Source organism: Polaromonas sp. CF318, from assembly GCF_000282655.1.
In the GTDB taxonomy this organism is placed as follows: domain Bacteria; phylum Pseudomonadota; class Gammaproteobacteria; order Burkholderiales; family Burkholderiaceae_C; genus Polaromonas.
On sequence record NZ_AKIV01000018.1, the window covers coordinates 1 to 55629 of the forward strand.

The 55629-nt window shown below is 65.2% G+C and carries 55 protein-coding genes (1 of these 55 only partly in view); 27 read left to right on the forward strand and 28 right to left on the reverse strand.

The genetic code is table 11. From position 1 onward, the window contains the following. From PMI15_RS02430 to PMI15_RS02465, 7 genes are all read left to right on the forward strand, one after another. Positions 1–574, forward strand: a 574-nt coding sequence (locus tag PMI15_RS02430) for a hypothetical protein (protein ID WP_007863304.1), incomplete at its 5' end; no start/stop codon positions are given. Beyond that, on the forward strand, positions 571–1014 hold the full coding sequence (locus PMI15_RS02435) for a hypothetical protein (protein ID WP_007863305.1): 444 nt from the start codon (positions 571–573) through the stop codon (positions 1012–1014). The genes PMI15_RS02430 and PMI15_RS02435, both read left to right, overlap by 4 nt. Further along, the gene (locus PMI15_RS24620; protein ID WP_007863306.1) at positions 1011–2285 is read left to right on the forward strand and encodes a hypothetical protein; all 1275 of its coding nucleotides are present in this window, start codon (positions 1011–1013) and stop codon (positions 2283–2285) included. Before PMI15_RS02435 ends, PMI15_RS24620 begins: the two co-directional genes overlap by 4 nt. Further along, positions 2282–3088 (forward strand): type II secretion system protein, encoded by an 807-nt coding sequence (locus PMI15_RS24250; RefSeq protein WP_157214505.1) that lies wholly within the window; start codon positions 2282–2284, stop codon positions 3086–3088. Before PMI15_RS24620 ends, PMI15_RS24250 begins: the two co-directional genes overlap by 4 nt. Beyond that, positions 3085–3891 (forward strand): hypothetical protein, encoded by an 807-nt coding sequence (locus PMI15_RS02455; protein WP_051001903.1) that lies wholly within the window; start codon positions 3085–3087, stop codon positions 3889–3891. Before PMI15_RS24250 ends, PMI15_RS02455 begins: the two co-directional genes overlap by 4 nt. Further along, the gene (locus PMI15_RS02460) at positions 3881–4597 is read left to right on the forward strand and encodes a hypothetical protein (protein WP_007863309.1); all 717 of its coding nucleotides are present in this window, start codon (positions 3881–3883) and stop codon (positions 4595–4597) included. Before PMI15_RS02455 ends, PMI15_RS02460 begins: the two co-directional genes overlap by 11 nt. Next, positions 4594–5346: an ABC transporter ATP-binding protein gene (locus tag PMI15_RS02465; protein ID WP_007863310.1), complete on the forward strand. Its 753-nt coding sequence runs from the start codon at positions 4594–4596 to the stop codon at positions 5344–5346. The genes PMI15_RS02460 and PMI15_RS02465 overlap by 4 nt, the downstream gene beginning before the upstream one ends. A gap of 72 nt (positions 5347–5418) precedes the next feature. Here PMI15_RS02465 and PMI15_RS02470 read toward each other — a convergent pair whose 3' ends face one another. Then, positions 5419–5973 (reverse strand): fasciclin domain-containing protein, encoded by a 555-nt coding sequence (locus PMI15_RS02470; protein WP_007863311.1) that lies wholly within the window; start codon positions 5971–5973, stop codon positions 5419–5421. A gap of 153 nt (positions 5974–6126) precedes the next feature. Further along, positions 6127–6732, reverse strand: a complete 606-nt coding sequence (gene purN / locus PMI15_RS02475; protein ID WP_007863313.1) for a phosphoribosylglycinamide formyltransferase — start codon at positions 6730–6732, stop codon at positions 6127–6129. Between the two features lie 155 nt (positions 6733–6887). Here purN and PMI15_RS02480 point away from each other — a divergent pair, with 155 nt between their 5' ends. Together PMI15_RS02480 and PMI15_RS02485 are read left to right on the forward strand one after the other, a co-directional pair. Continuing rightward, positions 6888–8069, forward strand: coding sequence for an acyl-CoA dehydrogenase family protein (locus PMI15_RS02480; RefSeq protein WP_007863316.1), 1182 nt, complete (start codon positions 6888–6890; stop codon positions 8067–8069). Between the two features lie 32 nt (positions 8070–8101). Next, positions 8102–9217, forward strand: coding sequence for an acyl-CoA dehydrogenase family protein (locus PMI15_RS02485; RefSeq protein WP_007863317.1), 1116 nt, complete (start codon positions 8102–8104; stop codon positions 9215–9217). Positions 9218–9255: 38 nt separating this feature from the next. Here PMI15_RS02485 and PMI15_RS24625 read toward each other — a convergent pair whose 3' ends face one another. The 3 genes from PMI15_RS24625 to PMI15_RS02500 all read right to left on the reverse strand — a co-directional run bounded on the left by PMI15_RS24625 (position 9256) and on the right by PMI15_RS02500 (position 10708). Then, complete coding sequence (locus PMI15_RS24625) at positions 9256–9618, reverse strand: hypothetical protein (protein WP_007863319.1); 363 nt, start codon at positions 9616–9618, stop codon at positions 9256–9258. 87 nt (positions 9619–9705) lie between these two features. Continuing rightward, positions 9706–10098, reverse strand: coding sequence for a hypothetical protein (locus PMI15_RS02495; protein ID WP_007863321.1), 393 nt, complete (start codon positions 10096–10098; stop codon positions 9706–9708). A gap of 52 nt (positions 10099–10150) precedes the next feature. Next, on the reverse strand, positions 10151–10708 hold the full coding sequence (locus tag PMI15_RS02500; protein WP_007863332.1) for an HNH endonuclease: 558 nt from the start codon (positions 10706–10708) through the stop codon (positions 10151–10153). A 152-nt stretch (positions 10709–10860) separates the two neighbouring features. On the opposite strand from PMI15_RS02500, the gene PMI15_RS02505 reads away from it, so the two are divergent. From PMI15_RS02505 to PMI15_RS02525, 5 genes are all read left to right on the forward strand, one after another. After that, positions 10861–11892 (forward strand): bifunctional riboflavin kinase/FAD synthetase, encoded by a 1032-nt coding sequence (locus PMI15_RS02505; protein ID WP_007863334.1) that lies wholly within the window; start codon positions 10861–10863, stop codon positions 11890–11892. 107 nt (positions 11893–11999) lie between these two features. Then, entirely contained in the window at positions 12000–14843 is a 2844-nt protein-coding gene (gene ileS / locus PMI15_RS02510) for an isoleucine--tRNA ligase (RefSeq protein WP_007863336.1), read from the forward strand. Beyond that, positions 14843–15343 (forward strand): signal peptidase II, encoded by a 501-nt coding sequence (gene lspA / locus PMI15_RS02515; RefSeq protein ID WP_007863337.1) that lies wholly within the window; start codon positions 14843–14845, stop codon positions 15341–15343. Before ileS ends, lspA begins: the two co-directional genes overlap by 1 nt. A gap of 156 nt (positions 15344–15499) precedes the next feature. Beyond that, positions 15500–16696: an AGE family epimerase/isomerase gene (locus tag PMI15_RS02520; RefSeq protein WP_007863338.1), complete on the forward strand. Its 1197-nt coding sequence runs from the start codon at positions 15500–15502 to the stop codon at positions 16694–16696. Further along, positions 16693–18351 carry a Na/Pi cotransporter family protein gene (locus tag PMI15_RS02525; protein ID WP_007863340.1) on the forward strand — a complete coding sequence of 553 codons (1659 nt, stop codon included), beginning with the start codon at positions 16693–16695 and terminating at the stop codon, positions 18349–18351. Before PMI15_RS02520 ends, PMI15_RS02525 begins: the two co-directional genes overlap by 4 nt. Positions 18352–18367: 16 nt before the next feature. On the opposite strand, the gene PMI15_RS02530 is transcribed toward PMI15_RS02525, so the two are convergent. The 4 genes from PMI15_RS02530 to PMI15_RS02545 form a co-directional block, all read right to left on the reverse strand. Further along, the gene (locus PMI15_RS02530; RefSeq protein WP_007863348.1) at positions 18368–19189 is read right to left on the reverse strand and encodes an NUDIX domain-containing protein; all 822 of its coding nucleotides are present in this window, start codon (positions 19187–19189) and stop codon (positions 18368–18370) included. 335 nt (positions 19190–19524) lie between these two features. After that, entirely contained in the window at positions 19525–20886 is a 1362-nt protein-coding gene (locus PMI15_RS23910; RefSeq protein WP_007863350.1) for a DUF1501 domain-containing protein, read from the reverse strand. A gap of 29 nt (positions 20887–20915) precedes the next feature. Then, the gene (locus PMI15_RS23915; RefSeq protein ID WP_007863353.1) at positions 20916–22364 is read right to left on the reverse strand and encodes a DUF1800 domain-containing protein; all 1449 of its coding nucleotides are present in this window, start codon (positions 22362–22364) and stop codon (positions 20916–20918) included. Positions 22365–22470: 106 nt separating this feature from the next. After that, positions 22471–23466 (reverse strand): quinone oxidoreductase, encoded by a 996-nt coding sequence (locus tag PMI15_RS02545; RefSeq protein WP_007863355.1) that lies wholly within the window; start codon positions 23464–23466, stop codon positions 22471–22473. Positions 23467–23727: 261 nt separating this feature from the next. Here PMI15_RS02545 and PMI15_RS02550 point away from each other — a divergent pair, with 261 nt between their 5' ends. The 4 genes from PMI15_RS02550 to PMI15_RS02565 all read left to right on the forward strand — a co-directional run bounded on the left by PMI15_RS02550 (position 23728) and on the right by PMI15_RS02565 (position 27642). After that, positions 23728–24627 (forward strand): DMT family transporter, encoded by a 900-nt coding sequence (locus PMI15_RS02550; protein ID WP_007863358.1) that lies wholly within the window; start codon positions 23728–23730, stop codon positions 24625–24627. Positions 24628–24697: 70 nt separating this feature from the next. Next, on the forward strand, positions 24698–25018 hold the full coding sequence (locus PMI15_RS02555; protein ID WP_157214506.1) for a hypothetical protein: 321 nt from the start codon (positions 24698–24700) through the stop codon (positions 25016–25018). A 385-nt stretch (positions 25019–25403) separates the two neighbouring features. Further along, positions 25404–25640: a hypothetical protein gene (locus PMI15_RS02560; protein ID WP_007863362.1), complete on the forward strand. Its 237-nt coding sequence runs from the start codon at positions 25404–25406 to the stop codon at positions 25638–25640. A 13-nt stretch (positions 25641–25653) separates the two neighbouring features. Next, positions 25654–27642, forward strand: coding sequence for an AAA family ATPase (locus tag PMI15_RS02565; RefSeq protein ID WP_157214512.1), 1989 nt, complete (start codon positions 25654–25656; stop codon positions 27640–27642). Positions 27643–27729: 87 nt separating this feature from the next. Here PMI15_RS02565 and PMI15_RS02570 read toward each other — a convergent pair whose 3' ends face one another. The 9 genes from PMI15_RS02570 to PMI15_RS02610 form a co-directional block, all read right to left on the reverse strand. Next, a complete protein-coding gene (locus PMI15_RS02570; protein ID WP_007863367.1) occupies positions 27730–28590 on the reverse strand; it encodes an ABC transporter permease in 861 nt (286 codons plus the stop codon). After that, the gene (locus PMI15_RS02575) at positions 28587–29474 is read right to left on the reverse strand and encodes an ABC transporter permease (RefSeq protein WP_007863369.1); all 888 of its coding nucleotides are present in this window, start codon (positions 29472–29474) and stop codon (positions 28587–28589) included. The genes PMI15_RS02570 and PMI15_RS02575 overlap by 4 nt, the downstream gene beginning before the upstream one ends. Position 29475: 1 nt before the next feature. Continuing rightward, positions 29476–30579: an ABC transporter ATP-binding protein gene (locus PMI15_RS02580; protein WP_007863371.1), complete on the reverse strand. Its 1104-nt coding sequence runs from the start codon at positions 30577–30579 to the stop codon at positions 29476–29478. A gap of 71 nt (positions 30580–30650) precedes the next feature. Continuing rightward, positions 30651–31802 carry an ABC transporter substrate-binding protein gene (locus tag PMI15_RS02585; RefSeq protein WP_051001906.1) on the reverse strand — a complete coding sequence of 384 codons (1152 nt, stop codon included), beginning with the start codon at positions 31800–31802 and terminating at the stop codon, positions 30651–30653. A 78-nt stretch (positions 31803–31880) separates the two neighbouring features. Then, positions 31881–33161, reverse strand: coding sequence for a glucarate dehydratase family protein (locus PMI15_RS02590; RefSeq protein WP_007863374.1), 1281 nt, complete (start codon positions 33159–33161; stop codon positions 31881–31883). 3 nt (positions 33162–33164) lie between these two features. Beyond that, positions 33165–34178: a tripartite tricarboxylate transporter substrate binding protein gene (locus PMI15_RS02595; RefSeq protein WP_007863375.1), complete on the reverse strand. Its 1014-nt coding sequence runs from the start codon at positions 34176–34178 to the stop codon at positions 33165–33167. A gap of 101 nt (positions 34179–34279) precedes the next feature. Further along, complete coding sequence (locus tag PMI15_RS02600; protein ID WP_007863376.1) at positions 34280–35323, reverse strand: LacI family DNA-binding transcriptional regulator; 1044 nt, start codon at positions 35321–35323, stop codon at positions 34280–34282. 36 nt (positions 35324–35359) lie between these two features. Then, the gene (locus PMI15_RS02605) at positions 35360–35728 is read right to left on the reverse strand and encodes a hypothetical protein (RefSeq protein WP_007863377.1); all 369 of its coding nucleotides are present in this window, start codon (positions 35726–35728) and stop codon (positions 35360–35362) included. 24 nt (positions 35729–35752) lie between these two features. Continuing rightward, positions 35753–36547 carry an SDR family oxidoreductase gene (locus PMI15_RS02610; protein WP_007863378.1) on the reverse strand — a complete coding sequence of 265 codons (795 nt, stop codon included), beginning with the start codon at positions 36545–36547 and terminating at the stop codon, positions 35753–35755. Between the two features lie 70 nt (positions 36548–36617). Between PMI15_RS02610 and PMI15_RS02615 the strand changes: the two genes are divergently transcribed. Both PMI15_RS02615 and PMI15_RS02620 read left to right on the forward strand, forming a co-directional pair. Continuing rightward, positions 36618–37199 (forward strand): SH3 domain-containing protein, encoded by a 582-nt coding sequence (locus PMI15_RS02615; protein ID WP_036837267.1) that lies wholly within the window; start codon positions 36618–36620, stop codon positions 37197–37199. 34 nt (positions 37200–37233) lie between these two features. After that, complete coding sequence (locus PMI15_RS02620) at positions 37234–38280, forward strand: M48 family metalloprotease (RefSeq protein ID WP_007863380.1); 1047 nt, start codon at positions 37234–37236, stop codon at positions 38278–38280. 66 nt (positions 38281–38346) lie between these two features. Here PMI15_RS02620 and PMI15_RS02625 read toward each other — a convergent pair whose 3' ends face one another. Beyond that, positions 38347–38883, reverse strand: a complete 537-nt coding sequence (locus PMI15_RS02625; protein WP_036837234.1) for an alpha/beta hydrolase — start codon at positions 38881–38883, stop codon at positions 38347–38349. Positions 38884–39002: 119 nt separating this feature from the next. Between PMI15_RS02625 and PMI15_RS02630 the strand changes: the two genes are divergently transcribed. Continuing rightward, entirely contained in the window at positions 39003–39461 is a 459-nt protein-coding gene (locus PMI15_RS02630) for an Lrp/AsnC family transcriptional regulator (RefSeq protein ID WP_036837268.1), read from the forward strand. 60 nt (positions 39462–39521) lie between these two features. Here the strand turns inward: PMI15_RS02630 and PMI15_RS02635 are convergent, their stop codons facing one another. The 9 genes from PMI15_RS02635 to PMI15_RS02675 form a co-directional block, all read right to left on the reverse strand. Then, the gene (locus PMI15_RS02635; protein WP_007863383.1) at positions 39522–40424 is read right to left on the reverse strand and encodes a DMT family transporter; all 903 of its coding nucleotides are present in this window, start codon (positions 40422–40424) and stop codon (positions 39522–39524) included. A gap of 9 nt (positions 40425–40433) precedes the next feature. Continuing rightward, positions 40434–42044: a gamma-glutamyltransferase family protein gene (locus tag PMI15_RS02640; RefSeq protein ID WP_007863384.1), complete on the reverse strand. Its 1611-nt coding sequence runs from the start codon at positions 42042–42044 to the stop codon at positions 40434–40436. Positions 42045–42297: 253 nt separating this feature from the next. Next, a complete protein-coding gene (locus PMI15_RS02645; RefSeq protein ID WP_007863385.1) occupies positions 42298–43278 on the reverse strand; it encodes a tripartite tricarboxylate transporter substrate binding protein in 981 nt (326 codons plus the stop codon). 110 nt (positions 43279–43388) lie between these two features. Further along, a complete protein-coding gene (locus PMI15_RS02650) occupies positions 43389–44903 on the reverse strand; it encodes a tripartite tricarboxylate transporter permease (protein ID WP_007863386.1) in 1515 nt (504 codons plus the stop codon). Between the two features lie 13 nt (positions 44904–44916). Further along, positions 44917–45402, reverse strand: coding sequence for a tripartite tricarboxylate transporter TctB family protein (locus tag PMI15_RS02655; RefSeq protein ID WP_007863389.1), 486 nt, complete (start codon positions 45400–45402; stop codon positions 44917–44919). 230 nt (positions 45403–45632) lie between these two features. Beyond that, positions 45633–47441 (reverse strand): GspE/PulE family protein, encoded by a 1809-nt coding sequence (locus tag PMI15_RS02660; protein WP_036837236.1) that lies wholly within the window; start codon positions 47439–47441, stop codon positions 45633–45635. A gap of 318 nt (positions 47442–47759) precedes the next feature. Next, positions 47760–48533, reverse strand: coding sequence for a hypothetical protein (locus tag PMI15_RS02665; protein WP_007863393.1), 774 nt, complete (start codon positions 48531–48533; stop codon positions 47760–47762). Then, positions 48533–49054, reverse strand: a complete 522-nt coding sequence (locus tag PMI15_RS02670) for a DNA-deoxyinosine glycosylase (RefSeq protein ID WP_007863395.1) — start codon at positions 49052–49054, stop codon at positions 48533–48535. Before PMI15_RS02670 ends, PMI15_RS02665 begins: the two co-directional genes overlap by 1 nt. Next, a complete protein-coding gene (locus PMI15_RS02675) occupies positions 49051–49896 on the reverse strand; it encodes a TatD family hydrolase (RefSeq protein WP_007863397.1) in 846 nt (281 codons plus the stop codon). The genes PMI15_RS02670 and PMI15_RS02675 overlap by 4 nt, the downstream gene beginning before the upstream one ends. A gap of 219 nt (positions 49897–50115) precedes the next feature. On the opposite strand from PMI15_RS02675, the gene PMI15_RS02680 reads away from it, so the two are divergent. The 6 genes from PMI15_RS02680 to PMI15_RS02705 form a co-directional block, all read left to right on the forward strand. Then, positions 50116–51192 carry an extracellular solute-binding protein gene (locus tag PMI15_RS02680; protein ID WP_007863398.1) on the forward strand — a complete coding sequence of 359 codons (1077 nt, stop codon included), beginning with the start codon at positions 50116–50118 and terminating at the stop codon, positions 51190–51192. A 21-nt stretch (positions 51193–51213) separates the two neighbouring features. Continuing rightward, the gene (locus PMI15_RS02685; RefSeq protein ID WP_007863399.1) at positions 51214–52314 is read left to right on the forward strand and encodes an ABC transporter ATP-binding protein; all 1101 of its coding nucleotides are present in this window, start codon (positions 51214–51216) and stop codon (positions 52312–52314) included. 7 nt (positions 52315–52321) lie between these two features. Continuing rightward, positions 52322–53227: an ABC transporter permease gene (locus PMI15_RS02690; protein WP_007863400.1), complete on the forward strand. Its 906-nt coding sequence runs from the start codon at positions 52322–52324 to the stop codon at positions 53225–53227. A 118-nt stretch (positions 53228–53345) separates the two neighbouring features. Further along, positions 53346–54206, forward strand: a complete 861-nt coding sequence (locus PMI15_RS02695) for an ABC transporter permease (protein ID WP_007863401.1) — start codon at positions 53346–53348, stop codon at positions 54204–54206. A 316-nt stretch (positions 54207–54522) separates the two neighbouring features. Beyond that, positions 54523–55473 (forward strand): S1C family serine protease, encoded by a 951-nt coding sequence (locus PMI15_RS02700; protein WP_007863402.1) that lies wholly within the window; start codon positions 54523–54525, stop codon positions 55471–55473. 40 nt (positions 55474–55513) lie between these two features. After that, a protein-coding gene (locus PMI15_RS02705) for a MoxR family ATPase (RefSeq protein ID WP_007863403.1) crosses the window boundary here: on the forward strand, positions 55514–55629 show its 5' end (the start). The gene runs 898 nt beyond the window's last position; 116 of the gene's 1014 nt are visible here — the first part of the coding sequence; the start codon lies at positions 55514–55516; the stop codon falls past the right edge of the window.

Below are 55629 nucleotides of genomic sequence, written 5' to 3' on the forward strand. Positions count from 1 at the left end.
GGCCCCCTTCCACTGGTGGCGCGCCGACATGGCCCGGCGGCTGGAACACCAGCGCAAGGCGGAGCAGACCAGCCACCAGCGCTTCCTCAACAGCGGCCGCGAAAGGGCCGACATCGAGCGCCTGCTGCCGCTGCTGCAAAGCTTGCAGTCGCAAGGCCTTTACGGCGAAGAAAAACGGCTCGAATGGATAGAACGCCTGCGCGGCATGGAAAGGCGCTGGCCCGGCCTCAAACTGCAGTACGCGATTGAGGCCCAGGTGATGCAGCCGGCCGCCGGCGCGGCTGCGGCCCCCATGGCCGGTGCCGTGGCCCTGCCAGCGCCCGGCGCGGCGGGAGGCGCCCGGCGCATAGAACTGTTCGCCACCCGCATGCGCCTGACCATGACGCTGGTGCATGAGGAAGACATGCTGCGCGTGCTGGAAGAACTGGCACAGGCGCAACTGGGCCGCGTCAGCGTGGAACGCTGCGAGATGAACCGCGCCGGCGGCGCGGCCATCAAGGCCGAATGCACCCTGATCTGGAACACCCTGCGCGCCTACGAGCCGCCGGCGCGAGCGGCGGGAGCCAAGGTATGAAGACGGCCACCAAGGCACTCCTGCTGGCCGGCTGCGTGTTGCCGCTGTACGCCGTCGCCGCGCCGGACGGTTTGGGGCGGCTCTTCTACACCGCGGCCGAGCGGGCTGAAATGGAGGCCAGGCGCTTCGGCCAGCCCCCGCCGCAGGAAGCGGCCGCGCGCGCCCTGGCCTCCATGCTGCGCATAGACGGCATCGCGCTTCGCCCCCAGGGCAAGACCACCGTCTGGATCAACGGCACACCCTATCTGGAGCGCGACCTGCCCTACGGGGTGCGCGTGCGCCGCGACCCCAAGGGCCGTGTGCTGGGGGTGGAGATGCCGCTGCAAGACGGCGAGATTGAACGCGCGGCGATTGGCGAGACCTTGATGCGGCCGCTCAGCAGCGCGGCCGCTGCGGCATCAGCACCACCGGGGACGGTGAAACCGGAGGCCGCGAGATGAAAGCGCAAAGGGGTTTTGTCGCGCTGCTGATGATCGTGCTGATCGCAGTTGGCGTCTTTGGCGCCATGGCAGCGTGGGTGGCGAGTGAACCGCCGCCTTCGAAACAGGCTATCAATCGGGTGGTTTTGGCACAAGCCAAAGAGGCCTTGCTGGCGTATGTGGTGGGAACTGCTTTGAGCGGCCAGAACACGCGATTGCCGTGCCCCAGCATTACTGGCGATGGCAAGGCCGACGCAGATCCAATTCCTGGAGGCGCGGCCAAGCCCTGTGGTCTCGCGGGCAATATCCAGTTGGGCCTGCTGCCCTGGAACGCACTGAGCTTACCGCCCCTGCGAGACGCTTACGGCGAATGTCTTTGGTATGCCGTTGATGGCCAGTTCAAGAACGCCACGGGATTGGATGCCACCCTCGGTGTCAACGCCGATACCGATGGGAAGATCACCATCAAGGATGAAGCGGGGAAGTCGCTGGCCGACAATGTGGTGGCGGTGGTGTTCGCCCGGTCGGCCGAGGCTGGTTTGCAGGCGCGTAGCGCTAGCGCCGATGGCGCTCCGCCTTGTGCAACAACGCCATCAGGAAATGCAGCTCAGGATGCGTCGATCTACCTGGGTTCGGCCAACGCCGCACCCGCTACTGGCCCCGTTACCTCGGTAGATCTCTTCAACGCGACACAACTCGCTCCGGACAAAGTCTCGTTGACCCATCAGCTGATCTGGATCACCGCTGACGAGTTTGCGTCGGTTGCCATGCGCGCAAATGCAGAGCCTTTGGCCACCGCCTTCAGGACCGCCGTTGCGAACTCAGTGGGAACGAATGGCCAGTATCCTTTCGCGGCGGCTACACCGGGCGGTACCTGCCAGCATGGACTATATAGAGGCTTTCTTCCGGCCAGTTGCAAATACCCTGACCCTGTCGTAGGCCCACTCTCTTTCGGTCTCGATGCATCATCCAAACTGGCGAAAGATCGATGGCACGAATTGGCCTTCTATGCCGTCGCCCCAAGCTGCGCATTCGATCAACCGGAATGCCTGTCAGACGCAGCGCTGATTCCATCGAAAGGATTGGTGAAGGGGGCCTTGCTTGCACGCGGCAGGAAACTATCCGGTCAGGACTGTGGTGCCAGCACCGGCAGTGTGGCGACGCAGCCGCTGAAATGCATCGAAGCCAACAACGAGGTATTTGACACAAGCAAACCCGGATGGCAATCCAAGATGTTGGTCGAGCCCGATCCGGCCCTCCCTTCCAACGACATTCTGAAAGCACTGCCATGATTCCGCATACACGTCTGCGCCCACGGGAGCGCGGCTTTACCCTCGTGGAGCTGGCCCTCGTGATGGGCATTGTGGCCCTGTTGCTAGGCGGGCTGATGGTTCCGGTGGCGCGAATGCTTGAGCAGAAGGCAACAGCCACCACCCAGGCTGCGTTGGAAACCGCGCAACAGGCTCTTTTGGGCTTCGCATTGCTGAATCAACGCCTGCCTTGTCCTGCTGTCGGAAGTGATGGCGTGGCAGGCACGTACGACCCAGTGAACGGATGTGTTTCTCCCCCTGCCCCAACATTTTCTGATCTCACAGACGCCAGCTGGGGCTACCTGCCCTGGGCGACCTTGGGTGTCTCTGGTGCGGATGCGTGGGGCAACAGGTTGCGTTACGCGGTCTCAACACCACTGACCAATACCGGGGGCTTGACGGCTACCCAGCTCCGCAATAGCAACCTGATCACCATCACGTGCACTATGCAGGTGATCGGTAACATTCCCAGCTGTTTTTCCGGCACCACCTCGATACAACCGGCAACCAGTGCAACATTCGTGGTGTATTCGCACGGAAAAAACGGACGGGGAGCTGTCTCCATGGACGGCGAAACCAACGTTGCCTCGCCTCCTGCGCTCAGCGACGAAATCCAGAACCTTCCGAGTGCATCAGCTGGCACCGCGGCCACACGCCGCAACTTCGTGTTCCGATTCCGCACCGACGCGACACACCCTGCGGGCGAGTTCGACGACCTCATGGTCTGGATGCCCGCCAACCTGCTGGCCGCCAAACTCCTCGCCGCCGAAAAGTGGACGCCATGACCATGCAAACCTTTCTACCCAAACTCCCCACCCTAGCCGCCCTCACCCGCCTCACCCTCATCGAAGCCTGGCGCGGCCGCAGCGCGCGGCTGCTGCTGCTCTTCCTTGCCGCGGTCTACGCGCTCGGCGCCTTCGCCGCTTCGATGGCGGTGACCGAAGGCCAGGAAACCCGGCTCGCGCTGGCCGCGCATCTTTACCGCCTGGGCCTGGTGCTGGCGCTCGCGTTGATCGTGGTGTCCAGCACGGTGCGCGACATGGAGGGCGGCTTCTTTCAGGTTCTGCTCGCCTTTCCCTTGTCGCGCGCGCAGTTTGTGGTCGGTCGCCAAGCCGGCTACATGCTGCTGGCCGTGCTTGCGGCGGCCGGGGCTACGGGCGCGATGCTGAGCATGGCCGTACCCGGCGGGCGCGCCGCCGTGCTGGCCTGGGGCGTCTCGCTGGCGCTGGAGTTATGCATCGTGGTGGCGGCCGCGCTGTTTTTTGCCCTGGGCTTGCGCCGCGTGCTGCCGGCTTATGCGGGCTGCTGCGCGTTTTACCTGTGGGCGCGACTGCTGGACGTGGCGCGCTTCATGGCGGCGCACCCGGTGGGGCAGGACACCGCCTCGTGGGATGTGGTGGCGGGCCGCGCCACCTTTGACCTGCTGGGCTGGCTCTTGCCGCCGCTGGCGGGTTTTGCGCCTTCGCCCTGGGCGCTGGGCGGGCCTGTGCAAGGCAGCCTGCTCGCGCTGCAGTTTGGCTGGGCGTTCTGGTATGCGGCGCTGTGCGCGGGCGCCTCACTCATGGACCTGTACCGCCGTGAGGTTTAAATTACGCCGCCCCAACACCACACGCCGCGCGCCCACGCGTGTGGTGGCCGTGTTTGCGCTGCTACTGGCCGGCCAGGTCGCGCTGGCGCTGTGGCGCGGCGTGCCCGAAGCCGGCGCGCAGCCGCTGGGCCGGCCTCCCAGCATCACCGCCTCGCGCCTCGCCTCGCTCGACGATCCCGTGCCGCTGGCCAAGATGCTGGACCTCTACCTGCAGGCCCACGACGTGCAGCCCGGCCTCAGCCTGCCCTGGCGCGAACTCGACTACGGTCAGGTGGTCGGCTGGCTGGAACACATCCTGCAACTCGACCCACAGGGGCAGTACCCGCTGCTGGCCGCCGCGCGGCTCTATACCCAGGTGCCCGATCCGCAGCGCCAGCGCCTCATGACCGACTTCGTCGCCGCCCAGTACCCGCAAGATCCGCTGCAGCGCTGGCGCTGGATGGCACACGTGGCCTATGTGGCCAAGGTGCAGATGAAGGACCCGGAACTGGCCGTGCGCTACGCCGCCGAACTCCGGCAGTACGCGGAGGGCTTGCCGCAGGTGCCGGCCTGGGCGCGCCAGATGGAAATCTTCCTGCGCATGGGCCAGAACGACCTGGACACCGCCAGGGCGCTGCTGGGCGCGCTGCTGGCCAGTGGCCAAATCCACGACGACAACGAACTGCGCTTCCTGACGCAGACCCTGAAAGAGCTGGAGCAGAAATGAGCGACTCCCCACAGCCGGCGCTGCAGGCCGGCGAGGTGCACAAAAATTACGGTGCTTCGAAAGGGCGCGCGGCATTGGCCGGCGTGTCGCTCGAAGTCCATCCCGGCGAATGCCTGGCCTTGCTGGGCATGAACGGCGCGGGCAAGACCACCTTGATCAAATGCCTGCTGGACCTGGCCGCGCCGACCTCGGGCACCTTGTCCATCTTCGGGCAGGACCACAGCCGGCCGCTTTCACGCGAGCAGCTCGCCTATGTGCCCGAACGTTTCTCGCCGCCGGGCTGGTTGCACGCGCGCGACTACTTCCGGCTGGCGGCCCGGCTGCACGGCCTGCCGTTTCCGCAGCTGGGGCTCCCCGGCATGTTGACCGAACTGGACCTGGAACAAAGCATCCTCGACAGGCCGATCCGCGAATGTTCCAAAGGCATGGCGCAAAAAATCGGCCTGGCCGCGGCCTTCCTGGCGCGGCGCCGCCTGCTGGTGCTGGATGAGCCCATGAGCGGCCTGGACCCGCTCTCGCGCATACGCGTGCGCGAACAACTGCGCCTGCAGCGCGATACCGGCTGCGCGGTGCTCATGAGCACACATTCGCTCGCCGACGTGCAAGACCTGGCCGACCGCGTCGCCATCCTGCACGCGGGCAGCCTGCGGTTTATCGGCCCCGTAGACGAATGGCTGGCGCGGTATGACGCCAGCAGCATGGAAGAGGCCTACCTGGCAGTGGTCGACGCGGCCAAGCTGACGAACTGATACCGCCAGGCGGCGGATGCAACAAGGCCCGCGCACAGCCATGCCGCGCGCGGGCCCCAAAGCCTTGCTTTTTTACTTGGGCAGCAGCACCTTGTCGACCACGTGGATCACGCCGTTGGACTGGTAGACGTCGGCGATGCTCACGGTCGCCACGCCGCCTTTCTCATCAGTCACCGTGACCTTGCCGCCGGCCGACCTGGCCACCAGCGTTCCGCCGGCCACCGTCTTGATGGAAGCCATGCCCTTGCCGTCGGCAATCATCTTGCTGATGGCCGCGGCGTCCCATTTGCCGGACACCACGTGGTAGGTCAAAACGCCGGTCAGCATGCCCTTGTTCTCGGGTTTGAGCAGGGTGTCCACCGTGCCGGCGGGCAGCATCGCGAAAGCCGAGTTGGTGGGCGCGAACACCGTGAAGGGGCCCGGGCCCTTGAGCGTGTCGACCAGGCCCGCGGCCTTGACCGCCGCGACCAGCGTGGTGTGGTCTTTGGAGTTGACCGCGTTGTCGATGATGTCCTTGCTGGCCAGCATGGGCGCGCCGCCCACCATGACTTGCGCGAACGAAGGAAGGGCCGCGAACGACAGGGCCAGCGCGACGCCCAGGGAAGCGAGTTTGTGTTGAGTCTGCATGTGAAGTCCTTTGAAAGAAGTTGAACCAAGAGCCGAAATCACCATGATTCAAGCGGCTGTGATGAATACGGGGCGCGCGGCCCGCCGGATTCAAAACAGATTCGGTTTCAACACTTTCAAGGCCATCACGGCCGCAAAGAAAAACGCCAGGCTTCAGCCGCCGCGTTCAAAAAACCCGCGCACGGCGCGCGGAAAAATCAGGTGCTCCTGAGTCAGCACGCGCGCGGCCAGGCTCTGGGCCGTGTCGCCCGGTAGCACCGGCACCACGGCCTGGGCCAGGGTGGCGCCATGGTCGAGCTCGGCCGTCACCTGATGCACCGTGGCGCCCGCCACCGTGCAGCCGGCGTCTATGGCGCGCTGGTGGGTGTTCAGGCCGGTAAAAGCCGGCAACAGCGAGGGGTGGATATTGATAAGCCGCCCCGCGTAGTGCTGCACAAAGCCCGGCGTCAGGATGCGCATGAAACCGGCCAGCACCACCAGCGCCGGCGCATGGCCGTCTATGCGGGCCATCAGCTCCGCATCAAAGGCCTCGCGTGAGGCAAACTCCTTGTGCGGCACCACGGCGGTGGCGATGCCCAGGCTTTGGGCCAGTTCCAGCCCCGCGGCATCGGCCCGGTTGCTGATGACGGCCGCCACCTGGGCGCCGAAAAGCCCGCGCCAGCCTTCCTTGTCCGCGGCCCGGGCGATGGCGGCCATGTTGGAGCCGCTGCCGGAAATCAGGATGACGATGTTTTTGTTCGGTTTGTTCGCGCTGGACATAACCCGCTAGTTTAGAGGGCTCGCGCCACCGAACTGGGCATTCCAGGCCCCATGTCCCAACTGAGACATAAAATTGCGAACGACCGTGCTAAAAATAAGAAATTCACCGCAGGCAAGCCGCTGCGGCAGCCCGACAACCCCGGAGACATCCCGCCATGGATTTAGCTTTCACCCCTGAAGAACAGGCATTCCGCGAAGAGATTCGCGCCTGGGTCCGCGCCAACCTGCCGGCCGACATTTCGCACAAGGTGCACAACGCCCTGCGGCTGACGCGTGACGATATGCAGCGCTGGGCCAAGATACTCGGCAAAAAAGGCTGGCTGGGCCATGGCTGGCCCAAGGAGTTCGGCGGCCCGGGCTGGAATGCGGTGCAAAAGCACTTGTTTGAAGAAGAATGCGCCCTGGCCGGCGCACCGCGCGTCGTGCCCTTCGGCCCGGTGATGGTAGCGCCCGTGATCATGGCTTTCGGCAGCCCCGAGCAGCAAAAGCGCTTCCTGCCCGGCATCGCCAGCGGCGAGGTCTGGTGGAGCCAGGGTTATAGCGAGCCCGGCTCGGGCTCGGACCTCGCGTCGGTCAAATGCCGGGCCGAGCGCCGGGGCGACAAATACATCGTCAACGGCCAGAAGACCTGGACCACCCTGGGCCAGTACGGCGAATGGATTTTCTGCCTGGTGCGCACCAGCAACGAAGGCAAGCCGCAGACCGGCATTTCCTTTTTGCTGGTCGACATGAAGTCGCCCGGCGTGACGGTGCGCCCCATCGTGCTGCTGGACGGCGAGGCCGAGGTCAATGAGGTCTGGTTCGACAACGTCGAGGTGCCGGCCGAGAACCTGATCGGCGAAGAGAACAAGGGCTGGACCTACGCCAAGCACCTGCTGAGCCACGAGCGCACCAACATCGCCGACGTGAACCGCGCCAAGCGCGAACTCGAACGCTTGAAGCGCATCGCCAAGGCCGAAGGCGTCTACGACGACCCGCGTTTCCGCGACGAGATCGCCAAGCTCGAAGTCGACGTGGTCGCGCTCGAAATGCTGGTGCTGCGCGTGCTCTCGGCCGAAAAATCGGGCAAGAACTCGCTGGACATCGCCGGCCTGCTCAAGATACGCGGCAGCGAGATCCAGCAGCGCTACAGCGAGCTCATGATGCTGGCCGCCGGCCCCTTCAGCCTGCCCCTGATCGAGGAAGCCATGGAAGCCGGCTGGCAGGGCGACTTCCCCGGCGGCCTGGCCGGCGACGCACCGCTGGCGTCCACTTACTTCAATATGCGCAAGACCACGATTTACGGCGGCTCCAACGAAGTGCAACGAAATATCGTCTCGCAGGTCGTTCTCGGCTGACACCGGTCGCACAAGAAAACAGGAAACACATCATGGATTTCGATTTCACCGACGACCAGGAACAACTGCGCGACGCCGTGCGCAAATGGGTGGACAAGGGCTACGGCTTCGAGCGCCGCCGCGGCATCGCCAAAGCCGGCGGCTTCTCGCGCGAGGCCTACGGCCAGATCGCCGAACTGGGCCTGCCCGGCCTTTACATCCCCGAGGCCGACGGCGGGCTGGGCATGGGCCCCGTCGAGGGCATGGTGGTGATGGAAGAACTGGGCCGCGGCATCGTGCTGGAGCCTTTTGCCCAGGCGCTGATCGCCGGTGCGGTGCTCGCCGGCTACGCGCCGGCCGCCCTCAAGGCCGCCTGGCTGCCGAAAATCGCTTCGGGCGAGGCCCTGGTGGTGCTGGCCCACCAGGAACGCGCGGCGCGCTACGACTTCGAAAAATGTGAAGCCACCGCAACGGCGGCCGGCGACGCCTGGACGCTGGACGGCGGCAAGAGCATAGTCCCGGCCGGCGACCAGGCTGAGGCTTTTATCGTGCCCGCGATGGCCAAGGGCAAGCTTGCGCTGTTCCTGGTCGAACGCACGGTAGCCGGCGTGGCGACGCGCGGCTACGGCACGCAGGACGGCGGCCGTGCCGCCGAGGTCACGCTCAAGAATGCGCCCGCCGCGCTGCTCACGCTGGACGGCCTCACCGCCCTGGCCCATGCCGTCGACATCGGCATTGCCGCCACCTGCGCCGAAGCCGTGGGCGTGATGGACAAGACCCTGGCCATCACCGTCGAGTACATGAACACCCGCAAGCAGTTCGGCGTGGCCATCAGCAGCTTCCAGGCCCTGCGCCACCGCGTGGCCGACATGAAGATGCAGCTGGAGCTGGCCCGCTCCATGAGTTATTACGCCTCGCTCAAGCTCAACGCCCCGGCCGACGAGCGCCGCCGGGCCCTGGCCCGCGCCAAGTACCAGCTCGGCGTGTCCATGCGTTTTGTCGGCCAGCAGGCCGTGCAGCTACACGGCGGCATAGGCGTGACCGACGAATACATCGTGAGCCACTACTTCAAGAAGCTGACCCAGCTCGAAATGACCTTTGGCGACACGCTGCACCACCTGGGCGAGGTCTCCAGCCGCATGCAGGACACGGCCGGCGTGTTTGCCTGAAATCGCGGCCTACGGCCTGCGGCGTACGATAGCTCGACTCAAGCCGTCGGGGGTGTTTTGCCGGCGTGCACCCTGGCGATTTGGGCAAAGCAGCCGAATGCCAGACCGAAGGGCACGCCGACATACAGGAAACCCAGGAAAAAAAGCGCTACCGCTACGCCGTAAAACACAAGAAGCCGGTCGCGCGTGTGCCAGGAGCGAAAGACCAGCCAGACGGCGGCAAGGACAACGGCAGCCACTTGCAGCATGCGCGCGGGCGCGTCGGCTCCAGCCAGCTTTTGGAGCCCAGGCAGGGGAAATGGGTGGCTCGACATATGGGCCCACAAGCCGGCAAGGGCAAAGGTGACGGCCCATACAGCGACGAGTGCCACCTCCAGCGCGCGAGACATGGTGCGTGACATCGTGCTTCTCCCGCCGCCTAGCCTGCGCGATGAGCGGCAGCCCCAGGCTGGCGAAGGCCGCGTGCGGCTGCCCGCCCCACGGGCGGCTTAACCGCGTTCCTGCTCATGGGCACCCGGTATTGAGCCGCGGAAAAAGAGCGCCCCAAGGCCAACGCCAAGAAGAACCGCCCCGACATACTGGAGATTGACCGCCAGCTTCTCCGCTCCAGTGGCGCCCCCCTGGATGAGCGCCAGCAGCATGGCGTGGGCCACCAGGGCCGTCACACCGGCGGCCAGCCACCACCGCGTGGGAAGGCGCAAGGCCGCACCATGGCAAAGCTGCAACTCGATCAGCGGAATGGCCGCTGCCGCCAGAAAGACAGGCGAGACACCGATAAATACGGCGCAACCGCCCAGCAAACCCGCGCCGGCCAGGAGGCAAAACCCGGGCCGGGCAAGGAACGCCCTTGCTTGCTGCTGATGGCTGGCGATCAGGAACACTCAACGCTCTCCTTGCGATGGGTTCACTGGCCGCCTGGCCTTGCCCAAGCACTCAGGCATGCAGCCGTGAGGTTTTGGGAATATGCGCCATCAAAAACTCCATCTGGTCCGCCAGGATGCGGCGGTTGCGCAGGATGAAGTCTTCCCAAAGGCTGGGCACATAAGGTGTGTACAGCAGCGGCATGTGGGCCTGCTCGGGCGTGCGGCTGCTCTTGCGGTGGTTGCAGGCGCGGCAGGCGGTCACCACGTTCATCCAGGTGTCCACCCCGTTCTGGGCGAAGGGGATGATGTGCTCGCGCGTCAGGTCTTCCTCGTGGAAATGCCCGCCGCAGTAGGCGCACACATTGCGGTCGCGGGCGAAGAGCTTGCCGTTGGTCAGGCCCGGCTTGAGGTCGAAGGGGTTGATGTTGGGCACGCCCTTGGTGCCTATGATGCTGTTGACCGTGATGATGGACTGCTGGCCCGTGATCGCGTTGTGGCCGCCGTGGAAGACCACCACCCGCGCGCCCATCTCCCAGCGCACCTCGTCGGCCGCGTAATGCAGCACGGCTTGTTCAAGGCTGATCCACGACTGTGGCAATCCCTGGGCTGAGAGCTTCAAGACCTTCAAAACGAACCTCCATCAAGGTGGACGACGCATGAGACACGGTACTGTGTATCAATATACAGTGAAATTGTGAAAAACGCCCCCAAATCCCCCATTAACCACGTTCAAGCCCCGCTTGACCGGGCTCCGGCGCTACAAAAACGATAATTGTCCCCATGAAAGTTTTCCGTGGCTACCACCATCCCCAACTGGCCGAACACTGCGCCCTGACCATAGGCAACTTCGACGGCGTGCACCGCGGCCACCAGGCCATGCTGGCGCTGCTGAAAAACGAAGCCCAGCACCGCGGGGTACCCAGTTGCGTCATGAGCTTCGAACCCCACCCGCGCGACTATTTCGCGGCCGTGGCGCGCAAGCCCGAACTCGCGCCGGCCCGCATCGCCACCCTGCGCGACAAGCTCACCGAACTGGCGCGCTGCGGCATAGACCAGTGCGTGGTGCTGCCCTTCAACGCCGCGCTGGCCTCCCAGCCGGCCGAAGCCTTTATCCAGGACGTGCTGGTGCGCGGCCTGGGGGTCAAATACGTGCTGGTGGGCGACGACTTCCGCTTCGGCGCCAAACGCGTGGGCGACTACGCCATGCTGGACGCCGCCGGCGAGCGCCTGGGCTTTGACGTGGCCCGCATGAACAGCTACGAGGTGCACGGCACCCGGGTCTCCAGCTCCGCCGTGCGTGAGGCCCTGGCCCAGGGCCGCATGGACCGCGTCGCCGGCCTGCTGGGCCGGCCCTACAGCGTCTCCGGCCATGTGGTGCACGGCCGCAAACTCGGGCGCGACCTCGGTTTTCGCACCCTCAACCTGCGTTTTTCCCACTGGAAACCGGCCGCCGGCGGGATTTTTGCGGTACAGGTGCACGGCCTGGCCGACAAAGCCGTCCCGGGCGTGGCCAACCTGGGCATACGGCCCTCGCTGGACCCGGCCGACGTCAACGGCGGGCGGGTGCTACTGGAGACGCATTGCCTCGAATGGCCCGCCGGCCTGGGCCCCGAGGGGGCATACGGTAAAATCATCCGCGTGGAACTGCTGCACAAACTGCACGACGAACTGAAATATGACAGCCTGGAGAGCCTGAAAACAGGCATCGCCAGGGACTGCGACGAGGCGCGGGCGTTTTTTGCCCTGCCCCGGTCGTTTTCAGCCGCCATGCACACGGAAACCAGCCGCCAGACCACGCGCGACCGAATTTAGACGATCTCGTCGCCTCTGGCCCCGCCCTGCTTTCACGGCGGATGGCTTTCCTTCCCACCGTATGGCCGGCGCCCCGCTTTCCCGGGCCGCCCTAACAAAAGCATCCCATGTCCGAGACCAAAACCGATTACCGCAGCACCCTGAACCTGCCTGACACCCCGTTTCCCATGCGCGGCGACCTGCCCAAGCGCGAAGCCGGCTGGGCCAAGGAATGGGAGGACAAAGGCATTTACAAAAAACTGCGCGACGTGCGGGCCGGCAAGCCCAAGTTCGTGCTGCACGACGGCCCGCCCTATGCCAACGGCAAGATCCACATCGGCCACGCCGTCAACAAGGTCCTGAAAGACATGATCGTCAAGGCGCGCCAGCTCAAGGGCCTGGACGCGATCTATGTGCCCGGCTGGGACTGCCACGGCCTGCCTATCGAAAACGCGATCGAAAAACTGCACGGCCGCAACCTGCCACGCGACGAGGTGCAGGCCAAGAGCCGCGCCTTCGCCACCGAGCAGATCGAGGGCCAGCGCGCCGACTTCAAGCGCCTGGGCGTGCTCGGCGAGTGGGACAATCCCTACCGCACCATGGATTTCGCCAACGAGGCCAATGAAATCCGCGCGCTCAAACGCATCATGGAGCGCGGTTTTGTCTACCGCGGCCTGAAACCCGTGTACTGGTGTTTCGACTGCGGCTCCTCGCTGGCCGAGTTTGAAATCGAGTACGCCGACAAGAAATCCAGCACGCTGGACGTCGGCTTCAAATGCGCCGAGCCGCAAAAGCTGGCGCTGGCCTTCGGCCAGGCCGCGCTAAGCAAGGATGCCTTCGCCGTCATCTGGACCACGACCGCATGGACCATCCCCGCCAACCAGGCGCTGAACCTGAACCCCGATCTCGAGTATTCGCTGGTGGACACCGAGCGCGGCCTGCTGGTGCTGGCCTCGGTGCTGGTCGACAAATGCCTGGAACGCTTTCAGCTGGAAGGGCGCGTCATCGCGGTCACCAAGGGTGAAAACCTCGCGAAGATCAACTTCCAGCACCCGTTTTACGACGCCGACCCGGGCTATCGCCGCTTCAGCCCGGTGTTCCTGGCCGACTACGCCACCGCCGACGACGGCACGGGTATCGTGCACTCCTCGCCCGCCTATGGCGTGGAAGACTTTAACTCCTGCGTGGCCAACGGCATCGCCCACGAGGACATCCTCAACCCGGTGCAGGGCAACGGCCGCTACGTCGATGATCTGCCGTTTTTCGGCGGTCTCAACATCTGGAAGGCCGCGCCGCTGGTCATCGAGAAGCTGCGCGAGCACGGCCGCCTCTTCGCCACGCAGGACATCCAGCACAGCTACCCGCACTGCTGGCGCCACAAGACGCCGGTGATCTACCGCGCGGCGGCCCAGTGGTTCATCCGCATGGACGGCGAAACCGCCGGCACCCAGGGCGTGTTCGCCAGCGACAAGGCCGGCAAGACCCTGCGCGAGCTGGCCCTGGCCGCCATCGAGGAAACCAGCTTCTACCCCGAAAACGGCAAGGCCCGGCTGCGCGACATGATCGCCGGGCGGCCCGACTGGTGCATCAGCCGCCAGCGCAACTGGGGCGTGCCCCTGCCCTTTTTCATCCACACCGCCACCGGCGAGCTGCACCCGCGCACCATGGAGATCATGGACCAGGCCGCCCGCATGGTGGAGGCCGGTGGCATCGAGGCCTGGAGCAAGGCCAGCGCCGAATCCATCCTGGGCGCCGAAGCGGCCGACTACATCAAGAGCACCGACATCCTCGACGTCTGGTTCGACTCCGGCACCACGCACGACCACGTGCTGCGCCACAGCCACGCCGCGCAGTCGACCTGGCCGGCCGACCTCTACCTCGAGGGCCACGACCAGCACCGCGGCTGGTTCCATTCCTCGCTGCTCACCGCCTGCGCGATGTACGACCGCGCGCCCTACAAGGGCCTGCTCACGCACGGCTTCACCGTGGACGGCAAGGGCCGCAAGATGAGCAAGAGCGAAGGCAACGTCGTGGTGCCGCAGGAGGTCAGCGACAAGCTGGGCGCCGAGATCATCCGCCTCTGGTGCGCCTCGACCGACTATTCGGGCGACCTGGGCATTGACGACAAGATCCTGGCCCGCGTGGTCGATGCCTACCGCCGCATCCGCAACACGCTGCGCTTCCTGATGGCCAACGTCAGCGACTTCGACCCGGCCAAGGACGCCGTGCCGTTTGACCAGATGCTGGAGATAGACCGCTACGCGCTGAGCCGCGCTTCGCAGCTGCAGGCCGACATCCTGGCGCATTACGAGGTCTATGAATTCCACCCGGTGGTCTCCAAGCTGCAGATCTACTGCAGCGAAGACCTGGGCTCCTTCTACCTCGACATCCTCAAGGACCGGCTCTACACCACCGGCCCCAAATCGCTGGCCCGCCGCAGCGCGCAGACCGCGCTCTGGCAGATCACGCACGCCATGCTGCGCTGGATGGCGCCTTTCCTGAGCTTCACGGCCGAAGAGGCCTGGAAGGTGTTCGGCTCGTCCGAGTCCATCTTCATGGAAACGTACTCCGAGTTTCCCGCGCCCGACGCGGCGCTGCTGGCCAAGTGGTCGCGCATCCGCGAGCTGCGCGATGACGCCAATAAGTTCATTGAAAATCTCAGATCAGAAGGGAAAGTCGGTTCGTCACTCCAAGCGAATCTGACCCTGCGTTTAAACAAAAAAGACCTTGCGTTGCTGTCGTCCTTGGGCGAAGACCTGAAGTTCGTATTCATAACCTCAGCAGTACTTATCGACCCTGTTCCCATGCCAGATGACGTAAGTTCTGTCGGAGTCGAGGCTTCTACGGCTCAAAAATGCGAGCGCTGCTGGCACTACCGCGCCGATGTGGGCCACGACCCGGCCCACCCGACGATTTGCGGCCGCTGCACCAGCAACCTGTTCGGCGCCGGTGAAGCGCGGAAGTTCGCGTAATGGCCAAAACCACCTTCACGCGCTCCCCAAGTTCGCTGCTTCCCTGGCTGGGCCTGGCGCTCATCATCCTGATCGCCGACCAGTTCACCAAGGTGCTGATCCTGGGCTACTACCACCTGGGCGACTCCACCTACGTGACCAGCTTCTTCAACGTGGTGCGGGTGCACAACACCGGCGCGGCCTTTTCCTTCCTGGCCGAAGCCTCGGGCTGGCAGCGCTGGTTCTTCACCGCCATCGGCATCGCGGCGGCGCTGTTCATCCTGTGGATGCTGCGCTCGCACGCCGGGCAAAAGCTGTTCTGCTTCGCGCTGGCCTGCATCCTGGGCGGCGCCCTGGGCAACGTGATCGACCGCGCGCTGCACGGCTATGTGGTGGACTTCCTGCAGTTCCACTGGGGCGGCTGGTACTTCCCGTCCTTCAACATCGCCGACAGCGCCATCACCGTGGGCGCAGTCTGCCTGATCCTGGACGAGCTGCTGCGGGTGCGCAAAACCAGTTAGGTCGTCGGCGGCCTGTGCCGGGGTTTCCGCGGCTTGGGGCAAGGCATCGCCCGATTCCGGGAAAAACACCGATTTGGAGTGCAAAATCAGGTTCTGGCCGCGCCGCGGCCACCTGATGAACAACAACTCACGCCAAACCCGTTTTTGCCACGCTTGATGCCCTCAGAGTCCTTCCCTGCTTTTCTTGCCGACACGGGCCGGCACGCCAGGCACTGGCTGTTCGAGTCCGCCCTGCCCCTGTGGTGGGAGCGCGGCGCGGACCACGCAGGCGGCGGTTTCCATGAAAAGCTGGGCCAGGACGGCCTGCCCATCGGCAAGCCGGTGCGCGTGCGGGTGCAGGCGCGGCAGACCTATGTGTATGCCCGGGCCGGCGCCCTGGGCTGGAGCGGCCCCTGGCGGGCAGCCATGCGGCATGGCCTGTCCTTCATGCTCTCGCGCTACCCCCGGCCCGACGGCCTGTTCCGCAGCACGCTGGACACCGGCGACGAAAGCATAGACCTCTACGACCAGGCCTTTGTGCTGTTCGCGCTGGCGCATGCCTATGAAGCCGAGGGCCGGCCGCGCGAACTGCTGGACACCGCCCAGGCCCTGCTGCGGCAAATCGAAACCGCGCTGGCGCTGGACGAAGGCGGCTATTACGACGGCCTGCCGCGGCAGCCCATCCTCAAGTCCAACCCGCTCATGCATTTGCTCGAAGCCCTGCTGGCCTGGGTGGCCATGGGGGTGCAGGGCCGCTTCCGCACGGCGGCCCTGGCACTGTGCGAGCTGGCGACCGCACGCCTGATCCATCCGGCCAATGGCGCCATCGGCGAACTCTTCACCACCGGCTGGGCGCCGCTGGGCGAGCCCCAGGAGCGCCTGTATGAACCCGGCCACCAGTTTGAATGGGCGTACCTGCTGCTGCAGGCCGAGGGCCTGCTGGGCATCAACGCACGCAGCGAAGCCATCGCGCTCGAAAACTTCGGCCGCACCTTCGGCATCGCCCGCGAACGCCAGGTCGCGCTGTTTGCCGTCGATGAAGCGGGCAAGCCCACGGACCGCAGGGCGCGGCTCTGGGCGCAGACCGAAAGGCTCAGGACCTCGCTGCTGTTCGCCACGCAAGGCCTGGGCGATACGGCCTCCTGCCAGGCCGCCGCGGCCGGCAGTTTTACAGGCTTGATGCGTTTCCTGGCCACCGACATTCCCGGCCTGTGGCATGAATGGCAGCGCGAGGACGGCGGCTTTGATCCCGCGCCCTCGCCGGCCTCCTCGCTTTACCATTTGATGACCGGCCTCGAAAGCCTGTTGGCCTTTGCTCCCCTGACGCCTGCGGCACATCGCCCCGGCATTGTTGAACGGACAATCACCGCATGAAGCATTTGTTGAATCTCCTGGCGGCCATCGCCCTGCTGGTCTGGGGCACTCATCTGGTACGCACCGGCATACTGCGCGTCTTCGGCGCCAACCTTCGCCACGTGCTGGCCGTCAGCATCAGCAACCGGCTCGCCGCCGCGGTCTCGGGCATAGGCGTCACGGCGCTGGTGCAGTCCAGCACCGCCACCTCGCTCATCGTCTCTTCCTTTGTCGGCCAGGGCCTGGTCACCCTGCCGCTGGCGCTGGCCGTGATGCTGGGCGCGGACATAGGCACCAGCCTGATGGCCGTGGTGTTTTCGTTCGACCTGTCCTGGCTGTCACCGCTCTTTATCTTCGCCGGCGTGGTGCTGTTCATCTCGCGCCAGGACACCAATGTCGGCCGCGTGGGCCGCGTGTTCATCGGCCTGGGCCTGATGCTGCTGGCGCTGCGCCTGGTCACGGCCTCCACCGAGGTGCTGACCCAGGCGCCCGCCGTCAAGGCCTTGCTGGCCTCGCTGAGCAGCGACCTGCTGCTCGAAATCACCGCCGGCGCCTTCCTGGCCGTGGTCTCGTATTCCAGCCTGGCCATCGTGCTGCTCACGGCCACGCTGGCCGCCTCGGGCGTGATCCCCCTCGACGTGGCCCTGGGCCTGGTGCTGGGCGCCAACCTGGGCAGCGGTCTGCTGGCCGTGCTGACCACGCTGCGCTCGCCTGTGCAAGTGCGGCAGGTGCCGCTGGGCAACCTGATGTTCAAGCTGCTGGGCATCGTGATCGCCGCGCCGCTCATAGGCCTGTGGCTGCGCCATGTGCGGCCCTACCTGGACGAGCCGACCACCGTGGTGGTGCTGTTCCACCTGGCCTTCAACCTGCTGGTGGGCGCGGTCTTCATAGGCTGGACGCAGGTGATCGCGCGCTGGGTGGAAAAGCTGCTGCCCAAGCCCGACAAGAGCAAGGCCGGCGGACGCCCCCATCACCTGGACCCTTCGGCCCTGGCCACACCCTCGCTGGCGATCTCCTGCGCCGCGCGCGAAGCGCTGCACCAGGCCGACGTGGTGGAGAGCATGCTGCTGGGCGTGCTGCAGGTCATACGCAACAACGACCTCAGGCTGGCCGAGGACCTGCGCAAGATGGACGACATCGTCGACGAGCTGTATTCCTCGATCAAGTACTACCTGACCAAGATCTCGCGCGAGGCCCTGGCCGAGGAGGAAAGCCGCCGCTGGACCGACATCATCAGCTTCACCATCAACATGGAGCAGATAGGCGACATCATCGAGCGCGTGCTGATCGACATCGAGGACAAAAAAATCAAACCAGGCCGCAATTTCTCGGAAGCCGGCATGGCCGAGATCGTCGAGCTGCACGAGCGCCTGGTCGACAACCTGCGCCTGGGCATGAGCGTGTTCCTCAACGGCACGGTGCGCGACGCGCAAAAACTGCTGGAAGAAAAGGCGCGCTTTCGCGACCTGGAACGGGCCTACGCCACCACCCACCTGGGCCGGCTCTCGGCCAACACGGTGCAAAGCCTGGAAACCAGCTCGCTGCACATCGATTTGATCAGCGAACTCAAGCGCATCAACTCGCACATCTGCTCTATCGCCTACCCGATTCTCGATTCGGCCGGCGCGCTGGCACCCAACCGCTTGCGCGCCTCCGCGCTGACCGACCAGAGCTAAGCCTGTGGGGCCGCGCTCAGGCCAGGCCCATCACATCGGCAAAAATCAGCGCCGCCTCGGTCGTAAACTCGCCGCGCTGCATGGCATCCAGCAGCTGCGCGGCCTCCATCAGGCGGAACTGCTCGACTTCGCCGTCCTGGTTGTCCGGTGCCAGACCTTCGGGCACGGTGCAGACATACCAGTCGATGTCTTCCACCACATAACCCGCGCCCTTGCCATCCGTGGACGGGCGCCGCGTCGCCAGCCGGCCGCCGTATCGCATGGCCGGCAACTGCTTCACATGCAGGCCGGCCTCCTCCCAGGTCTCGCGCGCGAGCGCGGTTTCCACCGTGTCGGCCGCGGAGACCATGCCGCCCATCAGCGTGTCCCACAGGCCCGGGTCGTTGGATTTGTTGAAGGCGCGCTGCTGCACCCAGAAGCGCCCGTCGGGCGACTGCCCCACCAGGTGCACCGCCAGCGTGGTGATGCCCAGCGGCCGCACCGCCGCGCGCTCCACCGTGCCCTTGCGATGGCCGAACTGGTCGGGCACCGCGAGCTGCTCATCACGCCAGGCACCGGCCAGGCCCGCCTCGTGCAACGCGACCGCAATCTTGTTCAAGCTGGTCGTGACATCACCCATCAGCCGCCAGCCCAGGCCGCCGGGGTGCTCTTCCTTGAGCAGGGGATGGTGGCCGTCCGTCATGGCGTGCAGGGCGAGCTTGTGGAAGAAGCCCGGCTCCACCGAACCGATCACGGATTCGCCGGCCCAGAGGGGGACGCGTGGGCGCAATGGTGGAACGATTGCTCCCGCGCGAAGGGTGCGCAGCCATTGCGGGTCGTACGTGGGCGGTGTGATCATGCGTTGTGGGACTCAGAGCTATCCCCGGCTCGTGTGGACATCAGTTTACATTCGGTGCGCTTGCTGTGGGGGGCGCCTGAACACATCTGCGGATGCATGCAGGTGAACACGGATTGAAAACAAGATGTTTCAAGGCCGAAATTGATCTTCATCGCTATCTCTACACGCTGAGCGCAGGACTTTGCATCATGATTTCTCTATCTGCGTAAATCTGCGTAATCTGCGGACGAATTATTTATCCACAGATTACGCAGATTTACGCAGATTGAAAACAGAATGTCCGGGCCCCTGGAACCGGAAGCGCCCCGGCGCCCGAAACAACAAAGAGGTTTGGATCAAGCCTTGCTGAACAACCCATCCAACCGCTTGTCCCACCTAGCCCCCGGCAACACGTCGGCCAATTGAGAATCCCCAAACGCAAAAGCCCCCCGCAGCACCTGAGCCAGCACCGCCCGATAGTCGTGGTGGGCCGGCAGGTCGCGGCCTTCATTAAGCTGCGAAAGACCACTCCATTGCCCATGCCAGCGCCCACCGGCAACGCGATTGCCCATCAGCCACATCGCATTCCCGAACCCGTGGTCGGTACCACGGGTACCGTTCTCCGCGCTGGTGCGGCCGAACTCGCTCATCACCACGACCACGTCGCCGGGCTCCGAAAAATCCTGGCGCAGCTGCGCGATGCCGCGCGCGAGGTTGCCTAAGTTGTTGGCCAACTGGCCTGTGGCCGCCCCCTGGTTGGCGTGGGTGTCCCAGCCGCCGGCCGATAAAAAGCCCAGCCGCAGTTTTCGGTCGTTGCGCATCAGCGTGCCCAGGTGCTGGGCGTCCAGCTGCAGGCCCACCGGGTCGGCCGCGCCGTTGCTGGCGGCCAGCATTTGCGCGTTCAGGGCCTGCAGGTTGGCGGGCGTGCCGTCGCGGTCCAGGTTTCTGTCGGCCATGCGTTTGGCGTCCTGCGCCATCTTTTCGGCCCTGGCGCTTCTTTGCTCGGTCAGTTCCTGCGCGCTCTGCATGCGGCTGCCCGCGCCCTGGCGAAAGGCTTCGCTGAGTTTGTCGTCGCCGCCATACAAGTCCATCAGCGCCTGCCGGGTCTTGTCGTTGGCCAGCACGCCGGTGCGCTCGGCCGACTGGCCGCGCGGAATCAGGCGCACGGCGGCGGCGGCCTGGCCGGCCAGGATGGCGGGGTTGGCCTCGCCCACGCCAAGCGCGACCGCGCCGCCCGCTCCGGCCCGGCCTATGCTCGCCGTGGTGTTGAGCCAGCCGGGCGCGCTGCTGGTCTTGCCGCTTTGCGCGATTTCCATCTGGTACTGCGCATCGAAGTGCGAACGGTTGGGCGCGGGCAGGCCGGCCGCGGGCACAAAACCGAGCACGCCTTGCTGCCACAGCGGCAGCAGCGGGGCGAGGGCGGGATGCAGGGCAAACGTCTTGTCGAGCTTGATGGCGGTTTGTGCCGTGCCGTCGGGCGCGGCAATCGCGATATTGGGGCGCAGCGCGTAGTAGTCCTTGTCCGCATAAGGCACAAAGGCCGACAGGCCGTCATAGGCGCCGCGCAGGAAAACCACGACCAGGCGCCCGTTGTCCAAGCCGGGCACCGCTTGCGCCCACACGCCGGGCACCGCCAGCGACAGGGCGGACAAGGCGCCCATGCCCAGCAGGCTTCGGCGTTGCAGCAGATGGGCCGATGAAGAAAGAATGGGGTCCATGGGTGTCCTCGCGCGGTTTATTGATTGGCTTACTTACGCATGAAGTCGGGGCTGGCCAGCATCAGGCCGGTGCGCATCTGCGCTGGCTCCTGGGCGATGCGCTCGCGCGTCGCGACGCTGAAAAAAACGTTGAGGTAGGCCGGCTCGGCCGTGCGCTGGGCCAGGCCCATGGCGTAGTCAGCGCGCCGCGTCAGCGCCTCGGGCGCGAGCCAGGTGTTGGCGTCGGTCTTGTAGCCGTCGGGCGTCTGCCAGCCGTGCATGGGCTGGCCGGCCTGCGCGAGAAAGCCCAGGGTCTGGCCTATGTCGCGCCTGTCCCTGACGCCGCCGGCCGCGGCGAGCGCCGAGCAGGCAAAGTCCAGCGGGGTCTTGAACAGCTGGTTGTCCTTGGCCCAGAATTCCGGCGATTCGATCAGGCTGCGCATCACCGCGCGCAGGTCGCCCTGGGTGTCGGTAAAAACGGCGGCCAGCCGGGCCACCAGCGCGGGCGGCGGTTTGTCGGCTACAAAAAAAGTTGCCAGCCGGGTGGCGACGCGCCGTGCCGTCTCGGGCCGGCGCGCCAGGTAGCGTATGGCCTCCTCGCCCTCGGCCACGCTCCCGTTGCCGAAGGTGCGGCCCAGCAGGACCTTGCCTTCCTTGTCGTGCAGGCGCTCGGCAAAACGAAAGCCTTCGCCGTCCTTGAGGTTGACCGTCCAGCCGGTCAGGATGCGGGCCAGCTCGCGCACGTCTTTTTGCGTATAGCCGCTGTTCACGCCCAGGGTGTGCAGCTCCATGAGCTCGCGCGCGTAGTTTTCATTGAGGCCGCGGCTGTTGCTTTGCGCCTGGTCCAGGTAGAACAGCATGGCCGGGTGTTTGGCGCTGGCCAGCAGCAGGTCTTCAAAACGGCCCAGGGCATTAGCCCGGATCACGTTGATCTCATAGTGGCCGACAAAGGGGCGCACCGGGCCCTTGCCGACAAACACATTGAGGTGGTTGAACCAGAACTCGGTCATGCGCGCGAGCAGCGGGTTTTCCAGCGCGGGATCGCTGCAGGACATCAGCCGCCAGGCGGCCGCGCCCTGGGCCATCTCGCGGCTGAATTTTTCATCGCCCGCTGCCGCATTCGGGGCGGCTGCCATGCCGGGTTTGGGCGCCTGGCGCGCGCTGCGGCGCGTCTCCCGCTCGGCCTGGAAGTTGCGCGCGATGTCGCCCAGCGACGCGTTGATGCCCGCGAGTTCGGCGGGAAGGGTGGGCGGGCGTTTGCTCGCGGCATAGGCGGCATCGAGCTGCTGCAGCGCCCAGGCGCGGGGCGAGGCCGTGGCGGCCTGCGGCCAGGCCGGCGTGGGCGCATAGCCCAGGCGCGAGGCGGCGCGCCAGGTGGCCGAAAGATTGGCCGTGGGAGGTAGGGCTTCGGTCTGCCCTTCGGCCTGCGCCGCGGGACCGGCCAGGCCGGCCAGCAAGGCCGCGAACAGGCCGGCCTGGGTGATTGTCGCTGTGGGCATGTTTTTCTCCTGCGACTCTCTGTAACGCAAGCACAGCGCCTTGCGTTGAATGCCGCCCGCAGCTTTACACAGGGTTACGCCAAGGGCGCCGCGCCCCTGTCCCGGTTTACAAAGTCAGTATGGTGCAGCCCGTGGTCTTGCGGGCTTCCAGGGCGCGATGCGCCTCAGCCACATCGGCCAGGGCAAAGCGCTGGTCGATAGGGATATTGACCTTGCCGCTGGTCACCATGGCAAACAGCTCGTCGGCCATTTCCTGCGTGACTTCGCGCGTGGCGATGTGGGTGAACAGCGTGGGCCTTGAAACATAGAGCGAACCCTTGGCCGCCAGCACGCCGATGTCCAGCGGCGGCGTCTTGCCCGAGGCATTGCCGAAGTTGGCCAGCAGGCCGAAGGGGCGCAGGCAGTCCAGCGACTTCATGAAGGTGTCCTTGCCCACCGAGTCGTACACCACCTTCACGCCCTTGCCGCCGGTGATCTCCTTGACGCGGGCCACGAAGTCTTCTTTCGCGTAGTTGATGGCGAAGGCCGCGCCCTGCGACAGGGCCAGCGCGCATTTTTCGTCGGAGCCCGCCGTGCCTATGAGCTGCAGGCCCATGGCCCTGGCCCACTGGCAGGCGATGAGGCCCACACCGCCGGCCGCCGCGTGGAACAGCACGTAGTCGCCGGCCTGCAGGCCGCCCTGCGGCTGGGTGCGGCGCAGCAGGTACTGCGTGGTCAGGCCCTTGAGCATCATGGCCGCGCCGGTCTCGAACGAGATCGCGTCGGGCAGCTTGCACACGCACTTGGCCGGCATCACGCGCAGTTCGCAATAGCTGCCGGGCGGCTGGCTGGCATAGGCCGCACGGTCGCCGGCCTTGAGGTGGGTGACGCCCTCGCCCACGGCCTCGACGACACCCGAGGCCTCCATGCCCAGCTGCAGCGGCATGGCAAAGGGGTAGGCGCCGCTGCGCTGGTAAACGTCGATGTAGTTGAGGCCCACGGCCTTGTGGCGTATGCGTATCTCGCCCGGGCCGGGTTCGCCTACCTCCACATCCACCAGCTTAAGTTCTTCGGGGCCGCCATGCTGGTTGATGTGGACGGCTTTGGAGGGGTATGAGGCCATGGGGTGTTCCTTGCAGAGGGGAAAAATAAAGACAAAAAGCGTGGCCGCCATGGTGCCACGAATCAAAACAAGCTGCATGAATCCAGACCCACAGATAAATCTCTCTCGTTTTCAATCTGCGTCAATCTGCGAAATCTGCGGATGAATTCTTATATCCACAGATTACGCAGATTTACGCAGATAAGAAAAAACGGGATCTGCGGAGAAGGTTAAAGCGCAGGCCTCGGAGAGAAAACGGCCGCGCTTGGTAAAGTCGCCGCCATGACCCAACGCCTCACGCCCGCCACCGCCTCGCTGCTGGTGCTTCCCCCCATGCTCTGGGCCGGCAATGCCGTGGTGGGCCGCCTGGTCACCGGCCTGGTGCCGCCCATGACGCTCAACTTCCTGCGCTGGGCCCTGGCCTTCATGATCCTGCTGCCCTTGGCCTGGCGCCTGCTCAAACCCGGCAGCGGCCTGTGGCCGCACTGGAAGCGCTTCGCCGTGCTGGGCCTGCTGGGCGTGGGCTGCTACAACGCGCTGCAATACCTGGCGCTCAAGACCTCAACGCCGCTCAACGTCACGCTGGTGGCTTCCAGCGTGCCCATCTGGATGCTGGTGGTGGGTGCCTTGTGCTTCGGCCAGGCCGTGTCGCGGCGGCAAGTGCTGGGCGCCGTGCTGTCGATTGCCGGCGTGCTGGTGGTGCTGTCACGCGGCCAATGGGAGCTCTTGATGCAGGTGCAACTGGTGCCCGGCGACCTCTATGTGCTGCTGGCCACGCTGGCCTGGGCGTTTTACAGCTGGCTGTTGTCGCAACCCAGGGAGCCCGCGGAGATTCGCGGCGACTGGGCGGCCTTCCTGCTGGCGCAAATCGTGTTCGGCCTGGGCTGGTCGGGGGCTTTCGCCGCCGGCGAATGGGCGCTGACCGACGCCCACATCGCCTGGGGCTGGCCGCTGGCCGCGGCCCTGCTCTATGTGGCTGTCGGGCCCGCGGTGATCGCCTATCGCTGCTGGGGCATGGGCGTGCAGCGCGTGGGCCCGGCCATCGCGGGCTTTTTCTCCAACCTCACGCCGCTGTTCGCCGCCCTGCTTTCAGCCGCCTTCCTCGGCGAGCTGCCGCACCTCTACCACGCGCTGGCTTTTGTGCTGATCGTGGGCGGCATTGTGGTGTCGTCGCGGCGTTGAGGTGAGCGCAAGAAGCCGGATTCGCGCAGGTGTTCATCCGTTTATCATTCGGCGATCACTTCCACGCCAAATGAATACCGATAAACCTCAAGCCAACGGTTCAGGCGAATTTAGCTTGCTGGGTTTCGCGGCGTTCCTTGTGATTGTTTCGCTATTCATGTTCGTGAGCACAAAGGCCGGAACACGTGGAGTCGGCGTCTGCGTGATAGTGGGCGCGTTGATCCAGCAAATTTCCGGCCGAATCGAATACGGATGGGAAGACCGCCCGCCTTCCGGCTACATCACCGGATGGGCAGCTGCGGTATTGAACCTTGTCTTCGGGATACTCGGCTTGGCGATGGTTATCTGGCCGGACATTGCCATGGGTATTTTGGGCTGGGACAAAAAGTGATGCCGTCCAACAGGTCAATCGACACAGCCTCACACACACCACCAATCCACCGCCGGCATTCATCGCTGATGGTTTGATTTTCACAACACTTTGCGAAAAACCATCGCGCAAAACTTGCCAAGCCCGCGCGGCCTCTTCAGAATCCCTTCCTTGCTTTGAGCCGCTGCACAACGAGCAACCTTGCGCAGCCAACCCCTTGAAGCCACCAAGACTATGACTTTGTTCACTCACACCTGACGCACCCTCCACCGCCCCCGGCTGGATGTGGTGCCAACCACACCCAGCCCTGCGGGCGGTCGGTGCCGTGCCTTCACGTGTGAAGCGCGCTCCGCAAACCCCAGGCTGATTTTTTTCGCCGGGGTTTTTTGCTTTCTGGAGCGCGCACATGAGTGCCAAAACTTTTTCCCGTGACTTTGCCGCCGGCAAGGTCAAGCATTTGCGGCGCATGAAGCAGCCGCTTGCCCTGACGCTGCAGCTGCCCGCCCCGCGCAACCCCGTGGTGCGGGCGCTCGCCCAGCGTGCCGCCACGTCCGCCGCGGGCAAACACATTCGCAGCAACGGCGCCAACCGCCGGGCTGAAACCGTGGCTTTGCAAAAAGCCCTCAAAAGATGGATTGACTGACATGAAGAACGACATGACAACCGAGACGGCAGCCGCGGCCCGCGTGCCGCCTGAACTGATGCGGGAACGCAGCGCCCACCTGGCCCAGGTCGCCGCCGAGCTGAAGACCGAGCTCTTCGGCATCGACGACATCATCGACCGGGTGATCGAATCCCTGCGCGCCTGGTATGTGCTACCCCACATCATCCGCCGCCCGGTGATCGTCTGCCTCTGGGGCCTGACCGGCACCGGCAAGACCCAGCTCACGCGCAGCCTGGCGCAAAAGCTGGGCTTTTACGACCGTTTTGTTGAAGTGCAGATGGATGGCTTCAGCAACGGCAGCAGCTGGCGCAGCGCCGACTCCATCAGCGCCATGCTGGCGGAGTCCGGCATCGCCGAGGGCGAGCCCGGCATGCTGGTGCTCGACGAGTTCCAGCGTTTTCGCACCATCGACGAAAAAGGCAAGGACTTCGCCGTCAAGCGCTACCAGGACGTGTGGCAGCTGCTGTCCGACGGTCGCCTGCCGCCATCGCTGTCCTTTCTGCAGGAGCTTGAATCGTCGCTGGCCTACTCGCTGTACGAGCATGAGCGCGAAGAGCAGGCAGATGACAAGCCCGCGAAGGACGGCACTCCGCCCAAAAAAATGAAGTTTGCCCTCTCGCCCTACCAGGCCCAGGAGTTCAAGCAAAGCCTCAAGCTCAAGGAGCCGCTGCAGGAGATCATGACCTGGGCGCCCCAACAGCTGCAGGAGCGCATGCTGGCCTTCAGGGCGTCCACCGAGTCCTGGGAGACCGACTACAGCCGTCTGCTCATCATCGTCTCGGGCAACCTCGACGAGATGTACGAAGGCATGGCCCAGCGCGTGGAAGACTGCGACACCGATGCCGACATCTTTCACACGATGACCAAAAAGCTGTCGATGATCGACGTCAAGAAGGCGCTGGGCGAACGCTTCAAGCCCGAGCAGATCGCGCGGCTGGGCAACAACCACGTGATCTACCCCTCGCTGAGCCAAGCCACCTATGAACGGCTGATCCGCGGCACCTGCGCGCGCTATGCCGATGAAATGCGGGCCGGCGCGGGCCTGTGCTTTGAGCTGCATGAATCGGTCTACCAGGGCATTTATGCCAATGCGGTGTTTCCGGCCCAGGGCACGCGCCCGCTGTTCTCGTCCATCCACGCCATCCTGAGCGCGCCGCTGGTCAATGCCGCGTTGTGGGCCCTGGAGCAAGGCGTGCCGGAGGACGCCACACTGTACGTCACCCTGGACACGGCCGCGCAATCCCTGCGCGTTAGCCTGGGCAAGGACGGCGGGCCCGGCATCGCCTACCCCGTGCCGCTGGAGCTCAACCAGCTCAAGCAGCGCGCCAGCCCGGACTTCCGGGCCCTGCTGGCCGTGCACGAGGCGGGCCACGGCCTGGCCTACGCGCGGCTGTTCGGCCACGCGCCACAGGAACTCAAGATCAATGTGGCTTCTTTCGAGGGCGGCTACAACAGCTATGTGCGCATGAAGGCCGAGTCGCGGCAAAGCTGCCTGGACCGCCTCTGCGTGGGCCTGGCGGGCCGCGCCGCCGAGGCCCTGGTGTTCGGCGAGGACGCTTGCACCACCGGCAGCGAAAGCGACTTCAAGAACGCCACCGCGCTGGCCGCCCGTTTTGTGCGCCACTTCGGTTTCGGCAGCCGGCTCAGCCGCACCGACGTGGCCGACAGCATCGATGACAACCTCAACACCGACGTGGCGCCGACCAATGCCGAGATAGAAGCCCTGCTCGCGCAGGCCTACGCGCGCGCCCGCGAACTGCTCGCGGCCGACTCGGCGCTGCTGCTGCAAATCGTGGACGAGCTGCTGGCGCAAGGCCAGGTCAGCAAGGAAAAAATGGCCGGCCTGCTGGGCGTGGGCATCGCGAGCGAGGAGCGCATGCTCATGCCCTATGCCGAGCAGCTCCAGGTGTTCAGCCTGCAGCACGAGCTGATGCGGCGGGTGCGTGGCGAGGCGGCGTCCCTGGAGGCGTCGCTTGAATGACGCGCCTGGGCAAAAAAAAGCACGGGGGGCCGCCCGTGCGGCCCTCCGTGCCCAATTTCCACCAACGGAAACCTTTAACGGTCGTGCTCAACCCTTGGCCGGATGCTCCTTGACGCGGCTGACCAGCTGCGTCGGGTTCACAAAGCGCAGCGCGATCAGCAGCCACAGCACCGTGATCGCCATGTAGATCATGGCCATGGCGTCCACCGACTGCCCGGCGCGCACACCCGCGGCGAAGACCGCGTAGTAGAGCGCGACCACCAGGGTCTGGGTGTCGGGCCCCGCCACCAGGAAAGTCAGCTCGAACATGGCTACCGTGCGCACCAGCACCAGCAGGCCGGCCGCCAGCACGCCGGGCGCCAGCAGCGGCACCAGGGTGTAGAGGAACATCTGCCGCGTGTTGGCGCCGAAGACGCGCGCGGCCGATTCGATGTTGGTGTCCACCTGCTCGACGAAGGGCGTCATCACCAGGATCACGAACGGCAGGGCCGGGATCATGTTGGCGATGATCACGCCCGGCAAGGTGCCGGCCAGGTGCAGCTGGTACATCACCGTGGCCAGCGGAATGCCGTAGGTGATGGGCGGCACCATGAGCGGCAGCAGGAACAGCAGCGTGAGCAGCTTCTTGCCGCGAAAGTCCTTGCGCGCCAGCGTGTAGGCCGCCGGCACGCCGATCAGCAGCGACAAAAAGACCACCGAGAACACCACCACCACGGTGACCACCAGCACATGGCTGAGCTGGAACTCCTTCCAGGCCGACACATACCAGGCCGTGGTGTAGGCCTCGGGCAGCCAGGTGCCCAGCCAGCGCGTGGCCACCGAGTTGGTGGCGACCGCGAGGATCAGCAGGCCGACGTTGACCAGGAAGAAGGCGATGAGGCCCCAGACCAGCGCGCGCCAGGCGCGGTCGCGCAGCGGATGGGGATCGTGTTGTGCTGCGGCGCTCATCCCTTGCCTCCGGTGACGGGGCCGCGGTAAAACAGCCGGCGCAGGCCCAGCGCGGCGGCGACGATGGCCAGTTGGGCCAGGCCCATGATCATGGCGACGGCCGAGGCCAGCGAGTAGTCGTACTGCTCAAAAGCCGCTTCGTAGGCCGCGATGGCGATGACGCGCGTGGTGCCGGCCGGCGAACCCAGCAGCACCGCGGACGGGAAGACCGAAAAGGCCTGCACAAAACTCAGGCAGAAGGCCATGACCAGGCCCGGCGTCAGCAGCGGCAGGTAGATGTAGCGAAAACGGTTCCAGCCGTCTGCGCCCAGCGTGGCCGCGGCGCGCGGCAGCGCCGGGTCTATGCCGGTGATGTAGGACAGGATCAACAGGTAGGCAAACGGGAAACCGGTGATGACCAGCGAAATCAGCACGCCCCAGTAGTTGTGCGTCAGGCGTATCGAGCCCTCATACAGGTTCAGCCACTGCAACGCCTGCGCCAGCCAGCCGCGCGGGCCGAAGTAGGTCAGCATGCCCTCGGCAATCAGCACCGTGCCCAGCGTGAGTGGCACCACCAGCAAGGTGGACAGCAGGCGCTGGTAAGGGCTTTTGACCCGTGTGGCATAGGCGATGGCGAGTGCGAAGCCGACATTGATCAGCGTGGCCGGCAGCGCCAGCTGCATGGTGTTGCCAATGGTTTTCCACAAGTCCTGCGTCTGGAAGAAGTGGATGTAGTTCTCAAACACCCCGCCCTGCGCCGGCTGGAAGGACAGCAGCAGGCCGTAGGCGAAGGGGTAGACAAAAAACATGATCATCACCGCGGCCGCCGGCGCGACCAGCATCACGGCCGGGTCCAGCGGCGGTCGCGCGTGGGCAGCCGGCGAAGGCGTGGCGGGTGTGGCCATCTCAGGACTCCCCCGCATAGACCAGCACACGCTCGGGCGGGGCCGACAGCATGATCGGGTCTCCCGGCGTGACGGCGCGCGACGTGCGCACGTAGAGCAGGTCGTCAAATGCCGTCTTGACCTGTAGCAGCCATTCACGGCCGCCGTATTCGGCGGTTTCCACCGTGCCGGCGAAGGCGAGCGGGCCGTCGCCGATCACAATTTCGTCGGGCCTGATCGCCGCCACGGCCTGGCCGGCCTGGAACAGCGGCTCCGCCTGCATCCCCGTGCCGGCAAACCGGATACCGCCCGGCCCTTGCAGCGTGAGGCCAAGGCCGTTGGCCTGCGCCACCTGAACGGGCAACACATTGCGGTAGCCCATGAAACGCGCCACGTCCAGCGTGGCCGGCCGCGCAAACACCTCCTGGGGCGTGCCGACCTGCTGCACCACACCGAGCTTCATCACCACCACGCGGTCGGCCATGGCCAACGCCTCGTCCTGGTCGTGCGTCACATAGACGGTGGAGCAGCCCTGGGCGCGGTGGATGCGGCGTATCTCCGAACGCATTTCAATGCGCAGCTTGGCGTCCAGGTTGGACAGCGGCTCGTCCATCAGGATCAGCGGTGGCTCGATGACGATGGCGCGCGCGATCGCCACGCGCTGCTGCTGGCCGCCCGAGAGCTGGCCTGGCAGCTTGTCCGCATGGCCTTGCAGCTGCACGGTGTCCAGCGCCGCGGCCACACGTTTGTCGATCTCGGCCGCCGGCACACCGCGCATCTTCAGGCCGAAGCCCACATTGCGGCTGACCGTGAGGTGGGGGAACAGCGCGTAGTTCTGGAACACCATGCCAAAGCCGCGCTTTTCCGGCGGCAGCGTGTCTATGCGCTGCTGGTCCAGCCAGATGCTGCCGCCCGACAGCGGCAGCAGGCCCGCCATGCAGTTGAGTGCGGTGGATTTTCCGCAGCCCGAGGGCCCCAGCAGCGCGATGAACTCACCGCGCTCTATGGTCAGCGACAGCTGATCCAGCGCGTTGGCCCCGCCGAACTGGCGGCTCACCCCCTCCAGGCGCAGCTGCTTGAACTCGTTTTTTTCCACGGGCCGTCCCGTGGTGTTTGGCATCACCATGTCAAAAACCTTTTGTTCTATCTACTCCCTCTCCCCCCGGGAGAGGGAGCAAGACCCTGCAGGGTCTCGCCTTACTTCCCTTTGCCGGAGCCGATCTCCTGGTCCCACTTCTTGAACGCCGCCACCATGGCCTTGTCATCCAGCGGCTGGGTGTGTGGCTGCTTGGCGATCCAGTCGGCGTATTCGGGGCGGCCGTATTCCTTGATGATGTCCTGGCTCTTTTGCGGCGCCGCGCTCAGCGGCACGTTTTTCACGGCCGGGCCGGGGTAGAAGTAGCCGGCGTCATAGGTCAGCGCCTGCTGTTCCGGCTTGAGCAAATAAGCCATCAGCTCCATCACGGCCGCCTGGCGCGCGGGCGGCAGGCCTTTGGGCACGGCCATGTAGTGAGCGTCGTTGACCCAGGTGAAGCCATTGAGCGCCGCCACCTTGAACTGCTTGGGCACCACGCCCAGCGCGCGCGGGTTGATGTCCCAGCCGGTCACGGTGACCGTCATGTCGCGCGAACCTTCGCCAAGCTCCTTCATCACGGCGCCGGTGCCTGTGGGGTAGTACTCGATGCAGCTGTTGAGTTCCTTGAGGTAAGCCCAGGTCTTGTCCCAGCCGGCCAGCGGTTCCTTGGGGTCCTTGTCGCCCAGCAGGTAGGGCAGGCCCATCAGGAAGGTGCGTCCCGGGCCCGAGTTGGCGGGGCGCGCGTAAATCAGTTTGTTGGGGTTGGCCTTGCACCAGGCCAGCAGTTCGGCCGGCGTCTTGGGCGGCGCCTTGACCTTGTCGGGGTTGTACTCGAGCAGCGGGCCCGCGGGCATATAGGTCACCATGACGGCCTGGCCGTTGGCCAGGTCCTGCATCTTGCGGGCGCTGGGCAGGTAGTTGTCCATCAGGTTGGGAAACTTGGCGGCATGCGCGGGCAGCATGGGCTCCCAGAGGTTGAGCGCCATGCCGGCGGCCAGCGCGTCGGTGCCGGTCAGCACCAGGTCGATGTCGGTGCGGCCTGCCGCCTGCATGGCGCGGATTTTTCCGGGCAGCTCGGGCGCGGGCGCCTTGGTGAAGGTGATGCGCGAGACCAGGTTGGGGTTTTTCGCCGCGAAACTTTCCAGCGCCTCCTGCGTGAGCGCCAGGTTGCCGGCCACGTCAACGACGTTGAGCGTCACGGGCTGCGCATGGGCCGCGCCCGCGAGCGCTGCCAGGATACCGCCGGCCCGCAGGCCCCCTCCCAGGCGGGACATCAAATGTTTGAACTTCGTCATGGTCTTGTCTCCTTCGTTGTTGCTGTGGACTGAAAACACGAGGCTCGTGGCGGCCTCTTAAAAACGCGGGCTGGTGCCGGAAAACCCCGGCTGGTACTTGCGCATCTGCGCCAGGTCGTTGCGATTGCGTATGCCGCAATCGAGGTACTGCTGGTGCAGTTCGACCAGTTTGGCCGGGTCGAGTTCCACGCCCAGGCCCGGGGCTGTCGGCACCCTGACAGCGCCCTGCTCAAATTGGATGCGGCCGCCCTTGATGACTTCTTCCTCCTGCCACGGATAGTGCGTGTCGCAGGCATAGGTCAGGTTGGGAATGGCGGCCGCCGCATGCGTCATGGCCATCAGGCTGATGCCCAGGTGCGAGTTCGAGTGCATGGACATGCCCATGCCGAAGACCTCGCACATGCGGGCCAGCGAGGCCGTGGCGCGCAGGCCGCCCCAGTAGTGGTGGTCCGACAGGAGGATCTTCACCGCGCCCAGCGAAGCATTGCGGCGGAATTCGTCCATGGTGGTGACCACCATATTGGTGGCCAGCGGGCTGCGGCAATGTTTGCCGAGTTCAGCCATGCCTTCCAGGCCCGGGGTCGGGTCTTCGTAGTATTCGAGCAGTTCGTCAAGCTCGGGCGCGGCGTCTATGCTCGTCTGCAGCGACCAGTTGGCGTTCGGGTCCAGGCGCAGCGGATGCGTCGGGAAGGCTTTGCGCAAGGCCTTGATGCCGGCAATCTCCTCAGCCGGCGTGAACACGCCGCCCTTGAGCTTGATGCTTTTAAAACCGTACTGGCCCACCATGGCCTGGGCCTGCTTCACCAGTTGCTCCGGCGTCAGCGCCTCGCCCCAGGCGTCGGGCGCATAGGGCTTCTCCACGTGCTCGGCATATTTGTAGAACAGGTAGGCGCTGTAGGGCACGGTATCGCGCACCGCGCCGCCCAGCAGGTCGCAGATCGGCAGCTTCAGCAGCTGGCCCTGCAGGTCCAGCATCGCGACTTCGAGCGCGCTGATCACCTTCTCGGCATTCTTGGCGGTGTGCGAGCCCGGGGCGAGCTCAAACTGCACACCACCGCCCTGCCCCGGCTTGATGCTGGCGCGCACGCGCTGCTCCATCAGGTTGAGGTCAAAAGGCGACAGGCCCACGGCCAGCGCGCGCGCCTGCTCCAGCGCCAGCAGCATGGGCGCATCGCCATAGGTTTCGGCAATGCCGAGGCGGCCGTCGGAGGTTTCCAGTTCAATGATGCTGCGCAGGGCCCAGGGTTCGTGGATGCCGCTGGCGTTGAGCAGCGGCCCGTCGCGAAAGGCGATGGGCGTGACGCGGGCGTGCGTGATGCGGATGTCTTTGTTTCTCATGTGTCAGCTTGCCGTGGCTCCGGATTTCTTGACCAGTTCGGCCCAGCGCGCGATTTCGCTCTTCATGTGGGCGGCCAGCTCGTCGGGCGAGCTTGCGACGATTTCCATGCCCAGCTGGTCGTGCAGCTTGGCGACCACGTCGGGTGTCTTCAGGATTTTGGTGATCTCGGCGTTGAGGCGCTGCACGATGGGCCGCGGCGTGCCCTTGGGCGCATAGACCGCCTGCCAGGAGGACATCTCGAACTTCGCGATGCCCGACTCCATCATGGTGGGCAACTCGGGCGCCAGCGCGATGCGTTTGGCCGTGGTGACGGCCAGCAGCTTGAGCTTGCCGGCCTGCACGAGCGAGACGGCGGCCGTCATCTGGTCGAACATGAAGGGCACCTGGCCGGCCACCACATCCATCATCGCGGGCGGCGTGCCCTTGTAGGCCACGTGCGAGAGCGGCACGCCTATCAGCTCGGCGAACATCTCGCCGGCCAGGTGGGTGGAGGTGCCCGCGCCCGAGGAGGCGAAGTAGCGCTTGCTCGGGTCGCGCTTGAGCAGCGCCACCAGGTCGGCCACCGAGTTCAGCCCCAGCGCCGGGTTGACGATGAGCACATTGGGCAGCATGGCCACCAGCGAGACCGGCTCGAAATCCTTCACCGGGTCGTAAGGCAGGTTTTTATAGAGGCTGGCATTGATGGCGTGGGTGCTGATGGTGCCGCCCAGCAGCGTGTAGCCGTCGGCCTTGGCCTTGGCGACATAGCCCGCGCCCACGGCACCGGCCGCGCCGGGTTTGTTGTCGACCACCACCGGCTGGCCCAGGCTGTCCGAGAGTTTTTGCGACAGGGTGCGGCCTATGACGTCGGTGGAACCGCCCGGCGTGAAAGGCACGACATAAGAAATCGGCTTGGTGGGCCAGCCCGGCGTGGCGATGTCGGCGGCCAGCGCGCGCAACGGCGAGGCGGAAAGTGCCGTAAGGCCCAGGCCGCCGAGGTTGCCCAGCGCCTTGCGGCGCGTGAAGTGAGTGCTCATCCTGATGTCTCCTGGTATTTATGCTTCGATCGCGCCCTTGATTGTCATTATGTTAGCGCTAACAAATCAGGATGTTAAAGAGCAAAACCAGGCCCGTCAAGTCAGGCGCTGGCTCTTTCGACTATGGAAAACCCGAGGTCCCTGACCTTGGGGCCGGGGTCCAGGCCCTCGACGCGGTCCAGGATGAAACGCGCGGCCTGCCGGCCTATGGAGGTGCCGTCTATGCGCACCGTGCTGAGCGCCGGGTGGGTGTGGGCCGCAAACGGCATGTCGCCAAAACCCATGACCGCCACGTCGCCCGGAACACTCATGCCCATGGCCTGCATTTCGGTGATCACGCCCTGCGCGATCACGTCCGAGCCGCAGAACACCACGTCGGTTTCGGGATGCTCGGCCCACAGCTGCGCAAAGCCGGATCGGCCGTTGGCCAGCGAGGAAGGCGCCGGCACCATGCAGGCCGGGATCGCGGCCACGCCCAGGGCCGCGAAGCGCTGCTCGAAACCCGAGCGCCGCAGCATGGCGCGCTGGTCGTCGGCGGTGATCAGCGCCGGCCTGCGATAGCCCTTGCGATAGAGGTAGTCGGCCACCTCGGCGCCGGCTTTTTCCTGGGAAAAGCCCACGATCATGTCGATGGGCGTGGGCGTGATGTCCCAGGTCTCGACGATGGGAATGCCCGAGGCCAGCAGGCGCTTGCGCCCTTCGGGTGAATGCATGATGCCGGTCAGCACGATGCCGTCGGGCCGCCGGCCGACGATGGCGTCGATCAGCGCGTCCTCGCGCGCGCCGCTGTAGCCGCTTTGCCCCAGGATCAGCTGGCAGCCGGCCTCGGCCAGCGCGTCGGTCAGCGCCTGTATGGTTTCCAGGAACACCGGGCCGGCGATGGTGGGCACCAGGGCCGCCACCAGCCGGCTGCGGTTGGAGGCCAGGCCGCCGGCCACCAGGTTGGGCACATAGCCGCTGCGCGCAATCGCACTGCGCACGCGCTCCAGGGTTTCGGGCGACACCGCCGCCGGCGTATTGAGCGCGCGCGACACCGTGATGGCCGACACGCCGGCCAGGCTGGCCACGTCGCTCAGGGTGATGCCGCCGGTTCCGGGGCGCGGGGCGCGCTTGGCCTTGCGCAGCGTCTCAGAGGGTGATTTCATGCCCGGATGTTAACGCTAACTTGAAGGGGATCGCGCTCAGTCCAGGCCGAACTGTTGCCGGAAGGCCTCGCAAAAGCCGGCGTTGCCGCTCAGCGTCAAGGTCAGCGTGTGCCGGGCCTTGCCGGGCAGGCCGGGCTGCACCGCCAGGCGCCCCGCCGCCTCGTCGTACAGCAGCGCCTCGGGCGCGGTCAGCTCGCGCATGCCGTGCAGGTTGTAGTCCCAGTCAAAGCCTTCCTCGAGCGGGCCGCGCCGGCCGGGGAATTCCGCATGGGCCCAGGCCAGCACCCGCACAACTTCGGCATGGACAGCTGGCACCTGCTCGGGCCAGGTGGAGGCCATGGCCTCCAACACGCCCGTGCCGTCGCTGCCTTCCGCGCAATCGAAGTGAAGGTAATCCAGGCTCAAAACGCAAAACTCAGTAGGTACCCGTCAGTAAGTGCCCGGATAGGCCCCGCCGTCGGCCAGCACGTTCTGCCCCGTCATGTAGGCGGCATGTGTGCTGCACAGGAAGGCGCAGATGCCGCCGAACTCCTCGGGCGTGCCGAAGCGCTGGGCCGGGATGTTCTTGCGGCGCGCGTCCATGACGGCTTCCAGCGGCTGGCCGCTTTTTTGCGCGGCGCCGCTCATGGTGCCGCGCAGGCGGTCGGTGTCGAAAGCGCCGGGCAGCAGGTTGTTGATGGTCACGCCCTGCGCCGCGAGCTTGCTGCGCGCCACGCCGGCCACAAAACCCGTCAGGCCGCTGCGCGCGCCGTTGGACAACCCCAAAACGTCGATGGGCGACTTGACCGAACTGGAGGTGATGTTGACGATGCGGCCGAAGCCACGCGCCGCCATGCCGTCGACCGTGGCCTTGATGAGCTCGATGGGGGTCAGCATGTTGGCGTCCACCGCCTTGATCCAGGCGTCCCGGTCCCAGTCGCGGAAGTCGCCGGGCGGCGGGCCGCCGGCATTGGTCACCACGATGTCGAAATCCTTGCGCACGGCGAACACGGCGGCGCGGCCTTGCACGGTGGTGATATCGGCCGCCACGTATTGAACATGGGTGCCGGCGGGCCTAGCCTTGTCCGCCGTGAGTTTTTCAGCGGCGGCCTTCAGCGTGTCCTCGCCGCGCGCCACGATCAGCACATGCACGCCTTCGCGCACCAGCGCCTGTGCGCAGCCCAGGCCCAGACCCTTGCTGGCGCCGCACACCAGCGCCCATTTGCCTGCAATACCTAAATCCATAATAATTCCTCATTACAACCACGGGGGAGAGCGGCTCATGATACTGAGTAAATACAAAATACAGGCGGGGATGGTTATCGCTCCCCTGCTCACATCGCTGCTGGTTTTCAGTGCTCCGGCACAGGCCCAGCCCCAGGGCGAGGCAGTGATCATCAAGCGCGAGTCGCAATTGCGCGACGCCCCCGGCGACTCGGCCCGCAGCCTCGCGCCGCTGCCGGTCCAGACCTCGGTCACACGGCTCAGCGAACGCCAGGGCGCCTGGATCAAGGTGCGCATGGCCGACGGCACCAGCGGCTGGGTCCACATGTTCGACATCACCTCGGCCAGCGCCCCCTCGGGCGGCGCCGCGGGCGGCGCGCTGCGCAGCCTCTCGAGCTTTTTCAACAAGGGCAGCGCACAAGCACCTTCCAGCACGGTGTCCACCTCCACCGTCGGCATACGCGGCCTGGGCGCCGAAGACCTGGCCAATGCGCAGCCCAACCTCGCGGCCGTGGCGCAGGCCGACGCCAACCGCGTGAATGCCGCGCAGGCCCGGCAGTTCGCCGGCAGCGCCTCGCTCAGCAGCCGCCAGGTCGACCCCCTGCCCACGCCGGCCCCACCGGCACCGGCCACCTCGCCCGGCGGCGCCGCACCCGAACAGTACGGCAAGTAAAACAAAAAACACACAAGAGACAAAAGGCATCGCCATGAATCTTCACCACCTTCCCAAACCGGCGCGCCAGGCGGCCCTTGCACTGGCCCTGCTGGCCGGCCTGCTGCCCTTGGGCGCCCAGGCCCAGGATGCCGGCAAGGCGCTGGGCGGCCTGTTCCAGTCGCTGATACGCCCCAACCAGCCCGCGCAGCCGGCGCCCGCACAACCCAACACCGCCTCCGGCCTGGCCGGCGCGCTGCTGGGTGCCAGCCTCACGCCGGGCGGCCAGCAGGCCGCCCAGGGCGGCGACCTGTTCAAGCTGCTGTCGCAATCGCTGGACCAGATCGACGAGCCGCGCGAGATCCAGATCGGCCAGCAGCTGGCCGCCGTGCTGCTGGGCAGCAAGCCGCTTTACCCCGACGTGGCCCTGCAGCGCTATGTCAACCAGTTGGGCCGCTGGATCAGCCTGCAGTCCTCGCGCCCCGACCTGCCCTGGACCTTCGCCATCCTCGACGACCCCGGCTTCAACGCCTTCGCCACGCCGGGCGGTTATGTCTTCGTCACCAAGGGCCTGATAGACCGCGTGGCCGATGAGGGCGAGCTGGCCGGCATCCTGGCCCATGAAATCACCCACGTCACCGCCAAGCACCACCTGATTGCCTTGAACAAAAGCGCGCGCGCCGGCTTGCTGACCCAGGTGATCAGCTCGCAGCTGAAAAACGACCTGGGTGGCATGGTGTCAGCGCAGTTGCTGGCACTGGGCAAAAACATGTATACCAAGGGCCTGGACCAGCAGGACGAATTCGACGCCGATCGCACCGGCGTGGCCCTGGCCACGCGCGCCGGCTTCGACCCCTACGGCCTGGTCGCGGTGCTGCAGCAATTGCGCACCGCCGCGCCCGACGACGCGCTGTTCGCCCTGTCGCTGAGCACGCACCCGCCGGCACAAACCCGCTTGAACCAGCTCGAGCTGGCCATGGGCACCCGGCTTGACGCCTACGCCGGCCAGCCGGCGGTCACGGTGGCGCAACGCATCAGCGGCTCGAACCGCCGGCCCAGTGCGCAAGCGCCGGCACGTCCACCGGCCAAAAAGACGAACTGAGAAAACCGGCAACCCCGCCTTGTGCAAAAAACCCGCGTGAGGCCGGCGCGCAAGCCAGGGCAGGGATCACGTCGCTGAAAATTGTTCGAGCAGCTCGATTCCGAAGGGCCAGTCCCCAAGACCGCTTTCCGAATTCAGATGCCCGCGCGGGCCGACCTCGACATAGCCGGCTCCCCAAACCTGCGAACAGGCGCGGGCATAGGACGCACTCCCGTAGGGATCGTCCGTGCTGGCGACTACCGTGCAGGGGAACTCCAGCTTTTTCAATGGCACTGGCGAGAAGGCGATCGCTGAGGCAGTTGGAAATGCCGCCGAGGCGGGGTCAGGTACAGCGACCAACATGGCGCCCCTGATTTTCTTTCCTTCTCTGGCCGCCCAGTGAATGACCGCCAGACAACCCAGGCTGTGCGCCACTATAAGGGTGTCAGGTCCAAGCGACGCGACATGCCGGCTAATGGCCGATACCCAGTCATCGCAAACCACGTGATCCCAATTCGTGACTTGCAGCCGATGCCACTCAGGACTCCGCGCCTGCCAGAGGCTCTGCCAGTGTGAAGGACCGGAATTCCCAATGCCGGGCACGATCAGAACGGGAGACGTCATTTCTTAATCACCTATAAAAAAGGTTTAGTCTAGAAATGAATCAGAATCCGCACCATGGATGGTTCAAGGAATTGAGCGCATCCATTCTTTAAATCATTTGAATTTTCAATCCCATGCAAATGAAATCAAAGCAGGCCGATCTTGACAAGCTCGACTGGAAAATTCTCGAGGCATTGCAGCTCAATGCGCGCATCACGAATACCGATCTCGGGATGCAGGTCGGGTTGTCACAGCCGGCCGTCACCGCACGCATTCGGCGCCTTGAAGAAGCGGGCGTGATCGAAGGATATGCGGCGAGGATCAACCTTCGCCTGGCGGGATACCCGACCTCGGCCGTCATCCGCATACGTAGCACGCATTCTCAAATTCCACTGTGCCTGCAGGCTTTTTCGACCATGCCGGAGGTCATTGACGCACACCGGATCACTGGGGAAGACTGCTTCGTCGTGCGCGTGGTGGCCTCGGAAATGCCTCAGCTGGAACATACGATTGATGCACTCGCGAAGCTTGGCGCTGTGTCAACAGCCGTCGTGCTTGCGAGCTACCCGGCGAAAATAGTCCGTGCGCCTGAAGTTTGACCGGACGGAAAATTGAATGATTGAATGCATGCGGCACGGATTGAAGACAAGACAGCGCGGCTAACGTCCTCTTGTGAAGACAAAGATACCGGCGATCACCAGCACCGTTCCCGCCGCCACCCACGCGGTAAACGGTTCACCCAAAATCAGCACACCCATCAGGATGGTGGACATGGGGCCCACCATGCCGGTCTGCGCGGCCATGCCCGCGCCTATGCGCTCAATCGCCATCATCACCATGAGCACAGGCGCGGCGGTGCACAGCGTGGCATTGAGCACCGACAGCCAGATCACCTCGGGCGCCACGGCGGCGGCGCTCAAAGGCCGCAGCAGCACGAACTGCAGCAGGCAGCACAGGCAGGCCACCGTCGTGGCCAGCCCCACCAGGCGCAGCGAACCCAGGCGCCTGACCATCTCGCCGCTGTAGACCAGGTAGAGCGCATAACTCACCGCGCTCAGGAACACCAGCAGCGTGCCCCAGGCCGCGTCCGCGCCCTGCAGCGTGATCTCGTGGCCGAACACCAGCACCACGCCGCAATAGCTGATGGCCATGCCTATGAGCTGCGGCGCGCTGACGCGGCGCTTGTACATCACCAGGCCCAGCAGCAGCACCAGCGTCGGGTTGAGGTACAGGATCAGCCGCTCCAGCGAGGCGCTGATATAGGCCAGCCCGGCGAAGTCCAGGAAGCTCGCGAGGTAATAGCCGGTGAAACCCAGCCACAGCACGCCCAGCCAGTCCTTGCGCGTAAGCGGCGCCTTGCCGCGGCTGGCCCACCAGGCCATCAGCGCAAAGATGGGCAGCGCGAACAGCATGCGGTACATGATCAGCGTGACCGCGTCCACGCCGTAGCGGTAGGCCAGCTTGACGATGATGGCCTTGCCGCTGAAGGCAATGGCGCCCAGGGTGGCCAGCAGCAGGCCGGGGGCGAGGCTTTTGGGGGCGGTGTCGGACGGGCTGCTCAAAATCGCTGCTTAAAAACCCACGGCCTGGCCGTCGCGCCGCGCATCGCTGGCCGCCACATACCCTTCGGTCTTGGGATTGCCGGCGCGCCAGATGAACTGGCCGGCGCCGAAGTCCTGGTAAGAGTCGTTGATGACTTCCACGCGGTGGCCGCGCTCCGTCAGGCCCTGCACGGTGCGCGCGTCCATCGCCGCCTCGACGTTGATTTCCATGCCCGCGTTGTAGCGCCAGCGCGGCGCGTCGCAGGCGGCCTGCGGGTTCTGGCCGTAGTCCAGCATGCGCACCAGCGTCTGCATATGGCCCTGTGGCTGCATGTTCGCGCCCATCACGCCGTAGCTCATCACCGGCTGGCCCTCCTTGCTCAGGAAGGCCGGAATGATGGTGTGGAAGGGCCGCTTGCCCGGCGCGACCTGGTTGGCGCCCGGCTGCAGGCTGAAGCCGTGGCCGCGGTTTTGCAGGCTGATGCCGAACTCCGGCTCCACGCAACCCGAACCGAAGCCCATGTAGTTGCTCTGGATGAAGCTCACCATCATGCCGTCCTCGTCGGCCGCCGTGAGGTAGATCGTGCCGCCCTTGACGGGGTTGCCCGCGCCAAAGTCCTGTGCCTTTTTCATGTCGATGAGTTTGGCACGGGATGCGAGGTAGGCGTCATCGAGCATTTGCTCGGCCGTCACCGCCATTGACGAAGGCTCGGCCACGTACTTGTAAGTGTCGGCAAAGGCCAGCTTCATGGCCTCGATCTGCAGGTGCTGGGAATCCACGCCGTCGACCGGCAGGCCCGCCACGTCGAATTCGTCCAGGATGCCCAGCGCGATCAGCGCGGCGATGCCCTGGCCGTTGGGCGGGATCTCGTGCAGGGTGTAACCCCGGTAGTCCCTGGCGATGGGCTTGACCCATTCGGGCTTGTAGCTCTCAAAATCTTTTGCCGTGATGCTGCCGCCGTTCTGCGCGGAAAACTTTTCAATCGCGCTTGCAATGGCGCCGCCGTAGTAGGCCGCGCCCCTGGTCTCGGCGATGGCGCGCAGCGCCCTGGCCGCGGCCTTGAACTGGAACAGCTCGCCGATATTCGGCGCGCGCCCCCAGGGCAGGAAGGACTGCGCAAAACCGGGCTGTGACTTCAGCTCGGCGGTCGCGGCCGCCCACTTCTGCTGCACCACGGTCGGCAGCAGGTAGCCGCGTTCGGCGATCTCCACGGCCGGCTCCATCAGGTCGGCAAAAGGCAGCTTGCCGAAACGCTCGCTCATGGCCACCCAGCTCGCGACCGCGCCCGGCACGGTCACGGCATCCAGGCCGCGCTTGGGCGGCGTGGCCGCGTCCGCGCCGTATTTGCGGCGGAAGTAGTCGGGCGTCCAGCTTTGCGGCGCGCGGCCGGAGCCGTTGAGGCCGTGCAGTTCCTTGCCGTCCCACAGGAGGCAAAAGGCGTCGCTGCCCAGGCCGTTGCTCACGGGCTCGACGATGGTCATGGCGGCCGCGGCCGCGATCGCCGCGTCCACCGCATTGCCGCCCTTGAGCATCATGCGCAGGCCGGCCTGCGCGCCCAGCGGGTGCGAGGTCGAAACGACGTTGCGCGCAAACAGCGGCAGGCGGGTGGAGGTGTAGGGGTTGCTGTAGTTGAAGTTCATGGGGTGGATCCACTGTTGAAGGCAGGGCAAACATGGAGGCGGACGTCTGCGCCATCCGCAGATTTGATTCATCCGCAGAAGAATTCATATCCGCAGATTTCGCAGATTTCGCAGATTTACGCAGATTAAAGACAAATGCAATTCCTGGAATCCATATCCGGAATGCAAGGGGTCCGTTTTCAATCTGCGTAAATCTGCGAAATCTGCGGATGAATCAATCTCTGCGAATGAATCAATCTGCGGATGATCTGACTCAATCAGCCGTGATTTTCCGCTCCGCGATGATTTTTTTCCACTTCGCGGTATCGGCCCTGACCATGGCCGCGAAAGCCGCCGGACTGCCGCCCGTGGGCTCCGCGCCCAGCCGGGCGAAACGGTCTTTCACGTCGGCATCGGCCAGCGCCGCATTGACGGCCTGGTTGACCTTGCCGGCCAGGTCCGGCGGCATGCCCTTGGGGCCGTACAGGCCGAACCAGGTGACCGACTCGAAGCCCGGCAGGGTTTCCGCCACCGTCGGCAGCTCGGGTGCCAGCGAGGTCCGCTTCAGCGTGGTGACCGCGAGCACGCGCAGCTTGCCGTCCCGCACGTGGGGCATGCCGGTCACAAACGAGTCAAAGAGAACGTCGACCTTGCCGCTGATCAGGTCCGGCATGGCCAGCGCCGTGCCGCGGTAGGGAATGTGCAGGATGAAGGTGCCCGACTGCGCCTTGAAGTACTCGCTCGTCAGGTGAATGATGGTGCCGTTGCCGCTGGACGCATAGTTCAGCCGCCCCGGATTCTTGCGCGCGTGGTCGATGAACTCCCGCATGTTTCTGGACGGCGAGGAATTGGGCACCAGCACCACGTTGGGCGAGCTCGCCACATAAGCGATGGGGGTGAAGTCGGTCTCGGCGTTGTAGGGAATTTTCGGGTTGATGGCCGGGCCTATGCTGTGCGTGCTCGAGGTGGCCAGCAGCAGCGTGTAGCCGTCCGCCGGCGACTTCGAGGCGGTGTCGGCGCCTATGGTGCCGCCCGCGCCCGGCCGGTTGTCGACGACCACCGTCTGGCCTATCTTTTCGCCGAGTTTTTGCGACAGCGCGCGCGCCAGGATGTCGGTCGCGCCGCCCGCCGGGAAAGGCACGATCATGCGGATCGGCTTGGAGGGATAGTTCTGGGCCGCGGCGGGGCCCGTGAAAGCGACGGCAAAAACCGGGGCCAGGGCCATCGCCAGGCGAATGATATGTTTACGTTTCATTTCACCATTGTGCAACGATTTTCCAGGCCGACTATGTTCCAAACAGGCAAAACAAAAGGCACTCAAGGTGCCTTTTGTACCGAATGGGGCCAAGGCCCCTGGGCTTGCGATCAGTCGGCCTCGACGAAGGCCTCTTCGCGTTTGTTCTTGACCGAGGGCAGCAGCACGATGATCAGCAGCAGCAGGGCGGCGCCCAGCAGGCCGGCCGACAGCGGACGCGTGACGAACACGCTCCAGTCGCCGCGCGACAGCAGCAGGGCCCGGCGCAGGTTTTCTTCCATCATCGGGCCCAGGATGAAGCCCAGCAGCAGGGGTGCGGGTTCGCAGCCCAGCTTGACGAAGAGGTAGCCGATCACACCGAAGATGCCGACCATCCAGATGTCGAAGGTGTTGTTGTTGGTCGAGTACACGCCGATCGCGCAGAACAGCACGATGGCCGGGAACAGGTAGCGGTAAGGCACGGTCAGCAGCTTGATCCACATGCCGATCAGCGGCAGGTTCAGGATGATCAGCATGGCGTTGCCGATCCACATCGAGGCGATCAGGCCCCAGAACAGTTCGGGGTTGCTGGTCATGACCTGTGGGCCGGGCTGGATGTTGTGGATCGTCATCGCGCCCACCATCAGGGCCATCACGGCGTTGGGCGGAATGCCCAGCGTCAGCAGGGGGATGAAGGAAGTCTGCGCGCCGGCGTTGTTGGCCGACTCGGGCGCGGCCACGCCGCGGATATTGCCCTGGCCGAAAGGCACTTCGCCCTTCTTCATCTTGATCTTCTTTTCCAGCGCGTAGGCCGCGAAGGCCGCCAGCAAGGCGCCGCCGCCGGGCAGGATGCCGAGCGCCGAACCCAGGGTGGTGCCGCGCAGCACGGCGGGCAGCATGTCCTTGAAGTCCTGCTTGGTGGGGAACAGGCCCGACACCTTGGCGGTGAACACTTCGCGCTCATGCTCGGGCTGCGCCAGGTTGCTGATGATTTCGCCGTAGCCGAACACGCCCATGGCGATGGTCACAAAGCCGATGCCGTCGGTCAGTTCGGGAACGTCGAAGCTGAAACGCGCGACGCCGGAGTTCACGTCGGTGCCGACCAGGCCCAGCAGCAGGCCCATCACGATCATCGCGATGGCCTTGAGCAGCGAGCCCGAGGCCAGCACCACGGCGCCGATCAGGCCCAGCACCATCAGCGCGAAATATTCAGCGGGGCCGAACTTGAAGGCCAGTTCGGTCAGCGGCGGCGCGAAGGCCGCCAGGATCAGCGTGCCCACGCAGCCGGCGAAGAAGGACCCCAGGCCGGCCGCGGCCAGCGCGGGCCCGGCCCGCCCCTTTCGCGCCATCTGGTAGCCGTCGATACAGGTCACCACCGACGAGGACTCACCCGGCAGGTTCACCAGGATGGCGGTGGTGGAACCGCCGTACTGGGCGCCGTAATAAATGCCGGCCAGCATGATCAGTGCCGACACCGGAGGCAAGGCATAGGTGGCGGGCAGCAGCATGGCGATGGTGGCCACGGGGCCGATGCCGGGCAGCACGCCGATCAGGGTGCCCAGCAGGCAGCCGATAAAGGCATACACCAGGTTGATGGGCGTGAACGCCACGCCAAAACCCAGCGAGAGATTGGTAATCAGATCCATTTTTTGTATCTCCTTAGCCGATGAAGAAAGGCCACACCGGGAACTGCAGCTTGAGCAGGACGACAAAGGCGAGGTAGCTGCCGATGGCCAACACGGTCGCAAGGATGAAGGTGTTTTTCACTTTCCAGCCGTCTTCGGCCATGCTGGAAATAAAGGTCAGCGCGTAGATGGCCACGATCATGCCCATCGGAGGCAGCTTGATGCTGGGCAGGCCGCCCAGCAGCACGCCGAAGATCAGGTTGGCCAGGATGATGAAGGCCAGCGGCTTCCAGGCCCACTTGCCGATCTTGTCGCCGCCCACGGCCTCCACGACCAGCGCCTTGAAGGTGATGGCCGCGCCCAGGATGGCCATCAGCACGCCCAGCATCAGCGGGAAGTAGCCGGGGCCCATGCGGGCGCCCTCGCCCACGTTGTAAGTGGTCGCCCCCCATGCGAACGCCACGCCGACGCCCATGAACATGAGGCCGGAGAAAAAGTCTTTTTGACTCTTGATATTCACGGCTGTCTCCTCAATACATACATAAAAGTAAAAGAAAGAATCGCTGGATTGTGCATTCAATCCCTCTGCCCCGACATGTGGCTTTCACTTACCTTTCGTTTATCTTTGGCTTACCCCTCACTTACATGAAGGCCTGGCGCCGTGAAAAGCCGTGAAAACCCTCAGTATCGCCATCTCCAGAACGGGTTTACGGCCGAAACAGGGGCCGCATAAAGGCCGCGAGCGAGTCCTCAGGACAAGGGCGGGGTGGAGGCCAGGATTTCCTCGACGGTGGTCAGGCCTTCGGCCACCTTCAGCGCGCCGGCCAGCCGAAGCGGGCGCATACCTTCGCTGACCGCCTGGCGCCGTAGCGCGTCGATACTCGGCTCCTTGGAAACCTTTTCCTTGAAGCCCTCCGTGACCGTGAGCAATTCATACAGTCCCATGCGCCCGCGGAAACCCGTCATGCGGCAGTCCACGCAGCCTACCGGTTTGTAGGGCCGGTAGCCGCCGCTGATCTGCCAGGGTTTGACCAGGTCGGCCAGGGTTTCGCGCGCGACACCCTCGTCGGGCTCGCGGCAGCTGGGGCACAGGGTGCGCACCAGCCGCTGGGCCAGCACGCCCAGCATGGTGGCATTGATCAGGTAGGACGGCACGCCCAGCTCCATCATGCGCGAGACCGCCGAGGGTGCGTCGTTGGTGTGCAGCGTGCTGAAGACCAGGTGGCCCGTGAGCGCCGCCTGCACCGCCATCTCGGCGGTCTGCAGGTCGCGGATTTCGCCCACCATGATGATGTCCGGGTCCTGCCGCATCAGCGCGCGCAGGCCCTCGGGAAAATCAAAGTCCAGGTGCGCCTGCACCTGCGTCTGGTTGAAGGAGGCCTCTATCATTTCGATCGGGTCTTCGATCGTGCTGACGTTGACCTCCTCGGTGGCCAGGCGCTTGAGCGTGGAATACAGCGTGGTGGTCTTGCCGGATCCGGTCGGCCCGGTAACCAGGATGATGCCGTGGGGCCGCTTGACCAGGGACTCCCAGCGGTCGGCGTCGTGCTGCGAAAAACCCAGGGCGTCGAGGTTTTTGACCGTGGTGTCCGGGTCGAAAATCCGCATCACCATTTTTTCGCCGAAGGCCGTGGGCAGCGTCGACAGGCGCATTTCGATTTCATCGCCGCGCGGGTTGCGCGTCTTGATGCGGCCGTCCTGCGGGCGGCGCTTTTCCACCACGTCCATGCGGCCCAGCAGCTTGATGCGCGCCGTCATCGCGTTATGCACGCCCATGGGCAACTGGTACACCGGGTGCAGCACGCCGTCGATGCGAAAGCGGATCACGCCCTGCTCGCGGCGCGGCTCCAGGTGGATGTCGCTGGCGCGCTGGTCGAAGGCGTATTGCCAGAGCCAGTCCACCACCTGCACCACGCCCTGGTCATTGGCGTCCAGCTGCTTGTTGCTCTTGTTGAGCTCCACCAGCTGCTCGAAACTCGCCGAGCCCGAGGCGCCGCCCGACTTGACCGCGGCCTTGACCGATTTGGCCAGGGCGAAAAACTCGGCCGTGAACTTGGTGATGTCCATGGGGCTGGACACCACCAGGCGCACGCTGCGCTTGGCCTGGCGCTCGACTTCCTGCACCCAGTCGGTGATGAAGGGCTCGGAGGTGGCGATCACCACCTCGCTGGGCGTGACCTGCACCGGCAGCACCTTGTGGCGCTCGGCATACATGGCCGACATGGTGTCGGCCACCTTGCCCACGTCGACCTTGAGCGGGTCTATGCGCAGGTAGGCCAGGCCCGCCCGGCCCGCCAGCCACTGCGACATGGTTTCGATATCGAGCGGTTTGCCGTCGGCCAGCCGCGTCATGCCCACGCTGGCCAGCCGCATCAGCGGCGGCTGCGCGCTCTGCACCTGCGAGCAGCGCGCGATGGTGCGCTGTGCCTCGGTGGCGCTGATCACGCCGTCTTCACCGAGCCACTCCACCAGGATGCGCCAGTCCAGCGGGCCGATGTGGTTCTTTTTCGCGTGTTCCCGATGGGGCTTGGTATGAGTGACAGCGGTGGCGGCGTTCATGGGGGCACTGTACCCCATCCACCCCGGCTTTTGCTATCTGCCAGGCGTGGGGTTTCTTCCACAGAATCCCGGCAGGTATGGGGATAACGCCGACAGGCACGGGGATAAAGAATTCATCCGCAGATTACGCAGATTTCCGCAGATTGGAAGAAAAATCGCAATGCGAAGGCGTGTATTTGGCTCTAGCGCATGGAGACAAAGGTGAAGATTAATTCCAACCCTGAGTACAAATGTCTTGTCTTTCTTGTCTTCAATCTGTGTAAATCTGCGTAATCTGCGGATACAAACCTCACCCGCATCTGCGGATAAAACCAGGACTCAGGCCACCGGCTTGAACAGCCGCAGCCACTTTTTGGCCGGCAAATCCCAGCGCGATTCAATCACGCCGGCCTGCTGCAAGAGCGCGGCGCGCTCGGGCCGCGTGGGCTCCTGTTGGGCCAGCACCACGGTATTGCCCTCGCGCGTCGGGGTGAAGGCCCACACCGCCTCGGGGCCGAAGGCCTCGGCGATCTTCGTCAGCGACTGCAGGTAGCTGGAATCGCGGCCGAACAGGTTCACCGTCATCACGCCGTTCTCGGCCAGCAGGCCGCGGCAATCCTCATAAAAATCGGCACTGTCCAGCACCGGCGCGGCCGCTTCATGGTCGTAGAGGTCCACGTGCAGCAAATCCACCGTGCCCTGGTGCGCCGGTTTTCTGATTTCGGCCGCGGCATCGGCCTCGATCACATGCAGCCGCAGGTCGTCGCGCGGCAGCTTGAACCAGACCCGGCAGGCCGTGACCACCTGCGGGTTGATTTCAATCGCCGTGGTCTTCATGCGCAGTTTTTTGTAGCAGAACTTGGTCAGCGCGGCCGAGCCCAGGCCCAGTTGCATGGCGTGCTTTTTGGGCATGGCCGCCGCGTCCATGAAGAGCAGGCCGGCCATCATGCGCTGCACATACTCGAGCTCGATGTCATAGGGCGCATCGCGCAGCATGGAGCCCTGCACCCATTCGGTGCCCAGGTGCAGAAAACGCACATCGCCATAGTCCGAGAAATTGACCTCGGGTAACTCAAGTTCCGTGTTCTCTTTGGCCGTTTCTTTTCTTTGCATCAAACCAGTCCGTGTTTTTCAAAAACTTCCCGCCAGGCCGCGAGTTTGCGCTCAAAACTCCAGGAGGCATTCGCCGGGCTGGTCGAGGGCAGCTTGTAGACCGGCAATCCCAGCGCCAGCGTGTGCCTTGAATGTTTAAAGCTTTCCCCGCCGTTGTGGGCAATCGCTTCCAGCGCCGGGCACAGCCGCCGCAGGCCGGCCAGGTCGTTGACCTCGGCGTTGCGGATCGCGCTGTCCAGGCTGCCCTCGCGCTCGCAGGCCGCGTACACATCCCACAGGCCCAGGCCCTTGGAAAGCAGCCACTCGCTGCGCGCCCGGTACGCATCCGGGCCCGTGTCCGCCGGGCCGGGCGGCCACAGCGCCTTGAGGATTTTCCAGAAATGGTTTTGCGGGTGGCCGTAATACTGCTGCGCCGCCAGCGAGGCCGCGCCCGGGAAGCTGCCCAGCACCAGCAGTCGCGTGCGGTCCGACACCAGCGGCGCCAGGCCGGTCAATGCTGTCGATACCGGTGTTGCCTTCATGCGAGCAGCGCCTTGAGGCCGGGCAGGGCCTGCAGCGCATTGGCCGTGGTGGCGGCCGCCAGTGCGTCCACGCTGATGCCGCGCAACTGCGCCACCTGCTGCGCGATGCGCGGCAGCTCGCCCGGCTCGTTGCGACCCTGCGGCTTGCCGGCCTCGCGCTCGGCCGCCGTGGTGTACACCCAGTGCGGCGGGATGTCGGGCGAATCGGTTTCCATCACCAGCGAATCCAGCGGCAGTTGCGCCGCCAGGCGCCTGAGCTGGCGCGCCGGCTCAAAGGTCACGGCGCCGCCGAAACCCAGCTTGAAGCCCAGCTTGAGGAATTCACCGGCCTGCTGCTCGCTGCCGTTAAAGGCATGGCCTATGCCGTTCCAGCCGCCCTCGGGCGCCAGCTCGCGCAGGTGCTTGAGCAGCTTGTCGGCCGAGCGCCGCACATGCAGGATCACCGGCAGGCCGTGCTTGCGCGCCAGCTTGAGCTGCTCGCGGTAAAAAAATTCCTGGCGCTCGCGCATCGGGCTTTCCGTGAGCGCCGGCACAAAATAATCCAGGCCGATTTCCCCGACCGCGACCAGCCGCGGGTCGCCGCGCCTGAGGGCCAGTTCCGCGTCCAGCGCCCGCAGGTCCTCGTCACGCGCCTGCGGCACGCATAGCGGGTGTATGCCCAGCGCATAGCTGTCGGCAAACCGGTGCGCCAGCAGCCGCACCGCCTCGAAGTTGAACACCCCGACGGCCGGGATCACGCAGTGCCCCACCCCGTTCGCGGCGGCGCGCGCGCGCACCGCGTCCACGTCGGCGGCCAGTTCCCCGGCGTCCAGGTGGCAATGCGTGTCTATCCAGAAAGTCATGCGCTAAAAGGGGGCGAAGGGAGTGCGATCAAGAGGGGAGGAGCTACGGAAAAAAGAGCAAGGCCCCTGATGAAGATGTTGACACAGAAATGAAATCGGGACACCCTATGCTTTTTTTCAGGCGGAACAGCCCTCTTTCGGCATTGTCTTCGCCCCGGTTTCTTTCAGCTGATATCCCTTCGTCAACCCGTCCCACTCGACATAACAAAGGAAAGCCAAATGAAATTATCCCGCCTGATGAGCCAGATTTTCGGCGCCGGCCTGCTCGCCTCCAGCCTCAGCGGCGCCGCATGGGCCCAAGACCAGAAGCTGCGCTTGATCACCTGGGCCGACTATGTGCCGGCCGACGTCGTGGCGCAGTTCAAGAAGGAAACCGGCATAGACGTCGAACTGACCCTCTCGAACAACGAGGAAATGATTTCCAAGCTGCGCGCCACCGGCGGCGCCGGCTTTGACTTGGCCCAGCCCTCGCAGGACCGCATCACCGGCCCGCAGCAGGAGTTCGGCATCTACAAGCCCATGGACCTCAGCAAGATCAAGTCCGAGCTTTTCATCCCCTCCATGCTGGAGGCCACCAAAAAGAACACCACGCTGGACGGCAAGGTCTACGGCCTGCCGCATATCTGGGGCACCGACGGCCTGGTCGTCAACACCAAGCTGGCCAAGATGACGGACTACCCCGACCTCTGCAAGGCCGACGTCAAGGGCAAGACCGCCGTGCGCCTGAAGCGCCCCACCCTGCTGGCCTTCGCCTTCGCTTCCGGCAAAGACCCCTTCGCGCTCTACAAGGATCCCAAGGCCTACGGCGCGCTGATGGACGAGGTCGGCAAGACCATGGTCGCCTGCAAGAGCAACATCAAGTTCTACTGGGACAACAAGGACCAGTTGCTCAACGGCATGCGCGCCGGCGAAGTCGTGGGCGCCATGATGTGGGACACCGGCGGCTGGAAGCTCAATGCCGAGAAGCCCGAAATCCAGTACATCGCGCCCAAGTCCGGCGCGCTCGGCTGGATAGACACCTTCGCCATCCCCGCCAAGGGCCGCAACGATGCCGCCGCCTACGCCTGGATCAACTTCAACATGCGCCCTGAAATCGCCGCCAAGGTCGCGGGCTCGGCCGGCAACTTCACCGCCTCCAAGGGCGCCGACCAGCTGGCCGACCCCAAGCTCAAGGCCCAGTTCGCCGCCAGCTTCCCTGAGGCTGCATTGAAGAACGTCAAGTGGTACCCGGCCGTTCCTGCAGGCATCGAAGACATCGAGGGCCGCGTACTCGACCGCATAAAAGCTGCCCAGTAAACGGCAAGCGGCCCACCAGCGGTGCACGCAGACCTGCAAGCCGAGCACGTCGGTAAAACCTACGCCGGCCAGCCTGCCGTGAAGGACTTGTCCTTCACGGTGGAGCGCGGCAGCTTTTTCTCCATCCTCGGCCCCTCGGGCTGCGGCAAGACCACGCTGCTGCGCATGATCGCCGGCTTTCTCTCGCCCGACGCGGGCCAGATCCACATAGGCGGCAAGCCCATGAACGGCGTGCCGCCCAACCAGCGGCCCGTCAACATGGTGTTCCAGCACCTGGCGCTGTTCCCCATGATGTCGGTCGGCGAGAACGTCGGCTACGGCCTGGCGCGGCGCGGCCTGTCGCGCGTCGATATCGCGGCCAAAGTGGGCGCCATGCTGGAGCGCGTGAGCCTGCCCGGCATGCAGGACAAACGCGTCGACCAGCTCTCCGGCGGGCAGCGCCAGCGCGTGGCCATCGCGCGCAGCCTGGTGCTCGAGCCCACGCTGCTGCTGCTCGACGAACCGCTGGGCGCACTGGACCTGAAGCTGCGCGAACACATGAAGGTCGAGCTCAAGCAGCTGCAGGCCGCCTTCGGAACCACCTTTGTCTACATCACCCACGACCAGTCCGAGGCCCTGGTGCTGTCCGACCACGTGGCCGTGATGAACGCCGGCAGCTTTGAGCAGCTCGGCACGCCGCAGCAGCTGTATTACCAGCCGCAGACCCCGTTTGTGGCGGGTTTTGTGGGTGCCAACAACAAGCTCGCGGGCAACGCGGGCGCCGCGGGCGCGGAAGCCGGCGCCGTGGTCGCACTCACCACCGCTGATGGCCTGGCCTTGCGCGCGCGCGCCGCCGGCCGGCTGCAAGCCGGCCAGGCGGTGCAGGCCTTTGTGCGGCCCGAGGCCATCAACCTGGCGCGCGACGCCACCGAGCTGCCTTCCAACCACACGGTCTATGCCGGCCAGGTGGAAAGCCTGTTGTTCGACGGCGCCAACTCGGCCGTGCTGCTGCGCGAAACCGCCAGCCGCACCGAGTTCCGCATCGCCCTGCCGCAGACCGGGCGCTTCGCCGACCTGCGCATCGGCGAGACCGTCGCCTTCAGCTTCGACCCCGGGCAGGCCGTCTGCTTCGGCAACGCCTGAGGCCGCCATGCAAGCCACGGCCGTCCTGCCCTCCGCGCCTGGTTCAGGCGGCCGGGCCCAGGCCAGGCTGGTGCTGTTCCTGCTGCTGGCGCCGGCCCTGGTCTGGCTGCTGGGCCTGATCGTGCTGCCGCACATCGACCTCGCCGTGCTCTCGCTGCGCGTGCGCGTGGCCCCGCGCGAGTACGCGCCCAGCCTGGCGCAATACCGCACCTTTGTCGAGGAGCCGCTGTACTGGCACACCTTTGTGCGCACGGCGCTGATGTCCATCCTGGCCACGGGCATCACCTTGCTGCTGGCCTTCCCGATCGCCTGGACCATTGCCAAGCTGGTGCGCGGGCGCGCCAAGTCGCTGCTGCTGGTGATGTGTTTGATTCCCTTTTGGGTCAGCGAAACCGTGCGCACCCTGGGCTGGATGATTTTGCTACGCGAATCCGGCGTGCTGCCGGCCGTGCTGGTGCAACTGGGCATCACCGCCGCGCCCGTGGAACTGCTCTACCGCGATGCCACCATCCTGGTCGGCCTGGTCTACACCTCCATGCTGTTCATGGTGGTGCCGCTGATCAGCGCCCTCGAAAGCCTGGACGACTCGCTGGTGGAAGCCGCCTACGACCTGGGCGGCAACGGCCCCTCCATCCTGTGGCAAATCGTCATCCCGCATGCCGCGCCCGGCATCCTGGCCGGCTGCATCGTGGTCTTTATGCTGACCCTGGGCAACTACCTCACACCCACCCTGCTGGGCGGCAAGAATTCGCTGTGGTTCACCGAGCAGATCTACACCCAGTTCATCACACGGTTTAACTGGGAACAGGGCGCGGCCTTTGGCTTTTTGCTGCTGGGGCTGTCCACGGCCATCGTCTGGCTGGGACTCAAGTTAACTGGCCAGAAGTTCGGCGAAGTGATGCGGAAAACATGACACACCCCCGTTGGATCTCACTGCGTGTAGCTCCCTCCCCCCTCGCAGGGGGCGACCGCTGCGGCCCGGCGAAGCCGGTTCCGCGCGGTCACTGGCGAAGACTCGGGGAGAGTTTTCGATGATCGCCTCCCTGCCCCGCCCGGCCTGGCTGCGCGCCGGCACGGTGGCTTATGCCCTGGCGTTTTTTGCGTTTTTGTTTTTGCCGCTGCTGGTGGTGGCGGTGTTCGCCTTTAACGACGCGCCCTACCCGGCGCCGCCCTGGCGCGGTTTCACGCTGGACTGGTTTTTCGGCGGCAAGCCCGGCCGCACCGGGCTGTTTGCCGACGGCCCGCTGCTGGCCAGCCTCTGGACCAGCGTGGTGGTGGCCGCCTGGGTCACCGTGCTGGCCGTGCTGGTCGGCACCACCAATGCCTTTTTGATAGAACGCGCCCGCTTCCCGGGCAAGCAGGCCCTGTCCTTCCTGATGCTGGCGCCGCTGGTGATCCCGGGCGTGATTCTGGGCATTTCCATCCTGGCCTTCGCCAGCCGCCTGGCGCAGCTGGCCGACAGCTGGTGGGGCCTGGAACTGGACTTTCTGCGCCCCGGCCTGCCGCTGGTGGTGATAGGCCAGTTTTCTTATATCGTCTCCATCGCCACGCTCATCATCACCGCGCGCCTGAAACGTTTTGACATCACTTTGGAAGAAGCCGCCTACAACCTGGGCGCCTCGCGCGCCGCCGTCTTCACCACCATCACCCTGCCCTACCTGAAACCCGCGCTGGTCGGCGCCGGCGCGATCTCGTTTTTGATGTCGTTTGAGAACTTCAACACCACGCTGATGCTGGTTGGCTCCGACGCGCCGCTGACCGTCATGATGTACGGCCGCATGCGCGAAGGCGCCACGCCGGTGCTCAATGCCGTGAGCCTGTTCCTGATGCTGGCTTCCGCCGCCCTGGCGCTGACGCTACTCCGCAGACCCGCCGACGGTGCCGGACGCTGAACTCCTTCGCCCCAAAACGGGGATTTATCCGCAGATTACGCAGATTTCCGCAGATTGAAGAGAAGGCATTTACGCGGGGCCTCGCCCCCATCCCGTACCCCGGCCAAGCCACCTCTCATCACGATTGCCTTTAATCTGTGTAAATCTGCGTCATCTGCGGATAGAAATTCTCTGCAAAGCCCCGCCAGCCCATACCTAAATCCCGTGCATGGATGAAGGAATCGTGATACGGTGCACCTGTAAATACGGGGCCTGAAAACCGGTTTCAGCCCCCGTATCAGCCCGGTTTTGACACTTTGACCCCAGAGGTGAACGGATGCGCAGGCCAGCCCTTTACAGCAGTTCAAACCGTCCGGCAAAGGGCGCGGGTGACGGGGGCGCGCAAGTACCCGACGAAGCCACCACCGCGACGGCCGGGACCATGGAGCCGGCCACCCCTTCCCGCTTCCCCCGTCTTGCCCGGCTCGCCCAACACGCCGCGCGCCACCAGCTTTACCTGCTCTGGTCCGTGGTCGGCCTGCTGGCCCTGCTGCTGGCGATCAGCTTTTCCTCGCCGCTGCGCCACCCGGCGCGCAAGCTGACCCAGGAAGACATCAACGCGGCCGTGCTCAAGACCCTGGAGACCACGGTGCTGCCCTCGCCCGGCACCAAGGCGTACGACACCATCATCCCCTCGGTGGTGCGCATCACCGGCCTGGGCAAGGACAAGGACGGCAAGGAAGACACCGAGCAGCGCAGCGTGGGCACCGGCGTGGTGATTGTCGACAAGGGCATCATCCTGACCAACCTGCACGTGGTGCAGAACGCCCAGATCATCAAAGTCACCTTTGCCGACGGGCTGGAGTCCACCGCCAGCATCACCGGCGTGCAGCCCGAGAACGACCTCGCCGTGCTGCAGGCCCACAAAATCCCCGACGACCTGATTGCCGCCACCATGCGCTCCACCGCCGACCTGGCCCCCGGCGACCAGGTCATGGCCGTGGGTTACCCCTTCGGCATAGGTCCCTCGGCATCGCAGGGCGTCATTTCCGGGCTCAAGCGCAACTTCCGCTCACCCGAAGGCAAGCAGATGATGAGCAACCTGATCCAGTTCGACGCCGCCGCCAACCCCGGCAACTCCGGCGGCCCGCTGGTCACCATGGACGGCGAGGTGGTCGGCATCGTCACCGCCATCTTCAATCCCAACCAGCAGCGCACCTTTGTCGGCATAGGCTTTGCGGTGCCGATTGAAAACGCCGCCTCGGCCGCCGGCATGCCGCCGTTCTGAACACCTTCCAACATCCCTGACCTCCCAAGGACCCCGCCGCATGGAACAGACCACTCCGCAAAACGCCAACCACGACACCGCCCAGCTCATGGAGCAGATTCTTTACGAGGTCAAGCGTGTGGTCGTCGGCCAGGACCGCTTCCTCGAACGCGTCAT

Excerpts from the sequence above, each read along its gene's own strand:
- PMI15_RS02580 (WP_007863371.1), bottom strand. The coding sequence starts at position 30,579 with ATGGTGATGCCAAACACCACGGGACGGCCCGTGGAAAAAAACGAGTTC.
- PMI15_RS02615 (WP_036837267.1), top strand. The coding sequence starts at position 36,618 with ATGGTTATCGCTCCCCTGCTCACATCGCTGCTGGTTTTCAGTGCTCCG.
- PMI15_RS24250 (WP_157214505.1), top strand. The coding sequence starts at position 2,282 with ATGATTCCGCATACACGTCTGCGCCCACGGGAGCGCGGCTTTACCCTC.
- PMI15_RS02485 (WP_007863317.1), top strand. The coding sequence starts at position 8,102 with ATGGATTTCGATTTCACCGACGACCAGGAACAACTGCGCGACGCCGTG.
- PMI15_RS02665 (WP_007863393.1), bottom strand. The coding sequence starts at position 48,533 with ATGCAAAGAAAAGAAACGGCCAAAGAGAACACGGAACTTGAGTTACCC.
- PMI15_RS02465 (WP_007863310.1), top strand. The coding sequence starts at position 4,594 with ATGAGCGACTCCCCACAGCCGGCGCTGCAGGCCGGCGAGGTGCACAAA.
- PMI15_RS02600 (WP_007863376.1), bottom strand. The coding sequence starts at position 35,323 with ATGAAATCACCCTCTGAGACGCTGCGCAAGGCCAAGCGCGCCCCGCGC.
- purN (WP_007863313.1), bottom strand. The coding sequence starts at position 6,732 with ATGTCCAGCGCGAACAAACCGAACAAAAACATCGTCATCCTGATTTCC.
- PMI15_RS02660 (WP_036837236.1), bottom strand. The coding sequence starts at position 47,441 with ATGAACGCCGCCACCGCTGTCACTCATACCAAGCCCCATCGGGAACAC.
- PMI15_RS23910 (WP_007863350.1), bottom strand. The coding sequence starts at position 20,886 with ATGGACCCCATTCTTTCTTCATCGGCCCATCTGCTGCAACGCCGAAGC.
- PMI15_RS02640 (WP_007863384.1), bottom strand. The coding sequence starts at position 42,044 with ATGAACTTCAACTACAGCAACCCCTACACCTCCACCCGCCTGCCGCTG.
- PMI15_RS02630 (WP_036837268.1), top strand. The coding sequence starts at position 39,003 with ATGAAATCAAAGCAGGCCGATCTTGACAAGCTCGACTGGAAAATTCTC.
- PMI15_RS02695 (WP_007863401.1), top strand. The coding sequence starts at position 53,346 with ATGATCGCCTCCCTGCCCCGCCCGGCCTGGCTGCGCGCCGGCACGGTG.
- PMI15_RS02555 (WP_157214506.1), top strand. The coding sequence starts at position 24,698 with ATGAATACCGATAAACCTCAAGCCAACGGTTCAGGCGAATTTAGCTTG.
- PMI15_RS02550 (WP_007863358.1), top strand. The coding sequence starts at position 23,728 with ATGACCCAACGCCTCACGCCCGCCACCGCCTCGCTGCTGGTGCTTCCC.
- PMI15_RS02680 (WP_007863398.1), top strand. The coding sequence starts at position 50,116 with ATGAAATTATCCCGCCTGATGAGCCAGATTTTCGGCGCCGGCCTGCTC.
- PMI15_RS02590 (WP_007863374.1), bottom strand. The coding sequence starts at position 33,161 with ATGAGAAACAAAGACATCCGCATCACGCACGCCCGCGTCACGCCCATC.
- PMI15_RS02650 (WP_007863386.1), bottom strand. The coding sequence starts at position 44,903 with ATGGATCTGATTACCAATCTCTCGCTGGGTTTTGGCGTGGCGTTCACG.
- PMI15_RS02455 (WP_051001903.1), top strand. The coding sequence starts at position 3,085 with ATGACCATGCAAACCTTTCTACCCAAACTCCCCACCCTAGCCGCCCTC.
- ileS (WP_007863336.1), top strand. The coding sequence starts at position 12,000 with ATGTCCGAGACCAAAACCGATTACCGCAGCACCCTGAACCTGCCTGAC.
- PMI15_RS02560 (WP_007863362.1), top strand. The coding sequence starts at position 25,404 with ATGAGTGCCAAAACTTTTTCCCGTGACTTTGCCGCCGGCAAGGTCAAG.
- PMI15_RS24625 (WP_007863319.1), bottom strand. The coding sequence starts at position 9,618 with ATGTCACGCACCATGTCTCGCGCGCTGGAGGTGGCACTCGTCGCTGTA.
- PMI15_RS02690 (WP_007863400.1), top strand. The coding sequence starts at position 52,322 with ATGCAAGCCACGGCCGTCCTGCCCTCCGCGCCTGGTTCAGGCGGCCGG.
- PMI15_RS02505 (WP_007863334.1), top strand. The coding sequence starts at position 10,861 with ATGAAAGTTTTCCGTGGCTACCACCATCCCCAACTGGCCGAACACTGC.
- PMI15_RS02595 (WP_007863375.1), bottom strand. The coding sequence starts at position 34,178 with ATGAGCACTCACTTCACGCGCCGCAAGGCGCTGGGCAACCTCGGCGGC.
- PMI15_RS02670 (WP_007863395.1), bottom strand. The coding sequence starts at position 49,054 with ATGAAGGCAACACCGGTATCGACAGCATTGACCGGCCTGGCGCCGCTG.
- PMI15_RS02610 (WP_007863378.1), bottom strand. The coding sequence starts at position 36,547 with ATGGATTTAGGTATTGCAGGCAAATGGGCGCTGGTGTGCGGCGCCAGC.
- PMI15_RS02585 (WP_051001906.1), bottom strand. The coding sequence starts at position 31,802 with ATGTCCCGCCTGGGAGGGGGCCTGCGGGCCGGCGGTATCCTGGCAGCG.
- PMI15_RS02645 (WP_007863385.1), bottom strand. The coding sequence starts at position 43,278 with ATGAAACGTAAACATATCATTCGCCTGGCGATGGCCCTGGCCCCGGTT.
- PMI15_RS02625 (WP_036837234.1), bottom strand. The coding sequence starts at position 38,883 with ATGACGTCTCCCGTTCTGATCGTGCCCGGCATTGGGAATTCCGGTCCT.
- PMI15_RS02520 (WP_007863338.1), top strand. The coding sequence starts at position 15,500 with ATGCCCTCAGAGTCCTTCCCTGCTTTTCTTGCCGACACGGGCCGGCAC.
- PMI15_RS02480 (WP_007863316.1), top strand. The coding sequence starts at position 6,888 with ATGGATTTAGCTTTCACCCCTGAAGAACAGGCATTCCGCGAAGAGATT.
- PMI15_RS02470 (WP_007863311.1), bottom strand. The coding sequence starts at position 5,973 with ATGCAGACTCAACACAAACTCGCTTCCCTGGGCGTCGCGCTGGCCCTG.
- PMI15_RS02525 (WP_007863340.1), top strand. The coding sequence starts at position 16,693 with ATGAAGCATTTGTTGAATCTCCTGGCGGCCATCGCCCTGCTGGTCTGG.
- PMI15_RS02545 (WP_007863355.1), bottom strand. The coding sequence starts at position 23,466 with ATGGCCTCATACCCCTCCAAAGCCGTCCACATCAACCAGCATGGCGGC.
- PMI15_RS02530 (WP_007863348.1), bottom strand. The coding sequence starts at position 19,189 with ATGATCACACCGCCCACGTACGACCCGCAATGGCTGCGCACCCTTCGC.
- PMI15_RS02700 (WP_007863402.1), top strand. The coding sequence starts at position 54,523 with ATGCGCAGGCCAGCCCTTTACAGCAGTTCAAACCGTCCGGCAAAGGGC.
- PMI15_RS23915 (WP_007863353.1), bottom strand. The coding sequence starts at position 22,364 with ATGCCCACAGCGACAATCACCCAGGCCGGCCTGTTCGCGGCCTTGCTG.
- PMI15_RS02570 (WP_007863367.1), bottom strand. The coding sequence starts at position 28,590 with ATGAGCGCCGCAGCACAACACGATCCCCATCCGCTGCGCGACCGCGCC.
- PMI15_RS02675 (WP_007863397.1), bottom strand. The coding sequence starts at position 49,896 with ATGACTTTCTGGATAGACACGCATTGCCACCTGGACGCCGGGGAACTG.
- lspA (WP_007863337.1), top strand. The coding sequence starts at position 14,843 with ATGGCCAAAACCACCTTCACGCGCTCCCCAAGTTCGCTGCTTCCCTGG.
- PMI15_RS24620 (WP_007863306.1), top strand. The coding sequence starts at position 1,011 with ATGAAAGCGCAAAGGGGTTTTGTCGCGCTGCTGATGATCGTGCTGATC.
- PMI15_RS02435 (WP_007863305.1), top strand. The coding sequence starts at position 571 with ATGAAGACGGCCACCAAGGCACTCCTGCTGGCCGGCTGCGTGTTGCCG.
- PMI15_RS02620 (WP_007863380.1), top strand. The coding sequence starts at position 37,234 with ATGAATCTTCACCACCTTCCCAAACCGGCGCGCCAGGCGGCCCTTGCA.
- PMI15_RS02575 (WP_007863369.1), bottom strand. The coding sequence starts at position 29,474 with ATGGCCACACCCGCCACGCCTTCGCCGGCTGCCCACGCGCGACCGCCG.
- PMI15_RS02565 (WP_157214512.1), top strand. The coding sequence starts at position 25,654 with ATGACAACCGAGACGGCAGCCGCGGCCCGCGTGCCGCCTGAACTGATG.